This is a genomic window from Serratia sp. CY56464 (assembly GCF_052168435.1).
In the GTDB taxonomy this organism is placed as follows: domain Bacteria; phylum Pseudomonadota; class Gammaproteobacteria; order Enterobacterales; family Enterobacteriaceae; genus Serratia; species Serratia marcescens.
Window position 1 is genome coordinate 1 of record NZ_JBJNMV010000003.1, and the last position, 57,671, is coordinate 57,671.

Sequence of the window (57,671 nt, forward strand, 5' to 3'; positions counted from 1 at the left end):
AATAGCGCGGTGGTCCCACCTGACCCCATGCCGAACTCAGAAGTGAAACGCCGTAGCGCCGATGGTAGTGTGGGGTCTCCCCATGCGAGAGTAGGACACTGCCAGGCATCAAATTAAGCGTGCTGATATGGCTCAGTTGGTAGAGCGCACCCTTGGTAAGGGTGAGGTCCCCAGTTCGACTCTGGGTATCAGCACCACTTTATTTAAAGTGGGTTTAGAAGTTCGGCAGAAAAAAGAATTTGCTTGGCGGCAATAGCGCGGTGGTCCCACCTGACCCCATGCCGAACTCAGAAGTGAAACGCCGTAGCGCCGATGGTAGTGTGGGGTCTCCCCATGCGAGAGTAGGACACTGCCAAGCATCAAATAAGCCAAGAGGCCATCCGAAAGGATGGCCTTTTTGCTTTCAGTACCTCTCATCCTACCTGCCAAGATCCTGGCGCAGCTCGCGCAATGAAACATTTTCACCTTTCCGCTGAATGCTCGACAGCGACGGAAAAAAACGCTATCTTCGGGCATCTAGAAGTCTAAACGTATAAATGGATATGTGAGGGTTAAGCAATGCCGATTCGTGTTCCTGATGAGTTACCTGCGGTCAATTTCTTGCGCGGTGAGAATGTCTTCGTGATGACATCCTCGCGGGCAAAAACACAGGAAATCAGGCCACTGAAAGTGCTGATCCTCAACCTGATGCCAAAGAAGATCGAAACGGAAAACCAGTTTCTGCGTCTGTTGTCCAACTCGCCGCTGCAGATTGATATCCAGCTGCTGCGCATCGACAGCCGCGAATCGAAGAATACGCCGGCCGAGCATCTGAACAACTTCTACTGCGACTTCGAGGATATCCAGAATGAGAACTTCGATGGCCTGATTGTCACCGGCGCGCCGCTGGGGCTGGTTGATTTCTGCGATGTTGCCTATTGGCCGCAGATCGAACGGGTCATTGACTGGGCCAAAAACCATGTCACCTCTACGCTGTTCGTGTGCTGGGCGGTACAAGCGGCGTTGAATATCCTGTACGGCATTCCCAAGATGACGCGCGAAGTGAAGCTCTCCGGCGTTTATCCGCACCAAACGCTGCAGCAGCATGCGTTGCTGACGCGCGGCTTCGACGAAAGCTTCCTGGCGCCGCATTCACGCTATGCCGATTTCCCGACCGAGGTGATTCGCCAATATACCGACCTGGATATTCTGGCCGAATCCGAGCAGGCCGGCGCCTACCTGTTCGCCAGCAGGGATAAGCGCCTGGCATTTGTCACCGGCCATCCTGAGTATGATGCCCTGACCCTGGCCGGGGAGTATTGTCGCGACAACGAAGCTGGCCTCGATCCTGCCGTACCGCTCAACTACTTCCCCGATGACAACCCCGCACTGACACCGAAAGCCACCTGGCGCAGCCATGGCCACCTGCTGTTCTCCAATTGGCTCAACTATTACGTCTACCAGATCACGCCTTACGATCTGCGCCATATGAATCCGACTCTCGACTGATCTTTCCTGCCTGCCGGCGGCTGAATCGAGGCCGCCGCGCTGTTGATCCTCTGTACGATCCTCTTTTTACCCGCCACTTTTTCCAAAAAACCATTGGCCAACAGCGCGTTAGCCTGTCTTTGCGATTCTATTGGAACCGATTTCCTTACCCATTAGTTATGTTATTTGTTCTAACCAATTGATAATAAAGTGTTAATAAAATATTTAATAATAAAATGGAAATGGTTTTTGATTTTTATTTTTTGTTGAGTATTCTTAGAGCTATCGGGATGAGATCTGACCAGTTTAGGATCGTTTCATCCGCCCTGATCCACAGTGATTTCTGATGAAAATGCGCCGATCGCTCGGGCGCAATGATGGGAAGGAGCAAGGTCATGACGCAACAGATAGCAGGCACGGAGTTAAGGTTTACCCAGGGTTTCGCCGCTGCGGAGCGCCAGGTATTAACGGATGAAGCGGTTGAATTCCTGGCGGAACTGGTGGGGAAATTCACGCCGCGGCGCAATGAGCTGCTGGCGGCGCGTGCCCGCTGGCAGCAAAATATCGATCGCGGCGAGCTGCCTGGATTTATTTCGGAAACCAATTCCATTCGTGAAGGCGACTGGCAGATCCGCGGCATTCCGCAAGACCTGCGCGATCGCCGGGTCGAGATCACCGGGCCGGTAGAACGCAAGATGGTGATCAATGCGCTTAACGCCAACGTAAAAGTGTTTATGGCGGACTTCGAAGACTCCCTGGCGCCAAGCTGGGATAAAGTCATCGACGGTCAAATCAACCTGCACGATGCGGTTAACGGCACCATCTCCTACACCAATGAAGCCGGCAAGATCTACCAGCTGAAACCGAATCCGGCGGTGTTGATCGCTCGCGTGCGCGGCCTGCATTTGCCGGAAAAACACGTGCTGTGGCGTGATGAAGCCATTCCCGGCGGCCTGTTCGATTTCGCGCTGTATTTTTATCACAACTATCGCCAGCTGTTGGCCAAGGGCAGCGGCCCGTATTTCTACCTGCCGAAAACCCAGTCCTGGGAAGAAGCGGCCTGGTGGAGCGATGTCTTCAGCTTTACCGAGGATCGATTCGATCTGCCGCGCGGCACCATCAAGGCGACCGTGTTGATCGAAACCCTGCCGGCGGTGTTCCAGATGGACGAGATCCTCTATCACCTGCGTGATCACATCGTCGGCCTGAACTGCGGCCGTTGGGATTACATCTTCAGCTACATCAAAACGCTGAAGAATCACGGCGATCGCGTGCTGCCGGATCGTCAGTCGGTGACCATGGAGAAACCTTTCCTCAGCGCCTATTCACGCCTGTTGATCAAAACCTGTCATAAGCGCGGCGCCTTCGCTATGGGCGGCATGGCGGCGTTTATCCCGAGCAAAGACGCTGAGAAAAACGCCTGGGTGCTGAACAAGGTGCGGGCGGACAAAGAGTTGGAGGCCAACAATGGCCACGACGGCACCTGGGTGGCGCATCCGGGGCTGGCGGACACGGTGATGGAGGTGTTCGGCAACGCATTGGGCGATCGCCAGAACCAGCTGGACGTGATGCGTGAGCAGGATGCGCCAATCAGCGCCGCGCAGCTGCTGGAACCGTGCGACGGCGAACGCACCGAAGCGGGGATGCGCGCCAATATCCGCGTGGCGGTGCAGTACATCGAAGCCTGGATCTCCGGCAACGGCTGCGTGCCTATCTATGGGTTGATGGAAGATGCCGCAACGGCGGAGATCTCCCGTACCTCTATCTGGCAGTGGATCCACCATGAGAAGAGCCTGAACGACGGGCGCCCGGTCACCAAGGCGCTGTTCCGCCAGATGTTGCAAGAAGAGATGTTGGTGGTGCGTGAAGAAGTAGGGGAAGCGCGCTTTAACGCCGGCCGGTTCGAAGAGGCGGCGCGCCTGATGGAGCGCATCACCACGCAAGATGAATTAATCGATTTCCTGACGTTGCCCGGCTATGCGCTGCTGGCCTGAACTTTCCCAATCAACCCTACATGACTGAAAGGATAAAAATTATGTCTACCTCTCGCTCTCAACAGATCCAGCAGCTGGAACAGGAATGGAAATCGGCCCGTTGGGAAGGTATCACCCGCCCTTACAGCGCCGAAGACGTGATCAATCTGCGCGGTTCGGTCAACCCGGAATGCACCCTGGCGCAAAACGGCGCCGCCAAACTGTGGGCGTTGCTGAACGGCAAGGCGCGCAAAGGCTACGTGAACTGCCTGGGCGCGCTCACCGGCGGCCAGGCGCTGCAGCAGGCCAAAGCCGGCGTCGAGGCTATCTACCTGTCCGGCTGGCAGGTGGCGGCCGACGCCAACAGCGCGGCGGCCATGTACCCTGACCAGTCGCTGTATCCGGTGGACTCGGTACCGAAGGTGGTCGAGCGCATCAACAACACCTTCCGCCGCGCCGATCAGATCCAATGGGCGAACCAGATTGAGCCGGGCAGCAAAGGCTACACCGATTACTTCCTGCCGATCGTCGCCGATGCGGAAGCCGGCTTCGGCGGCGTGCTGAACGCCTTTGAGCTGATGAAAGCGATGATCACCGCCGGCGCCGCCGGGGTGCACTTCGAAGATCAGCTGGCGGCGGTGAAGAAATGCGGTCATATGGGCGGCAAAGTGCTGGTGCCGACGCAGGAAGCGATCCAGAAGCTGGTCGCCGCTCGCCTGGCGGCCGACGTGCTCGGCGTGCCGACGCTGGTGATCGCCCGTACCGACGCCGATGCGGCCGACCTGCTGACGTCCGATTGCGATCCGTATGACAGCGCCTTCGTCACCGGCGAGCGCACGGCGGAAGGCTTCTTCCGCACCCATGCCGGCGTCGAACAGGCGATCAGCCGCGGCCTGGCTTATGCTCCTTACGCCGATATGGTGTGGTGCGAAACCTCAACGCCGGATCTGGATGCCGCTCAGCGCTTCGCCGACGCCATTCACGCCAAATACCCGGGCAAGCTGCTGGCCTACAACTGCTCGCCGTCGTTCAACTGGAAGAAAAACCTCGACGACCAGACCATCGCCCGCTTCCAGCAGGCGCTGTCGGACATGGGCTACAAGTATCAGTTCATCACGCTGGCGGGGATCCACAGCATGTGGTTCAACATGTTCGACCTGGCGCACGCTTATGCGCAGGGCGAAGGGATGAAACACTACGTCGAGAAGGTGCAGCAGGCGGAGTTCGCCGCGGTGGATCGCGGTTACACCTTCGCGTCGCACCAGCAAGAGGTGGGCACCGGCTACTTCGACAAAGTCACCACCATCATTCAGGGCGGCGCCTCTTCGGTCACTGCGCTGACCGGTTCGACGGAAGAACAGCAGTTCTGATGCGGCAAGCTTGAAGACGTTTCACCGGAGCCTGCATGCGCAGGCTTCTTTTTCTGGCGGGGGGTAAGGATGGCGGCAAAACTGGAGTTGTTGATCGCACAGACGATCCTGCAAGGCTTCGATGCGCAGTACGGCCGCTTTCTGGAAGTGACCGCCGGCGCGCAGCAGCGCTTTGAGCAGGCGGACTGGCCGGCGGTGCAGCAGGCGATGAAAAAGCGCATTCATCTGTACGACCATCACGTCGGTCTGGTGGTGGAGCAGCTTAAATGCATCACCGGGCAGAAATATTTCGACGCCGACTTCCCCAGCCGGGTCAAAGCGGTCTATATCGACCTGTTGCCGGACTACCCGCGTTTCGAGATCGCCGAAAGCTTCTTTAACTCGGTCTATTGCCGGCTGTTCAAGCACCGCGATCTGACGCCGGACAAGCTGTTCGTGTTCAGTTCGCAGCCGGAACGGCGCTTTCGCGACATTCCGCGTCCGCTGGCGCGCGATTTCACCCCCAATGGCGATCTGTCGGCGATGCTGCGCAGTGTGCTGAGCGATCTGCCGCTGCGGTTGCCGTGGGAGGATTTGACGCGCGATATTCGCTATATCACCCAGGCGCTGCAACGCGCCTTCAGCCCACAGCAACTGGCAGGGGCGACCTTCCAGATCGCCAACGAGCTGTTCTATCGCAACAAGGCCGCCTGGCTGGTCGGCAAGCTGCGCCTGGCCGACGGCGTTTATCCGTTCTTGCTGCCGATCCACCACAGTGAATCGGGCGCGCTGTTTATCGACGCCTGCCTGACCGGCAAGGCCGAGGCCAGCATCGTCTTCGGCTTCGCCCGCTCTTATTTCATGGTCTACGCACCGCTGCCGGCGGCGATGGTGGAGTGGCTGCGCGAGATCCTGCCGGGCAAGACCACCGCCGAGCTGTACATGGCGATCGGTTGCCAGAAGCACGGCAAAACCGAATGCTACCGCGAATACCTGACTTTTATGGCGCACTCGCAGGAGCAGTTCATCATTGCGCCGGGGGTGAAGGGCATGGTGATGCTGGTGTTTACCCTGCCGTCCTTCGATCGGGTGTTTAAAGTGATCAAAGACGAATTCGCCCCGCAAAAAGAGGTGACGCAGGCGCAGGTGATGGCTTGCTATCAGCTGGTGAAAGAGCACGATCGCGTCGGGCGCATGGCGGATACCCAGGAGTACGAGAATTTCGTCGTCGACAAGGCGCGCCTCAGCCCGGAACTGCTGGCGGAGCTGCGGCGCGAAGTGCCGGGCAAGCTGGAAGATCTTGGCGATCGCATCGTGATTAAGCACCTGTATATGGAACGGCGCATGACCCCGCTGAATCTGTATCTGGAGCAGGCCAACGACCAGCAGATGCGCGATGCGATTGAAGAGTACGGCAATGCCATCAAACAGCTGGCCGCCGCCAATATCTTCCCCGGCGACATGCTGTTCAAGAACTTTGGCGTGACGCGCCACGGGCGGGTAGTGTTCTACGACTACGACGAGATTTGCTACATGACCGAGGTCAACTTCCGCGATATCCCGCCGCCGCGTTATCCGGAAGATGAACTGGCCAGCGAGCCGTGGTACAGCATCGCGCCCAACGACGTGTTCCCGGAAGAGTTCCGCCACTTTCTGTGCGGCGATCGGCGCATTCGGCAGATGTTTGAAGAGCTGCACAGCGATCTGTTTACCGCGGAGTATTGGCGCGGGTTGCAACAGCGCATCCGCGAGGGGCATGTGGAAGACGTATTCGCTTATCGCAAGAAGCAGCGGTTCAGCCAGCGCAGCGGGGCGGCGCTGCCGGCCGCCACCGCTGCGATGTAAATCAGGCCTGAGCGCCCGCGACGGCGGCGCGCGCCAGTTCGGTAATGCGCGCGTAGTCGCCGCTTTCGAGCGCGTCCGCCGGCACCAGCCAGGAGCCGCCGATGCACAGCACGCTTTTCAGCGCCAGATAGCTGCGGTAGTTGTCCGGTGAGATGCCGCCGGTCGGGCAGAAGCGCACCTGCGGGAACGGGCCGCCGATCGCCTGCAGCGCTTTTACGCCGCCGTTGGCTTCCGCCGGGAAGAATTTAAACTCACGCAGGCCGTAATCCATGCCCTGCATCAGTTCGGAAACGGTGCTGATGCCCGGGATCAAGGGAATGGAACCGGCGGTGGCGGCCTTAAGCAGCTCGTCGGTCAGGCCTGGGCTGATGGCGAACTGCGCGCCGGCTTCGGTCACTTCCCGCAACTGCTGCGGATTGATCACCGTACCGGCGCCGATGATCGCTTCCGGCACCTCTTGGGCGATGGCGCGAATGGCGTCCATGGCGCAGGCGGTGCGCAGCGTCACCTCCAGCACCCGCACGCCGCCGGCGACCAGCGCTTTCGCCAGCGGCACCGCATATTCCAGCTTGTTGATCACGATGACCGGCACCACCGGCCCCGCCGTCAGGATCTGCTCGGCGCTTGTTGTCCACTTGTTCATGCTGACGTTCTCCTCTGTGGCCGCCGCCAGGCGGCGATGCGGCCAGGCTATCGATTAAAATTTGATGCAGCAGGCGCCCTGTTCGGCGCCGGACAGCTGGCTGCGCAGCGCGCCGAACAGCTCGCGGCCGCAGCCGATGTGTTCCGCGCTCAGATCGGGTTGGCATGGCGTGCGCCGGGCCAGTTCGTCGGCGTCGACCAGCACCTGCAGCTCGCCGCTGCGGCCGTTGACGCGGATCGGATCGCCGTCGCGCACTTTCGCCAGCAGGCCGCCGGTATAGGCTTCCGGGGTGACGTGGATGGCGGAAGGCACCTTGCCGGAGGCGCCGGACAGGCGGCCGTCGGTCACCAGCGCCACTTTGAAGCCGCGATCCATCAGCACGCCCAGCGGCGGCATCAGCTTGTGCAGCTCGGGCATGCCGTTGGCCTGCGGCCCCTGGAAACGCACCACCACCACACAATCGCGATCCAGCTTGCCGGCTTCGAACGCCGGCACGATGTCGTGCTGGCTGTCGAACACTACCGCCGGCGCTTCGATGATCTGGTTGTCGGCGGGCACCGCCGAGGTTTTCATCACCGCGCGGCCCAGGTTACCGGCCATCACTTTGGTGCCGCCGTGATGTTCAAACGGCTGAGTGACGCTGGCGATCACGCTGGCGTCGAGCGAGCCGGCCACGCCTTCGCGCCACACCAGTTGGCCGTTATCCAGCCACGGTTCCTGGGTGTAGCGGCGCAGGCCGAAACCGGCCACGGTATGCACGTCTTCGTGCAGCAGCCCGTGTTGCAGCAGCTCTCGCACCACCAGCGGCACGCCGCCGGCGGCCTGGAACTGGTTGATGTCGGCCGGGCCGTTCGGATAGATGCGGCACAGCAGCGGCACCGCCTCCGACAGCTCCGAGAAATCGTCCCAGGTGATGATGATGCCCGCCGCGCGCGCCATCGCCACCAGATGCATGGTCAGGTTGGTGGAGCCGCCTGTGGCCAGCAGCGAGACGATGCCGTTCACCACCACTTTCTCGTCCACCAGGCGGCCGATCGGCAGGTAGTTGCCGGCGGTATCGGTCAGTCGGGTCACCTGGCGCGCGGCGGCGTCGTTCAGCGCGTCGCGCAGCGGCGTGTCAGGATGGACGAAGGAGGCGCCCGGCAGATGCAGGCCCATCACTTCCATCACCATCTGGTTGGTGTTGGCGGTGCCATAGAAGGTGCAGGTGCCGATGCCGTGATAAGAGGCTGCCTCGGCCTCCAGCAGCGCCAGGCGGTCAGCCTTGCCTTCGGCGTACAGCTGGCGTACGCGCACCTTTTCCTTGTTCGGCAGGCCGCTGCTCATCGGGCCGGCCGGCACGAACAGCGCGGGCAGGTGGCCGAAGGAGAGGGCGGCCATCACCAGCCCCGGTACGATCTTGTCGCAGATGCCGAGGAACAGCGCGCCGTCGAACATATTGTGCGACAGGCCGACGGCGGCCGACATGGCGATCACGTCGCGGCTCATCAACGACAGCTCCATGCCGTCCTGCCCCTGCGTCACGCCGTCGCACATCGCCGGCACGCCGCCGGCCACCTGGCCCACGGCGCCGACCGCCTTCAGCGCCTGCTTCAGCCGCTGCGGGTAGTGTTCATACGGCTGGTGGGCCGACAGCATGTCGTTGTAGGCGGTGATGATGGCGATATCGCTGCGCACCATGTTTTTCAGCGACGCCTTGTCATCGGGCTGACAGGCGGCGAAGCCGTGGGCCAGGTTGCCGCAGGCCAGCTGCGCGCGGTGGACGGTTTGGGCGCGGGCCGCCTCGATACGCGCCAGATAGGCGGCGCGGCTGGCCTGGGAACGGTCGATGATGCGCTGTGTGACACGGGACAAGGTTGGATTAATCATGCCTTCCTCACATTGCTGTTGTTATAGTCGCCGCCTGTGGCGGTGCCCCCGGGGGTGATTTGCAGCCCTGGTGTGCAAGGCCGGGGGCGATTTGGGATTTAAAACATCGTGAATGCAATCATGCCGATGGCGCCGCCGACGCTGCCCAGAATGGTTTCCATCACCGTCCAGGTTTTCAGCGTTTGCAGTTCGTTGGCGCCGGTAAATTTGCCGAACAGCCAGAAGCCGGCGTCGTTGACGTGGCTCAGCACGATGGAGCCGCCGGCGATGCAGATGGCCAGCGCGGCCAGTTGCCCGCCGCTGAGCCCGAGCTGGCTGGTGACCGGCAGCACCAGGCCGACGGTGGTCAGGCAGGCGACGGTGGCCGAGCCCTGAATCACCCGCACCATGGCGGACAGCGCGAACGCGGCTACGGCGATCGGCAGGCCGGCGCCGATCATGGCGTCACCCAGCGCCGGCCCGACGCCGGAATCCACCAGGATCTGCTTGAACACCCCGCCGGCGCCGGTCATCAGCAGGATGATCCCGGCCGGCTGCACCGCGGCGGAGCAGATGGCCAGGGTCTGTTCGTTGCTCATGCCGCGCGGTTTCGCCAGACCGTAAATCACGATCAGGCAGGCCAGCAGGATGGCGGTGAACGGGTGGCCGATAAACTCCAGCCACTGCTGCAGCTGCGAGCCGGGGGTGACCAGCCGCGCGCCGATAGTCTTCATGCCGACCAGCACCAGCGGGCACAGCACCAGCGCCAGGCTAAAGCCGAACGACGGCAGATTGCCCTTGGTCAGCGTCGGTTCGTTCTCTTCCGGCGGCATTGGCCAGTTGACGAAGCGGCTGATAAAGCTGCCGTACAGCGGGCCGGCGATCAGCATGCCGATCACCGCCGCCACCAGGCCGATGGCGATCATCCAGCCGAAGTCGGCCTTCATCTGCGACGCCAGCAGCATCGGCACCGGCCCCGGCAGCAGGAAGGACGCGGCGGCTGCCACGCCGGCGAACAGCGGGATGGCCAGCTTGACGATATTGCCGTCGGTGCGGCGCGCCACGGCGAACACGATGCCGATCAGCAGCACCACCGCCACGTCGAAGAACAGCGGCAGCGCGCAGATCAGGCCGGCGATGCCGAGCGCGTAGTGCGCCTTGCTTTGTCCGAATCGTTTCAGCAATTGCGCCGCAATTTGATCGAGCGCGCCGACCTCATGCAGGATCTTGCCGAACATCGCCCCGAGCGCCACCACGATCGCCAGGAAGCCCAGTGTGTCGCCCATGCCTTTCTGCATGGTGTCGGCGATGTGTTCCAGCGGCATGCCGGAGAAAATGCCGGCGGCGATGGACACCAGCATCAGCGCGACGAAGGCGTGCATGCGCGCCTTCATCACCAGGAATAACAGCAGTAAAACCGAGCCGACTGCGGTACCGACCAGCGTTACGGTACTCACGCGCACACGTCCTGCGGCAGGAAACTCTGGATATGGCGCACGGTATCGGCGATCACCGCGTCCAGCGGCTGATTGATGTCGATCGCCATCACGTCGTTCTCGTCGGCGCCCGGTTGCTCCAGCGCGGCGAACTGGGTGACCAGCATCTGCGGCTTGAAGAAGTGGCCGTTGCGCGCCGCCAGGCGGGATTCGATCACCGGGAACTCGCCGTGCAGATAGATGAATGACAGGTTGCCGTTGCCGGCGCGCAGGCGGTCGCGATACTGCTTTTTCAACGCCGAGCAGACGATGATCGACACGTTGTTGGTGCGTTGCATGGCGAAGGCGGCGTCGTTGAGCGCGGCCAGCCACGGCGCGCGATCGTCGTCGTTCAACGCCTCGCCGGCGGCCATCTTCAGGATATTGCTGCGCGGGTGCAGGAAGTCGCCGTCGAGGAAGCCGGCGGAGAGTTGGCGGGCCGCGGCGGCGGCGACGGCGGACTTGCCGCTGCCGGAAACGCCCATAACGACGTAAATGCGATTTTGATTGTTGGTCATGGCTTGGCTCCAAAACACCGGGTGACGTTACCTTCGTTCAGTTTGATTGTTACCGGTAACATGTTATCGGTAACATTGTCGAAGGAAGTTTGAGCGGTTGCAATGGGCTTTCGCCGTGAGGATCGTTAACTGTGATCGGCTTCAAGCTTTTTGCCTGTGTGCTAAACAGGATGCCGACAGCCTGTTACATGCTGACAACAGAGCATGGCAGGGAAGCAGGGGCGCGCTGGGGCGCCCCTCAGATGGGCGGGATCAGCGCACGCCGCCGTAGGCCAGGCTGATCTCTTTGGCCGCATGGATCACCAGCGCGCCCAGCTCGATCACGCGATCGTCGGTGATGCGCGACACCGGGCCGGAGATGGAAATGGCGGCGAAGGCTTCGCGGTGCTCGTCGAAGATGCAGGCCGCCACACAGCGCAGGCCGAGCGCGTGCTCTTCGTCGTCAAAGGAGAAGCCCTGTTTGCGGATCTGCGCCAGCCCCTCTTTCAGGTTGTGCGGCGTCAGGGTGTGCGGCGTGTAGGTGTGCATGCCTTTCTTGTGCAACAGTTTGGTCACCTGATCGTCCGGCAGGGTGGCGAGGAACGCTTTGCCGGCGCCGGAGGCGTGCATCGGCAGTTTGCCGCCGATCGGCGCCGACATGCGCATCAGCGCCGTACACTGCACCTGATCGATGATGATCGCCTGGTACTCGCTGGTATCCAGCACCGCCAGGTTGACGGTTTCGCCGGACTCTTCCATCAGGCGGCGCAGCGTCGGATGCACCATCGCCAGCAGGTTGCGGCTTTGCAGGAAGCTGCTGCCGACCACAAAAGCGTGCGAGCCGATGGTCCACAGGCCGAGATCGCCGACCTGGCGCACGAATCCCTGCTGCTGCATGGTGGTGAGCAGGCGGTGAGTGGTGGAGTTCGGCAGGCCGGCCTGCTGTGCCAGATCGGTCAGCGCCACGTTGCCCTGGGCTTCCGAAATGTATTCCAACAGTTTCAGGCCACGGGTCAACGATTGTACCTGACCGGTCGCCGCACTGGCGGCGGGGGCTGCTGCGCGGGGCTTCTTGCCGCGCTTGGCGGGAGCAGGGGTGGCCATGGGTGAGATTCCTTTTTCCGTATGATGGAATTCATTTTCGTTTTTTGTCGATGAATTGCAAGCCGCCGTCAGCTCATCGGAGGTGTTGGCGCACAACCTGAAAAACTCTCAATTGTCGCCTGGCCCTTTGTCCTTACAAGCTGTGCTAGGATGACTCGTTGGTGTTTGCGGCAGTTGAGCAATGGGCTGGATGGCAATGGAAGGGGTTACAGTGACGAATCGAGTAGAACAACTGCGCCGCCAGTTAGCGCAGCGCATTTTGGTGTTGGACGGCGGCATGGGCACCATGATCCAGAGCTACCGTCTGGACGAGCGCGATTTTCGCGGTGAGCGTTTCGCCGACTGGCGCAGCGATCTGAAAGGCAATAACGATCTGCTGGTGCTGACCAAGCCGGAAGTGATCACCGCCATTCATTACGCCTATCTTGAGGCGGGCGCCGATATCCTTGAGACCAATACCTTCAACTCCACCTCCATCGCCATGGCCGACTACCACATGGAGTCGCTGTCCGCCGAGATTAACTATCAGGCCGCCTGCCTGGCGCGCGCCTGCGCCGACGAATGGACGGCGCGCACGCCGGAAAAACCGCGCTACGTCGCCGGGGTGTTGGGGCCGACCAACCGCACCGCGTCCATCTCGCCGAACGTCAACGATCCGGCGTTCCGCAACATCTCGTTCGATGAACTGGTGGCGGCGTACCGTGAATCGACCCGCGCGCTGGTGGAGGGCGGCGTCGATCTGATCATGATCGAAACCATCTTCGACACCCTCAACGCCAAGGCCGCCGCTTTTGCGGTGGAAACCGAATTCGAAGCGCTGGGGGTGGAACTGCCGATCATGATTTCCGGCACCATCACCGACGCCTCCGGCCGCACCCTGTCCGGCCAGACCACCGAAGCGTTTTACAATTCGCTGCGCCACGTCAAACCGCTGACCTTCGGCCTGAACTGCGCCCTGGGCCCGGACGAGCTGCGCCAGTACGTCGCCGAGCTGGCGCGCATCTCGGAGACCTATGTCACCGCGCATCCGAACGCCGGTTTGCCGAACGCCTTCGGCGAGTACGATCTGGATGCGGCCGAGATGGCGCGCCAGGTCGGGGAGTGGGCGCAGGCCGGCTTCCTCAATATCATCGGCGGCTGCTGCGGCACCACGCCGGAACATATCGCCGCGATGGCCAAGGCGGTCGAGGGCGTGCCGCCGCGCCGGCTGCCGGATATCCCGGTCGCCTGCCGCCTGGCCGGTCTGGAACCGCTGACCATCGACGCCAACACCCTGTTCGTCAACGTCGGCGAGCGCACCAACGTCACCGGTTCGGCGCGTTTCAAACGCTTGATCAAAGAAGAGAAATACAACGAGGCGCTCGACGTGGCGCGCCAGCAGGTCGAGAGCGGCGCGCAGATCATCGACATCAACATGGACGAGGGGATGCTCGACGCCGAAGCGGCGATGGTGCGCTTCCTCAACCTGATCGCCGGCGAGCCGGATATCGCCCGGGTGCCGATCATGATCGACTCCTCCAAGTGGTCCGTTATCGAGAAAGGCCTGAAGTGCATTCAGGGCAAGGGCATCGTCAACTCGATCTCGATGAAGGAGGGCGAAGAGGCCTTTATCCATCACGCCAAACTGGTGCGCCGCTACGGCGCCGCGGTGGTGGTGATGGCGTTCGACGAAGTGGGCCAGGCGGACACCCGCGAGCGCAAGTTCGAGATCTGTCGCCGCGCCTATAAAATTTTGACCGAACGCGTCGGCTTCCCGCCGGAAGACATCATTTTCGACCCGAACATCTTCGCCGTCGCCACCGGCATCGAAGAGCACAACAACTACGCCGTCGACTTTATCGAAGCCTGCGCCGACATCAAAACCCACCTGCCGCACGCGATGATCTCCGGCGGGGTGTCCAACGTGTCGTTCTCATTCCGCGGCAACGATCCGGTGCGTGAAGCAATCCACGCGGTGTTCCTGTATCACGCCATTCGCAACGGCATGGACATGGGCATCGTCAACGCCGGGCAGCTGGCGATTTACGACGATCTGCCTGGCGAGCTGCGCGAGGCGGTAGAGGACGTGATCCTCAACCGTCGCGAGGACGGCACCGAACGCCTGCTGGAGCTGGCGGAAAAGTACCGCGGCAGCAAAGACGGCGAAGCGGCGGTGCAGCAGGCGGAGTGGCGCGGCTGGCCGGTGGAGAAGCGGCTGGAATATTCGCTGGTGAAGGGCATCACCGAGTTTATCGAGCTGGACACCGAAGACGCGCGGCAGCAGGCCGAACGCCCGATCGAAGTGATCGAAGGGCCGCTGATGGCAGGGATGAACGTGGTCGGCGATCTGTTCGGCGAGGGCAAGATGTTCCTGCCGCAGGTGGTGAAATCCGCCCGCGTGATGAAGCAGGCGGTGGCCTACCTGGAACCGTACATCGAGGCCAGCAAGCAGCAGGGCACCTCCGCGGGGAAAATCCTGTTGGCGACGGTGAAGGGCGACGTGCACGACATCGGCAAGAACATCGTCGGCGTGGTGCTGCAGTGCAACAACTATGAAATCGTCGATCTTGGCGTGATGGTGCCGACGGAGAAAATCCTGCGCACCGCGCGCGAGGAGAACGTCGACATCATCGGCCTGTCGGGGCTGATCACGCCGTCGCTGGACGAGATGGTCAACGTGGCCAAAGAGATGGAGCGCCAGGGCTTTACGCTGCCGCTGCTGATCGGCGGCGCCACCACCTCCAAGGCGCACACCGCGGTGAAAATCGAGCAGAACTACAGCGGCCCGACCACCTACGTGCAAAACGCCTCGCGCACCGTGGGCGTAGTGTCGGCGCTGCTGTCCGCCACCCAGCGCGACGAGTTTGTGGCGCGCACCCGCAAAGAGTATGAAACGGTGCGCATTCAACACGCGCGCAAAAAGCCGCGCACGCCGCCGGTCGATTTGCAGAAGGCGCGCGCCAACGCCATGGCGCTGGACTGGGCCGACTATCAGCCGCCGGCGCCGCGGCAGCTTGGCGTGTTTCCGGTGTCGGCCGGTATCGAGACGCTGCGCCACTATATCGACTGGACGCCGTTCTTCATGACCTGGTCGCTGGCGGGCAAATACCCGCGCATCCTCGAGGATGAGGTGGTGGGGGAAGAGGCCAAGCGCCTGTTCCACGACGCCAATCAGATGTTGGATCGGCTGGCGGCCGAGCGTAGCCTCAACCCGCGCGGCGTTTACGGTTTGTTCCCGGCCAACCGCGTCGGCGACGACGTGGAAGTGTACTGCGACGAACAGCGCGGCGAGGTGCTGGCGGTGAGTCGCCATCTGCGCCAGCAGACGGAAAAAACCGACTTCCCGAACTATTGTCTGGCGGACTTCGTGGCGCCGAAAAGCAGCGGCAAGGCTGACTACTTCGGTGCCTTCGCGGTGACCGGCGGGCTGGAGGAGGACGCGCTGGCCGCGGCGTACGATGCACAGCACGACGATTACAACAAAATCATGGTCAAGGCGCTGGCGGATCGTTTGGCGGAGGCTTTCGCCGAATACCTGCACGAACAGGTGCGCAAGTTGCACTGGGGTTATGCCGCCGACGAGAACCTGAGCAACGAGGAACTGATCCGCGAGAACTATCAGGGCATCCGGCCGGCGCCGGGCTACCCGGCCTGCCCGGAGCACACCGAAAAAGCGACCATCTGGCAGCTGCTGGACGTCAACCGCCACACCGGCATGGAACTGACGGAGTCCTTCGCCATGTGGCCGGGGGCGGCGGTGTCCGGCTGGTACTTCAGCCATCCTGAGAGCAAGTACTTCGCGGTGGCGCAGATCCAGCGCGATCAGGTGGAAGACTATGCGGCGCGTAAAGGGATGAGCGTGAGCGAGGTCGAACGCTGGCTGGCGCCAAACCTCGGCTACGACGCCGACTGACTTTCCTCTTTAAGGGCGCAGCGATGCGCCCTTGTCATTTACAGCGCTTCCACATCGATGTGCAGCGCGTCGTACCGCCAATACTCCAGGTCGCAATCGATCACCCGGTCATGTTGATCGCGATTCACCCGCGTAATGAACAGCGCCGGGCTGCCGTAGGTCACCTTCAGCATGGCGGCGGCCTGCTGCGGCAGCAGGGTGGGCAGCATGTCGAAACGCACCCGGCCGTAGTGAATGCCGTAGCGCGCGGCGTACAGCGCGGTCAGCGACTGGGTCAGATCTTCGTCCAGAATACCGGGGAAATAGGCCGGATTGAGGTAGTGCTCGCAGTACAGCACCGCACGTCCGTCGATGTAGCGCAGCCGACGAATGCGATAGGCCTCGGCGCCGGAGGGCAGCGCCAGGCGGCCGGCCAGCGGCGCGTCGAGCGTGACGACCGCGCTGTCGATCGCTTCGGTATGCGCGGCGCGCCCCTGCTGCTGCGCCATGGCGTGAAAATGGCTGCGCTGCAGCGGATTGTAGATCAACCGTGGCGGCGAGATGAACCAGCCGCGTCGCACCTGGCGGTAGATGACGCCCTGCGCCTCCAACTGGCCGAGCGCCTCCTGCAGGGTAATGCGGGTGGTGGCGAATTGCTCGCTCAGGGCGCGTTCGGAGGGCAGCTTGCCGCCCACGGCGAACTCGCCGGCGGTGATGCGGGCGTGCAGCGTTTGGCAGATGGTGGCGACGGTCGTCGGTGCTTCACTCATACAGCGGGTGTCCCGTTTCAGTGCGTTTGGCCTTTAAGGTAGACCAGCGTCGCGTTTTCGCCGTTGCAATGGGTGATAAAACTGTCGCTTTTTTAAGCTGACATATAATTATCACATTCGTCCGTTAGATTGGTTTGGTCCTTGCTGGACTAGTCCAGCCCTCCCCACACTACCACCTGGAGCATCAGTTATGAAACGTTTGTGCGCTTCTGTGTTAACCAGTGCCATCGTGTTATCCAGCCAGATGAGCTGGGCCGCGGATACCGATCTGGCGGCGCTGGAGCAGGCCGCGAAGAAAGAAGGCGAAGTCAACAGCGTCGGCATGCCGGACAGCTGGGCCAACTGGAAAGGCACCTGGCAAGATCTGTTGAGCAAGTACGGCCTGAAGCATGTCGATACCGACATGAGCTCCGCGCAGGAGATCGCCAAATTCGATGCGGAAAAGAACAACGCCACGGCGGACATTGGTGACGTCGGCGCGGCCTTCGGCCCGGTGGCGGTACAGAAGGGCGTGACGCAGCCGTACAAACCTTCTACCTGGGATCAGGTGCCGGATTGGGCGAAAGACAAAGACGGCCACTGGGCGCTGGCTTATACCGGCACCATCGCCTTTATCATCAACAAACAGCAGGTGAAAGACATCCCGCACAGCTGGGCCGATCTGCTGAAGGGTAACTATCAGGTCACCATCGGCGACGTCGGCACCGCGTCGCAGGCGGCCAGCGGCGTGCTGGCGGCCACCTACGCCATGGGCGGCAACGAGAAAAACCTCAAGCCGGGCCTGGAATTCTTCGGCAAGCTGGCCAAGGCCGGCCGACTGAGCCTGAGTAACCCGGTGATCGCATCGCTGGAGAAAGGGGAAGTGCAGGTTGGCGTGGTGTGGGACTTCAACGGCCTGAACTACCGCGACCAGATCGACAAAACCCGTTTTGAAGTGCTGATCCCGTCGGACGGCTCGATCACCTCCGGCTACACCACCATCATCAACAAATACGCCAAGCACCCGAACGCCGCCAAACTGGCGCGCGAATACATCTTCTCCGACGCCGGCCAGATCAACCTGGCGCGCGGCTATGCGCGTCCGATCCGCGCCGAGCATCTGACGCTGCCGGACGACGTCAAGGCCAAGCTGCTGCCGGCCGAGCAGTACAAGAATGCGCACCCGATCGCCGATCCGGCGGCCTGGGAACAGAGCGCCAAAGCGCTGCCGCGCCTGTGGCAGGAAAACGTCATTATGTTTATGCAGCAGTGAGTTAACGCACCATGAAAACGATCCTCGTGCTGCTGGACGGCCTCAACTACCGGGTGGCGCACGACGCCATGGGGTATCTGCAGGCCGAATGCGCGGCGGGACGCGGGCGGTTGTACCTGCTGGAGAGCGAGTTGCCCTCGCTCTCCCGGCCGCTGTATGAATGCATCCTCACCGGCGTCACGCCGGTGGAGAGCGGTGTGGTGCATAACCACGTCTCGCGCCTTTCTCATCAACAAAGCGTGTTTCATTACGCGCGCGCCGCCGGGCTGACCACCGCCGCCGCCGCGTATCATTGGTTCAGCGAATTGTATAACCGCACGCCGTTCGACGCCGCGCGCGACCGCCATACCGACGCCCCCGAGCTGCCTATCCAGCACGGGCATTTTTATTACGACGACGGCTATCCCGACAGCCATCTGTTCGACGACGCCGAAAGCCTGCGCCAGCGTCATCAGCCGGACTTCCTGCTGATCCACCCGATGAACATCGACGATGCCGGCCACCGCTTTGGCCTCTCTTCGCCGCAGTACCGCAACGCGGCGCGCCGCGCCGACGGTTCGCTGTCGCGTTACCTGCCCGAGTGGCTGGCGGCCGGTTATCAGGTGCTGGTTACCGCCGACCACGGCATGAACGACGATCGCAGCCACGGCGGGGTGTTGCCGGAAGAGCGCCAGGTGCCGCTGTTCGTATTCGGCGCGGGCTTCAGCCTGGATGACGCCGATCCGCAGCAAACCGAGCTGTGCGGCACGATCTGCGATCTGCTGCAGGCGCCGCACGACAAGCCGCGCTGCCGGGCGCTGCTGGCGCAGGATGCGCGATGAACAGCAAAACCAAATGGATCGCCGCGCTATGCCTGCTGCCGTTTATCGTGCTGTTCGGCGCGTTTCAGATCGCCCCGCTGGTGTGGATCGCGGTTCACAGCTTTTTCAGCGAGAGCAGCGGCTGGGGATGGGGCAACTATGTCGATATCCTCACGTCGCCGTTCTACCTGCAGGCCTTTCAGTTCTCGCTGGAGATCTCGCTGTGGTCGAGCGTCTACGGCTTGCTGATTGCGTTAGTGGGCAGTTACTCACTGCGTCAGCTCGGCCAGACCCGGTTTCATGACTTTGTGATGTCGTTCACCAACATGACCAGCAACTTCGCCGGGGTGCCGCTGGCGTTCGCCTTCGTCATTCTGCTGGGGCTGAACGGCTGCCTGACGCTGCTGCTGCGAAAATACGGTTTGATGGAGAGCTTCAACCTCTATTCGAAGAGCGGCCTGATCGTGCTGTATACTTACTTCCAGATCCCGCTCGGGGTGCTGCTGCTGTATCCGGCATTCGACGCGCTGCGCGCCGACTGGCGCGAATCGGCGGCGCTGCTCGGCGCCGGCCCCTGGCGCTACTGGCGGCATATCGGCCTGCCGGTGCTGGCGCCGGCGCTGATGGGCACCTTCGTCATCCTGCTGGCCAACGCGCTGGGCGCCTACGCCACGGTGTACGCGCTGACCACCGGCAACTTCAACGTGATCCCGATCCGCATCTCGGCGTTGGTGGCGGGGGACATCTCCCTCGATCCGAACCTGGCCAGCGCGCTGGCGATGCTGCTGGTGGCGATGATGGCGTTTATCACGGTGATCCACCAATGGATGCTGCGCAGGAGCTACCTCAATGCGCGCTCATAATCGGATGGAGAATGCTCATGTCGCGTGTTGAACGCCTGTACCACCGCACGGTGACCGGCCTGCTGCTGTTGATTCTGCTGCTGCCGCTGGCTGCGACGCTGGTTTACGCGCTGGCCACCCAGTGGGGCGCCACCATTTTACCGGACGGTTTTACCCTGAAGTGGCTGATGGCGCTGTGGAGCGATTCGCGCTTTTTGCTGGCGCTGTGGCACTCGCTGCTGATCTGCTTCGGCACGCTGCTGCTGTCGGTGGTGGTGATCCTGCCGGCGATGTTTGTAATCGCTTACTACTTCCCTAGGCTTGACGCGATGATGAATGTGCTGATTCTGCTGCCGTTCGCCGTGCCGCCGGTGGTGTCGGCGGTGGGGCTGATGCAGCTGTTCGCCGCCGATCCGCTGCCGCTGCTCGGCACTCCCTGGATTTTGGTGGGCTGTTATTTCACCATTGCGCTGCCGTTTATCTACCGCGCCATCAGCAACAACATGCAGGCGATCAACCTGCGCGATCTGATGGACGCCGCGCACCTGCTCGGCGCCAGCACCTGGCAGGCGGCGCTGTGGGTGGTGCTGCCGAACCTGCGCAAGGGCGGAACGATCGCCGTGCTGCTGTCGTTTTCGTTCCTGATCGGCGAGTTCGTGTTCGCCAACCTGCTGGTGGGCAGCCAGTATGAAACGCTGCAGGTCTATCTGTTCAATATGCGCAACGGCAGCGGGCACTTTACCAGCGCGCTGGTCATCTCCTATTTCGCCGTGGTGCTGCTCGTCACCTGGCTGGCGAACCTGCTGAATAAAAACAAGGGCTAACCCGATGGCTTATCTCAACGTCACCCGCCTGAACAAACACTATGGCCAGACCCAAGTGTTTCAGGATATCGATTTCACCGCCGAAGAGGGGGAGTTCGTCACCCTGCTGGGGCCGAGCGGCTGCGGCAAATCGACGCTGCTGCGCTGTCTGGCCGGCCTGACCCCGGTCGACAGCGGGCAAATTTTGCTGCAGGGCCAGGATCTGGTGCCGCTGGCGCCGCAAAAGCGCGGCATCGGCATGGTGTTTCAAAGTTATGCGCTGTTTCCCAATATGACGGTGGAAGGCAACGTGGCCTTCGGCCTGAAAATGCAGAAGCTGGCGGCCGGACAGATCGGACAGCGGGTGCAGGAGGCGCTGGCGCTGGTGGAGCTGAGCGATTTGGCGAAGCGCTATCCGCATCAGCTGTCGGGCGGCCAGTGTCAGCGCGTAGCGTTGGCGCGATCGCTGGTCACTCGCCCGCGTCTGCTGCTGCTCGACGAACCGCTGTCGGCGCTGGATGCGCGTATTCGCAAACACCTGCGCGAGCAGATCCGGCGCATTCAGCGCGAGCTGAACCTGACGGCGATCTTCGTCACCCACGATCAGGAAGAGGCGCTGACCCTGTCGGATCGCATCGTGCTGATGAACAAGGGGCAGATCGTGCAGAGCGGCGATGCGGAAACCCTGTATACCCAGCCGGCGGATGCCTTCGCCGCCGGGTTTATCGGCAACTACAACCTGCTGAGCGCCGAACAGGCCGGCCGCTTGACCGGGCGCAGCTATGTCGGCAAGGTGGCGATCCGCCCCGAATCGATCGGCCTGTTGCCGGCGGGACAGGGGATCGGCGGGGTGATCCTGGGTCACAGTTTGCTCGGGAATGTGGTACGGTATCGGATTCAGGTTTGCGAGGTAGAATTGCTGGTTGACGTGCTCAACCGTTCGGTGGCCGACCTGCGGCCCGACGGCGCGGAAATTGGGCTACACTTGGAACCTGTTGTATTGCGGGAAGTTGCATGACTTCGCAGCGCGGCGCCGGGGCCTTCTCGCCGCCGCATTAACCCTTCTCTTCTGCGGTCTGCCGCCCGCCCGCTGTCCTGCCAGACCCACGCCCGGCAGGCGGGACCGCGCGCTGTATCCGTCATCCTTTGGCTCGCCTCTCTGCGTCGCGTGACAAGCATCGGGTATCAGCCTCCTTTGGCCGGGCGTTAATGGAGCGTATCTTCCGTGCTGACCCTTCTTCACCTGCTTTCGTCCGTGGCGCTGTTGGTATGGGGCACCCACATCGTGCGCACCGGGATCATGCGGGTTTACGGCGCCAATCTGCGGCGCGTGTTGAGCGACAGCGTTGAGAAAAAACCGCTGGCGTTCGTTTCCGGCATCGGCGTGACCGCGCTGGTGCAAAGCAGCAACGCCACCGCGCTGCTGGTGACCTCTTTCGTCGCACAGGGGCTGGTGGGGCTGGCGCCTGCGCTGGTGATCATGCTCGGCGCCGACGTCGGCACCGCGCTGATGGCGCGCGTGCTGACCTTCGATCTTTCCTGGCTGTCGCCGCTGCTGATCCTGGTCGGCGTCTTCCTGTTCCTCAGCCGCAAGCAGATGCGGATCGGCCAGATCGGACGCGTTCTGATCGGCCTCGGGCTGATCGTACTGGCGCTGGAGCTGATCGTGGCCGCCGCCACGCCGATCACCCAGGCGGCCGGGGTGAAAGTGCTGTTCTCATCGCTGACCGGCGATGTGATGCTGGACGCGCTGACCGGCGCGCTGTTCGCCATTGTCAGCTATTCCAGCCTGGCGGCGGTGCTGCTGACCGCTACCCTGACCGCCACCGGCGTGATTTCGCTGAAGGTGGCGCTCTGTCTGGTGATCGGCGCCAACCTCGGCAGCGGCCTGTTGGCGATGATCAACGCCAGCGGCCAGAACGCCGCGGGGCGGCGCGTGGCGCTCGGCAGCCTGCTGTTCAAGCTGGTGGGCTGCATACTGGTGCTGCCGTTCGTCTCCTATCTGGCGGATTTGATGGCTCAGCTGCCGGGCGGCAGCGAAGAGCTGGTGATCTATTTCCACGTGTTCTACAACCTGATCCGCTGCCTGGTGATGATCCCGCTGGCCGGGCCGATGGCGACGCTGTGCGAACGGCTGATCGTCGACGAAGCGGCCGACGATCCGCGCATGCGGCCGCGCCATCTTGACGCCAGCGCGCTGGACACGCCGACGCTGGCGTTGGCCAACGCGGCGCGTGAAACGCTGCGCATGGGCGACGTGGTGGAACACATGATGATCCTGCAACGTGAAGTGCTGCACGGTAAGCAGGGAGTCGATAAAGAGGTGCGGCGCCTCGACGATGACGTCGACGTGCTGTACACCGCCATCAAGCTGTATCTGGCGCAGATCCAGAAGGAAGATCTGGGCGAGGAAGACTCGCGCCGTTGGGCGGAGATCATCGAAATGGCGCTCAACCTGGAACAGGCGGGCGACATCATCGAGCGCATGGCCGGCGACGTGGGCGCCAAGTCGCACGCCGCGCGCCGCGCCTTCTCGGCGGAAGGGTTGGCGGAGCTGGACGGGCTGCACGAACGGCTGATCGGCAACCTGCGCCTGGGGCTGTCGGTGTTCCTGTCCGGCGACGTCACCAGCGCCAAGCGCCTGCGCCGTTCCAAGCACCGTTTCCGCATTCTGGATCGCCGCTACGCGCATGCGCACGTCGATCGTTTGCACCAGCAAAACGTGCAGAGCATCGAGACCAGTTCACTGCATTTGGGATTGTTGGGGGACATGAAGCGCCTGAACTCGCTGTTTTGCGCCGTGGCTTACAACGTGTTGGATCAGGATGCCAAGGATGACGATCGCGACTGGGAAGATACCCCGAGCACGCTGTAAAAAAAACGCCCCCGGAAAACCGGGGGCGTTGTGCAGGAAAGGCGCGTTATTTGCCGCTGAACACGCCGGCTTTGGCGTCCGCCTGCTGAGTTGAAGCATGGCCGCTGGCGAACGGCACGTTGCCGTCGACGCTTTGCTTCGCCGCGCCGCCTAACAGCCCGCCGACCGTGGCCGCCGCATCGACGCGGCCGCCGCCCTGATAGCGTTGGCCGTTGACGTCCTGCTGGCTGACCTGGCTGCCGCCCAGTTCCACCTTGCCTTGCTGGCTGCGGATCTCGCCGCCGGTCAGTTGGGTTTGGCCGCCGACCTGCAGCGCCACGCCGTTCTTGCCGGCAATCGCCGATTGCTCGCCGACCGCGTTGTTGTTCACCACGTCGGCATTGACCTTGAGGTGCCCCTGGCGACCGGCCGGACCGGTGATGCTGTCTTTCACCGCGCCGCCGACGGTGCGTGCGCCGCGATCCCACAGCGGGCCTTGCGGTTTTTCGCCGGCCGGCGTTGCCGGCAGCGTGACTTTGCCGTCGGCCTTGCTGAAGCTGACCGCGCCGGTGGTGTCTTGCTGCGGATCAAGGCGACGCGCCACGCTGTTGTACTTGTCGGTGGTGGCGTCGGCCACTTTGTTCACTCCGGCCTCCAGTTTCTCTTTCACCTTACCGGCGTAACGCGGTGTGCCGACCTTCGACAGCTTGGAGGTGATGCTGCTGCCCGGATCGTTGCTGTGGCTCAGACCGGCATCCACATCCACCTTCACACCGTTCTCAACGTCTTTGCGGCTTTCAACGCGCAGATCGCCGCCCACCTCGCCCTGGACGCTGTCGGCGTCGACGCGCGCGCCGGCGAGACGGGTATCCTTGCCGCTGTTGAGCGCCACGTCGCCCGCGGTGATGCCGGTGTTGGCGTGGGTGGTTTTATCCTGCTGCTCCACGCCGACTTTCAGACCGGCGCCCAGCGTGTGGGTATCTTTGCCGGTGTTCGGATCGACCTTGCCGCCGGCGTCCTTGTTGAAGGTTTGGCCGCCTTTGGCGTTGGCTTTGATGCCCAGGCTCCAGTTGTCCTTATGCTGCTCGTTTTTGGCTGACTCCAGCAGGATGCCGCCGTTTTTCGCCTCGAGCGCGGCGCTGCCGCCGCTGACTTTGGCGCCCTGCAGATGCAGCGCGTCATCGCCTTTGCCGTTGGCGGACAGGGTGACCTTGCCGTCTGAGGCGATAGTGGCGCCCTGGCGCTCGGTCGCGGACTCATTGACTTTGGCGATGTCGAAGGCGCCGCCGGCGGAGAGGTTGCCGCCGGTTTTTTCCTTGCTGTCGCTGCTGCCGGCGCCCAGATCGATATTGCCGGACAGCTTGCTCTCCTTACGCGTTTGGGTCGATTCCGCCGCCTGCAGTGCGACCTGGTTGCCCGCGCTCAGGCTGACGTCGCCCTGGCTCTTGACGTCGGTGCCCTGTAGCGTCAGATCGCGGCCCGCCTTCAGCTCCACACCCTGTTGGCCGCTGACGTTGCCGACCTGCGCGGTGCTGCTGCTGCTTTCGCCGTTATGGGTGCCGCCGCCGAACCCGGCGCCGAAGTTTTTACTGTCGGCGGTGAAACCGCCCTTGGCGGAGGCTTTGACGTTAAAGCCGCTGTGGCTTTCGCTCTGTTTGTCGCTGGCCTGATCAAGACGGATATCGCCGCCGGCGTTGACGGCGGTTTTTCCGCGGCCGCCGTTCAGCGCGGTGCCCTGATAGACCGCGTCTTTTTTCACGTTGACGTTGATGCCGTTGGCCGCGTCGATCGAGCCGGTCACCGCCTGGCTCGCGCTGCTGTTGCTGCGCTGAGTGCCGCCTTCACCCTTGGCGTCCACGGTCAGATCGCTGCCGGTGGTGGTGTAGACGCGCACGCCGGCGCTGCCGCGGGTGTCGCGGCTCTGCTCGTCCTGACGGTTTGCCGCGGCTTCGCTGCGGTGGCTGTCCGCCGTCAGGTTGACCGCGCCTTTGCTCGCCTGGTACTGCGTGCCCTGATCGCGCACTTCGCCTTTGGCGTTGATGTCGATACTGCCGGCTTGCACCGAGCTGACCACCGCCTGCGAGCTGCTGCTGCGTTTTTCGCTGCTGCCGCCCTGTGCGCCGATATCCAGGCCGACGTTAGGCGCGCCGATGCCGCCGATGTCGTTGATGACGCCGGTGGCGTCCAGCTTGGCCGCCTTGCCGACCGCGCGCTCGACCGGACGGGTCACGGCGCTGTAATCGACGTTGGCGCCGATGTTCACGCCGACGTCGGTTTTGGTGGTGGTGGTGCTGGCGGTGTCGGCGGCGGCAAGGTGATCGACGCCGGCGGCGTTTTCTTGATAGGCGCCGCCGACGCTGTGCTGCGCGCCTTGCTGGGTCAGCTTGTCGCGGGCGTTGATCGTCAGATTGCCTTTGACGTCGCTGCCGGACGTGATCGCCTTGCTGCTTTGCGCCTGAGTTTTGCTGTTCTCGTAGCCGGCTTCTACGCCGCTGCCGAGTTTGTCGATGCCGCCGGTGTAATAGAAACCGCCGCCGATCTTGGTTTGCTCGGTGTTTGAGGCCGTTTTGTCGTCGGCCGCCAGGAACGAAACCTTATTGCCGCTGACGCTGGCGTCGCCTTTGTCGGCGACCAATTTGGAGCCGCTGAAGGTCACGTCCTTCTCCGCCTTGAGCTTCACGCTGCCGCCGCTGAGGCTTGAGGCGCTATTCTCGGTGCGGGTGGTTTTCTCGCTGTCGCGGGTGTGCTCGATGCGCAAACCGGCGCGGTACTGCTTGTCACCGGCTTCTTTGGCGTAGCCGTTAACGGTGAGCGCGGTCTTCTGCTCGTCGATGTTCTGCTGCCGCTCGGCGGCCTTGACGTTGATGTTGCCGGTCTTCGACTCGACGCTCAGCTCACCGCCGCTGGCGACCTGGCTGCCGATCACGTCGGCATCCTTGTGGCTGACCAGCGTCAGGTTGGTGTCGGACTTCAGCTCGCTGGCGGTGCTGCTCTGGTAGCTGTTGTCGGCCTTGTGCGAACTGCTGGTGATGTTGAAGGCGGTGCCGGTGCGCGCGTCGATTTTGTCCACGGTGGTGCTCAGCGCGTTGTCGATGCGCAGGCCGCCGTGGGTGGCGGTGACTTCGCCGCCTTTCTGACCGCGCGCCTTGCTGCCGGTAATGGTGACGCCTTGCTGACCGTTCAGGCGCAGGGTGCCGCCGCTGGTCAATTCGGAAGCGTGGCTGATCTCGCGGCGATTGCTGTTGTTCTTGTTGTCGCCGCCGCCGATGCCGCCCCAGGAGGTTTTGTCATCGCGCACCGCTTTGGCGTTGGCGGTTTTCTGCACCCCGACCTGGATCTGGTTGTCTGCATCGATCGTCAGATCGCGCTGGGCGTGAATCTTGGCGCCCTGAGTCGAGACATTGCGACCGGCTTTCAACGTCAGTTCGCCCTCGCTGCGCAGTTCGCTGGCCTTCAGGCTTTCGCTTTCGTCGCTGCTGCTCCATCTGCCGGTGCGCAGGCTGGAGGTGTGGTTGCGTTGGTAGCCGCGCTCGCTGGATTTGTCCTTCTCCACCAGCCCGGCAAGGTGTACGTCGCGCGCCGCTTTGACGCTCAGCGCGCGGTCGGCGCTGACGTTGGCGCCCAGCAGTTTCACGTCTTCCTGGGTGCTGATGAGTTTGGCGCTGCCGCTGGCGGCGACGGTGCTGCCCGCCTGCTGCAGTTGCTCGCGTTCGCGGGTAACGTCGTATTGCCAGGAGTAGAACCAGCGATCGTCGGTATGGCCTTGCGTCTGCTTCAACTGCTGGCCGTCGAGCGTCAGTTTGCCGCCCTGCAGCGTAATGTCTTCGCCGCGGATATCGGTGGCGGTGAGGTGCGCGTGATTATCCGCCACCAGGCTGATGTTCTTGCCTTTCAGTTCGGTGCGGGTCAGCTTCTGGCTGCTGCTGCGATCGTTGACGTAGATGCCGCCACGGTAATTTTGATAGTTATCGCCGCCGTTTTTGTTGCTGCTGGCGTCGTCGACGCGGCTTTCGCTGCGAATGTCGTAGGCCTTCACCTTGAGTTCATCGCCGGCGGTCAACGAGCCGGCCAGCTTCACGCCGCTGCCCTGCGCGGTGTTGATGATGTTGATGCGCCCGGCCTGCATGCTGCCGAGGTAGTAGCTGTCCAGCGCGGTCGGCATCTGTTGGCTAGCCTGCACCGTGCCGTCGCGCGCCACACGGTTAAGGCCGCTGATGGCGTTGATCGTCGCCGAGGTCACTTTACCATTCGACTGTTTGAAATCTTGCACGATCACTTCGCCGCGGCTGTCGATCTTCGGCGCGATCAGGTCCAGTACGCCGCCGGCGTTCAGGGTGCCATTGAGGCTCAGAGTGTTGCGGTTGCCGAAGGTGCTGTAACCCTGCAGCACGCCGTTTTCCACCAGCGGGTTGCCGACCACCAGTGAGGAATGGCTGGTATTGATGAACCCGCAGCCCTGACAGCTGATGCCGTTCGGGTTGGCCAGCACGTAGTCGGCCGCCATGCCGAAGATTTCTTGCTGGCCATGCAGCAGAGACGGGTTGCGGCCGATCACTTCGTTGAGGATCACGCTGGCTTCGCGTCCGCCCAGATTGGGGTTGGCGCCCAGTTGGCCGGCCAGCTGCGACAGTCCCGCCTCGCGGGAGTTGTTCAGCACCGCGCCGGGCTGGTTGACGTTGAAGTCCTGATATTGGTTGTGCGACAGCCCGTTGCCGTTCGGCGCGACGATATCGACCACCTGCGCGCCGGTGGCGGCGGTGGAGACGCCGGGGCCGTTGGCGCCGTTGGCCGCAACGATCTCTGCGGCGTAGGCGCCGGCGGAAGCGGCGAGAATAATCGCCAGCGCAGCGGCCAGTTTGCCTGCCGCCGAAAGTCTGAAGTTATTATTTTTCATCCATGTCTCTCCGTATATTGCCGTGGGGTCCTGCAAAACTGTTGATTAAAAGGTGTAAGAAAAGCGGGCCAACACCTGAACGGGATCTTCCGGCGTAGCGTGGTTGGACAAAATCCAGCCGCGGCTGACCTCCAGATCGACCAGCGCTCGCTGATAACGCAATGTGGCGCCGGTGCTTATACCGGCGCTGCTGCGCCAGCCAGAGTTGTCCTGACGCGGCAGAATGCGGCCGACGTCGGCGCCGAGGCGCGGCGTCAGCGTGGTGGCGCCCAGATTGAAACTGCGCGACAGCGTATTCTGCAGATACCAGCCGTTGTCCCCGGACTGGGTGCTGCGGCTGAAGCCGCGTACGGCGCTGCGATCGGTGAGGCTCAGCCACTCCACGCCGGGCAGCGGATCGCGGCTGTACTGGCCGTAGAACAGGTTGTTGAGCTGATAGGTGGCGTCGCCCAGCCTGAGGCGCTGGCTGAGGTTGGCGAACAGCTTGCCCTTGGTGAACTGGCTGTCGAGGTGCACCGAACTCGGGTGGCGGCCGGCCCCCAGCCACGGCATCCCCTGCTCGACGCTGAGGTTGGCGCTGAACACGCCATTGGGCAGAATTTGCAGGTGGCTGGCGCTCAGTTCGGCCAGGGTCAGCGTTGGGCTGCTGACCTCAAGGCGCACGCTTTCGAAGTAGTTATCGATGCGCTTGTAGGTCAGCTGGCCGCTCAGGCTGTCTATCTGATCGTGATCGCGATAAAACACGTAGTCGCTGCGCAGCCCGTACTGTTGGGTCTGGCCGTGCAGTTTGACCACGTTGTGCGGCAACTGCTGGTGGTTTTCATAGGACGAGAAGCTGGCGAACCCGCTGAAGGTGAACGCGCCGTACGGCAGCGAATAGAGCAGGGTATAGGCGCGATTATAGCGGTGAGCCGGATTTTCCAGCGTGCTGTTGGCGTTCAGGCTGACAAAGTCCGACAGGCCGAACGGGCTGTCCAACGTGGCGGTGGCGCGCGCCAGCCACCGGCCGGTGCTTTTTTGGCCGTAATTATCCGTGCCGGCGGTAATCAGCCAGGGCTTGGCATGCTGATTGCGCAAGCGAATAACCGAACCGCCAACCTGGCGGCCGGGCAATATATCCAGCTTGGTGGTATTCGATTGCAAACGGTTGGCCTGATCCAATCCCTGATCAAGCTCGGTTAATTTCAACGGCTTGCCTTCCAGCCCCGGAAATAATAAACGGCTGTTGACCCAGCGATCGCCGCCTTCTATTTTCTCGATAAATCCTTCGGTCACGCTTAACCCCAATTCTCCTTGTGAATTAGGGCGAACAATTTGCACGCGCGCGGTGATATAGCCTTTTTGCACATAAAGGCGCGTTAATTCACGGGTCAGGCGATTGATATCGTTGCTGCTGATGCACTGTTCCGGCAGCGCGCTCAGGGCCGATAAATCGGCCGGCGAGAGCAGGGTGACACCCTGCAGATAAACGCCGGCGATCGGCAGGCACTGCGCGGACTGCGGCAGGGCGGGCGCGGCCGGTTCCGGTTCCGCCAGCAGGCGCTGTTGCTTCAGCTGCTGGTAGCGGCGTTGCTCAATCAACTGGTTGACTTCACGCGTGCTGTCTTGCAGCGCGCGGCGCGACTCCCCCATCGACATATCCTGCATCATGTGGGAGTCCGGCAGGGTTTCAGCGGAAAGGGCCGTGCTGACCAACAGCGTCAAGGCGGTGATTTTTTTTATCATTGTAATCCATTATGAGAGGCCGCCGGGGCAGCCAGCCCAATCCATGAGGTTAACCACGGGCGGCCGACGGCCGGCCCGAAATAATGAGCGACATGCACATTGCGAGATATCTTGATTTGCCGCAGCAAATAAGACGGTGGGTATATATCTAAATAATAATTAGGCTGCTTCTTTTATGGCGGGCAACCCTGGTGACTTAATTAATTAAAAAAAGTGGAGCATCTCTTCCTCTTGCCAACATTATCGGCATGGATAGGAAGAATCTGAATTTTTATTTTTCACGGATGATAGGGTATGGGGGAAATTATGACAATCCGACCAGTGGGAAATACGAAATTTCGCAGGGAAGAAAAGGGACGCAATTGTTTGCGTCCCTGCAGGCGGTTTATTTTTTCTTGATAGGGCGGCCGGACCAATAACCCGCCAGCAGCGAACCGGAGAGGTTGTGCCAGACCGAGAACAGCGCGCCCGGCAGCGCGGCCAGCGGCGAGAAGTAGATTTTGCCCAGCGTGGCCGCCAACCCGGAGTTCTGCATGCCCACTTCGATCGCCAGCGTGCGGCAGGTGGACTCGTCGAAGCCGAACAACTTGCCGCCCCAATAGCCGCTCAGCAGACCGATGCCGTTGTGCAGGATCACCGCGACGATCACCACCAGACCGACCGAGGCGATATGGCTTTGGCTGCCCGCCACCACCGCGCTGATGATCGCCAGAATGCACGCCATCGACAGCGCCGGCAGCAGTGGCTCGATGCGTTTCACTGCCTTGGTCAGGGTATGGTGGACGATCAGACCCAGGCCGATCGGGATCACCACGATCTGCAGAATGCTCAACAACATGCCCATGATATCGACGCTGATCTTGGCGTCGACGTACAGACGGGTCAGCAGCGGCGTGGCGAACACCCCCACCAGCGTTGAGACCGCCGAGATGGTCACCGACAGCGCTACGTCACCCTTGGCCAGATAGATCATCACGTTGGACGCGGTGCCGCTGGCCACGCTGCCCACCAGCACCATGCCGGCGGACAGATCCGGCGGCATGCGGAACAGCATCGCCAGGAGCCAGGCCGCCAGCGGCATGATCAGATAATGCAGGAAGATGCCTGCCGCCACCGGGCCGGGGCGCGCCAGCACGCGTTTGAAGTCGTCGAGCCGCAGCGTGACGCCCATGGCGAACATGATCAGCATCAGCAGCGGGCTGACGTAGGGGCCGATACCGGTAAAGGTGGTCGGCGTGTAATAAGCGGCGACGGACAGCAGTATCGCCCAGAGGGGGAATAAGCGCGTGAGCAGTGCCAGCATGCAGGTTTTCCTTAGCCAGATTGAGAACGGCGGGTGTGGTTGTGTTTTTATTGCGGGCTCAACATGCTGAACCCCTGCAGGTTTTGAACGGATTTTTAGACGCAGGGGCGCAGCATGCTGCGCCCGCAATCAGGGATAATGACTTATTCGAACAGGTTGTGATGCAGGGTACGCACCACCTGCTCGGCTTCTTCGCCCGGCACCAGGAAGCACAGGTTATAGCTGCTGGCGCCGTAGCAGATCAGGCGGATATTGAACGGATCGAGCACGCCAAACACCTCTTTGCCCACGCCGCAGGCGCGCGACAGCTGGTTGCCGATGATCGCCACCAGCGCCAGGTTTTCTTCCACTTCCACCCGGCACAGCGACGACAGTTCGGTCAGCAGTGAGGTGGTCAGCAAGCTGCCGCCGACGGAGGTGGCGCCGGTGGTGTCCATGGTCAGCGCGATGCTGACTTCCGAAGTGGTGATCAGATCGACGGAGACATTATGGCGCGCCAGGATGTTGAACACCTCGGCCAGGAAACCGCGCGCGTGCAGCATGTTCAGGCTGTGCAGCGTCAGCAGCGTTTGCTTGCGGCGCAGCGCCAGCGCGCGGAACAGCGGCGGGTTCTCGGTGGTGTTGCACACCAGCGTGCCGCCGGCCGCCGGATCCTTGCTGGAGCCGACGAACACCGGAATATCGCTGCGCACCGCCGGCAACAGGGTGGCCGGATGCAGCACTTTAGCGCCGAAGGTGGCCATTTCCGCCGCCTCTTCGAAACCGATTTTGTCGATGCGCTTGGCCGCCGGCACCACGCGCGGATCGGTGGTGTAGATGCCCGGCACGTCGGTCCAGATATCCACCCGGCCGACGCCGAGCGCCTCGCCGAGCAGCGCGGCGGTATAGTCGCTGCCGCCGCGGCCGAGCGTGGTAGTGCGGCCTTTCGGCTCGCTGCCGATAAAGCCCTGGGTGACCACCAGCGCTTCCTGCAGGCGCGGCTGCAACTGCGACCGGGCCAGTTCGCTGAGCGCGGCGCTGTCCGGCACGGCGCGGCCGAAGTGATCGTCGGTGCGCATTACTTTGCGCACGTCGAACCATTCGGCCTGCACGTTGCGGGCGCGCAGGATTTCAACGAACAGCAGGGTGGACATCAGCTCCCCATGGCTGACCAGTTCGTCGGTCAACGCCGTCGAGGTGGCCAGCGACGCGGCCTCCGACAGCATGGCGATGTTTTCCAGCAGGCGGTCTATCTCGTCGCGGATCACCGCAGGCGCCGCGAGGCGATCGAGGATGGCGTACTGGATGCGACGAATTTCATCAAGCTGGTAGTTGCGTTTGTCGGCCTCGCAACCTTCGGCCAGGGCGACCAACAGGTTGGTGACGCCCGCCGAGGCGGACAACACCACCAGGCGGACCTGCGGATTGGCCAGCACGACGTCGGCGCTGCGGTTCATGGCTTCAAAGTCGGCGACGCTGGTGCCGCCGAACTTGGCTACCACGGTGGAATTCTGGGGTGCTGCTTGGTTCATCTAGAAACCTCGTGTCAGGGATGCCCGTTTGGGGCACTGTAATTCCATAGCCTTGGCACAAGGGGAGAGCGGTAAACAGGGGGCAGGCGTAGAGGTCAGGCTACGATACACCCAGAAGCGCCCCACCTTGTCGATCGCCCTGTGGCGATCCCCTGGTGACAACCCAGGGGATTCAGCCCCTGTAGTCGATACGATAATGGCCGGCCATTATCGTACCTCGGCGTCGCTCCCCCTCGGGTGCCGTCAACGGAGAAACGGCTCCTCTGACACTCTACCTGGGCGACGCGCCTCTTCTGGCTTGCGCACCGGGTGCGCAAGTAGGCTGTTAGGAATAGCCGGTTATCGCCATTCTGTCAACGTACAGACGGTGAGGGATTTTCATCTTGCACCAGCGCGATAAGCGTACAGGGCATCGCGGGCGTGGAACCGGCGCCAATCGGTTGCAGAGAACCGTCTTCCTTTTGGCTGAATAGCGGAATAACGCCCTGATGTTTCTCCAAATACTCCAGCCAACCGAAATTTTCGTTCAATTTGGTCGCTTTGATGGTGGCCCCTCTGGCGAGCAGGCTGCTCAGGCGGCCGTAGGTGGCTTCCTGATTAAATAAAATTTCATGCCGGCGGAAACGCGAACTTTCCGCGCTGGCGCCGCGCCCTTTCAGCGGCGCCCCCGAACGGATGGCGAACACGTGATCTTCGCCGAAGAGATGGCCGAAGTGGTAGACCGCCAGCGCGTTTTGGTGGCGATTGGGTGACAGCGCCAGCACCTGGGCGATATTGCTCAGATCGAGGTAGTTCTCGGCGTGTTCGGAGTAGGCGTGGCCATAGTAGGCCGGAATGCCGTCCATGCGCGCCTGACGGTAGTATTCCCAACTGCTGTCGGTGACGATCACCGGCACGTTCAGCTTGATCAGCGCCTGCGCCAGCATGCGCGCCACGCTGTTGGCGCCGACGATCAGCACGCCGCGCGGTTTCTGCTGCTGCACCCGCAGCCAGCGCGCCATCATGCCGCTGGTCAGGCTTTGCAACACCACGGTGCCGATGATGATGGCGAACACCACGGTCACCAGCCGGTCGGCGCCCTGATAGCCGCTGCGCTGCAGCGTCAGCGCGAACAGCGAGCTGACCGCCGCGGCGACGATGCCGCGCGGGGCGATCCAGCACAGCAGCAGCCGATCGCGCCAGTGCAGGGAAGAGCGCCAGGTCGACACCGCGATGCACAGCGGCCGGGCGATGAACTGCACCGCCAGCAGCAGCAGGAGCAGCGGCCAGCCCATGTGCCACAGCGCCTGGATGTCGAGCCGCGCCGCCAGAATGATGAACAGCGCCGAGATCAGGATCGCCGACAGCTCCTCTTTGAACGCCAGAATATCGCTGGTGTCCACGTCGCGCATGTTGGCCAGCCAGATGCCCATCACCGTGACGGTCAGCAGGCCGGATTCGTCGGCGATGGCGTTGGAAACGCCGAAGGCGGTCAGCATGATCGCCAGCACCGCCAGGTTCTGCAGATAGCGCGGCAGCCAGACGCGGCGCAGCGCCAGGCCGAGCAGATAGCCGAACAGCGCGCCGGCGATCAGGCCGACGGCGGCGGTCACGCCCAGCGTCCAAAACAGGTGGGTATAGGACTCCGCATTCTGCTTCAGCACGATAAACTCGAACACCAGCAGGGTGAAGATGGCGCCGACCGGATCGATGACGATCCCTTCCCAACGCAACACCTGGTTAATGTTGGCGTTCGGCCGCACCACGCGCATCAGCGGGGCGATCACCGTCGGCCCGGTCACTACCGTCACCGCGCCGATCAGCGCCGCCAGCTCCGGCGGGAAATCCAGCAGCCACCAGCTGGCGAGGCTGATGACCAGAAAGGTGACCAGCATGCCAACGGTGACCAGGTTGCGCACCACGCCGCCGAGGCCGCGTATCTCCTCGAAGCGCAGCGTCAGCGCCCCCTCGAACAGGATGATCGCCACCGACAGCGACACCAGCGGAAACAGCAGATCGCCGAACAGCAGATCCGGCTGCACCAGATGCACCGTCGGGCCGAGCACGATGCCGAACAGCAGCAGCGGCAAAATGGCCGGCAGGCGCAGCAACCAGGCCAGCCACTGCGCCAGCAGCGACGCCAGACCGATAAGCACCAACATGAGCGGGGCGGATAATTCCATAAGCGAGATCCCTTTCAAATGACGAAATAAGCGACGATGACACAGCCTGATGACAATTCGGCAACCCCGATAACAGGCTGTTAGCCAAAAGTATAGAGTGAAAGCTGAAACGAGGCGGCAATGCGTTGACAGTTAGCGCCTATCGCAAGAAAAGAGATCATAATCACAGTCGAACAGGCTACAATCGGACAAACGCGTCATTTTTATTCTCAAGCCTAAGAGTGTTGCTATGAAAAATATCAATCCTAGTCAAACCGCTGCTTGGCAAGCCCTGCAGCAACATTATGCACAGATGAAAGACGTACGGATCGCCGACCTGTTCGCCCAGGACAGCGATCGTTTCTCCAGGTTCTCCGCGACCTTCAACGACCAAATGTTGGTGGACTATTCCAAGAACCGCATCACGCAGGAAACCCTGGAGAAGCTGCAGGCGCTGGCGAAAGAAACCGATCTGCAAGGCGCCATCAAATCGATGTTCGCCGGTGAGAAAATCAACCGCACCGAAGATCGCGCGGTGCTGCATATTGCCCTGCGCAACCGCAGCAACAGCCCGATCCTGGTCGACGGCAAAGACGTGATGCCGGAAGTGAACGCGGTATTGGCCAAGATCAAACAGTTCTGCGCGCGCGTCATCGGCGGCGAGTGGAAAGGCTACACCGGCAAGCCGATCACCGACGTGGTGAACATCGGCATCGGCGGTTCGGATCTCGGCCCTTACATGGTGACCGAAGCGCTGCGCCCTTATAAAAACCACCTGAACATGCACTTCGTCTCCAACGTCGACGGCACCCACATCGCCGAAACGCTGCAGCCGCTGAATCCGGAAACCACGCTGTTCCTGGTGGCCTCCAAAACCTTCACCACTCAGGAAACCATGACCAACGCCCACAGCGCGCGCGACTGGTTCCTGAGCAGCGCCGCCGATCAACAGCACGTGGCCAAGCACTTCGCCGCGCTGTCCACCAACGGCAAAGCGGTGGCCGAGTTCGGCATCGATACCGACAACATGTTCGAATTCTGGGACTGGGTCGGTGGCCGCTACTCCCTGTGGTCGGCGATCGGTTTGTCGATTGCGCTGTCCATCGGTTATGACAACTTCGAGCAGCTGCTGAGCGGCGCGCACGCCATGGACAAGCACTTCGCCGAAACGCCGGCGGAGAAAAACCTGCCGGTGTTGCTGGCGCTGATCGGTATTTGGTACAACAACTTCTTTGGCGCCGAAACCGAAGCCATTCTGCCGTACGATCAGTACATGCACCGTTTTGCCGCTTACTTCCAGCAGGGCAACATGGAATCCAACGGCAAGTACGTCGATCGCAACGGCAACCCGGTGGATTACCAGACCGGTCCCATCATTTGGGGCGAGCCGGGCACCAACGGCCAGCATGCGTTCTATCAGTTGATCCACCAGGGCACCAAGCTGGTGCCGTGCGATTTCATCGCGCCGGCCATCAGCCATAACCCGCTGGGCGATCATCACGCCAAACTGCTGTCCAACTTCTTCGCTCAGACCGAAGCGCTGGCGTTCGGCAAGTCGCTGGAAGTGGTGGAAGCCGAGTTCGCGGCGCAGGGCAAAACTCCTGAGCAGGTCAAGCACGTGGCGCCGTTCAAGGTGTTTGAAGGCAACCGGCCGACCAACTCGATCCTGCTGCGCGAAATCACCCCGTTCAGCCTGGGCAGCCTGATCGCGCTGTATGAGCACAAGATCTTCACCCAGGGCGCGATCCTGAACATCTTCACCTTCGATCAGTGGGGCGTGGAGCTGGGCAAACAGCTGGCTAACCGCATCCTGCCGGAGCTGGCGGGCAGCGAGAAAATCAGCAGCCACGACAGCTCGACCAATGCGCTGATCAACCGCTTCAAGGAATGGCGCTAAGCGCCTGAGCTGAAGCCAATAAAAAACCCGCCGCGGCGGGTTTTTTTACGTCTGCAAAAAATTACAGGTTGATCGGCACTTCGAAGCTGATGCCTGCACCCACGTCATCGGCGGTGCTGTGATCGCTGTCGGTGTACCACAGGCTGGTATCGAACTTAACCTGAGAATCGAAGCTGTAACCCCAGCCGAGCTGAATGCCTTTCAGCGTATCGGAACGCGGGAACGCCCGGTTGATGGTTTGGTTGTTCGGGTTCACCTTGGCGTACACCAGACGGGTGCTCCAACGTTGGCCATCGTCCAGCACCATTTCCACGCGCCCGGACAGCATCTGGCCGTCGCCGCCCATCGCGTGGCCCAGCGGATAACCTTGCTGGTAGTAACCGCCCCGATAGATGTAGTGGTTGTACATCACGTTGTTGGCGTTGCCGTTAGAGCGGGTATCAGAACCTTCGATATGCCAGTTGATCGTGGTCGGGCCCCATTCCGGATGGCCTTCAAGCCCCAGCATGTAAGCGTTATGCGAAGGCAACATGCCTGCTTCATCTTCACCGGTGATCTGGCCATAAAAGCTGACCGGCATGCCGATGAGCGGCTGCAGCTTGAGTTTGAAGTCAAAACCGCCCAACTGGTTGCCCGGATCGTTTTTCGGATCGCCGGTGTTATCGTTGCCGGTTACGCCATCCCAGAAGGAACTCCAGGAGTGCGGACGGCCATCACCACCCCACATCATGACGCGTGAAGCGCCCAGCTCCAGAAAGTCGGTCGGCATCATGGTCAGGCGGCCACCGATCAGCTTGGTGTCCGGTACGGCTGCGTATTGCGACAGCTGGCCGGCGGACAGCTGGTATTGCCAGCGGCCGATCCACGACAGCCACGGGGTTTCAAACGGCGATTGGTCGGCGCGCTGCAGCATAAAGCCGGCCACCGGGCGCGCGGCGTCGGAGCGGATCAGACTGCCGTCGTAACCCGGGCCCCACCACTGGGAAACCTCGCCGAAGGAGAGCCATTGGTTCCAGATTTTCACTGCGCCGTAGGAGCCGTTCATGTTGAATTTGGAACCGTCGCTGACGCGCTGATCGCCTTCCACCGAGCCCTGCAGACGCACGTCCCAGAACTCGCCGTTGGCGCCGGCGCCGATGGTCAGGCGATCGTCGGCGTACTCGTTTTGGCCGAAGCCCTGCGGGGTGCCGGGTTTATCGGTCGACGCGTAACCGCTGACGCGGATGTTGGCTTTCAGAGCATCGACACGGCGCTGCACGCGGTCGATGACGTTTTTCTCGGTGTTGGTCACCGGCTTGGCCTGCGCGATAACGGAACTGATCTCTTCCTGACTCAGCGGCCAGGTGGACAGGCTGACGTTGATGACGCCGCGGTCAGACAACCAGGCGAGATCGTTACGCAGATCGTTGTCAGGGGCTACCAGGCCGGCGGCGTGGCCGGACAATGCACAGGTAAACAGGCCCGCAGCGACCAGTCCGTTAAGTTTAGCGCGCATAAAGAATTCCCTTGTTAATTCGAGGTTATTGGTTTTATGTAAAGATCTCTGTGACCCATGATAGTTGACATTTCGATTTGCTACAAATCTATAAGGCAGAAACATCTTATTATAACGTGATGAATTAAATGGGGTTTAAAGTGCTTTCACCTGGGACGGAATTTTTAGGACAATGCCTATATTGGCAGGGTTGAATCATATAAGCGGTATTCAGAGAGAGGTTTTATGGCAAAAACGTCGCGTTCGATCATGATAGCGAAGGGGCTGCAGCGAGTGCTGAACGTGGGCTTGTTGCTGCTGGCGGCAATTCTGGTGGTGTTTCTGGTCAAGGAAACCATCCATCTGGCGAAGGTGTTATTTATCAACAGCGAAGAGTCGTCTTCTTACCTGTTGATTGAAGGCATCGTGATTTATTTCTTGTACTTTGAATTTATCGCCTTGATCGTCAAGTATTTTGAGTCGGGTTATCATTTCCCGCTGCGCTATTTTATTTACATTGGCATTACCGCGATTATTCGTTTGATTATCGTGGACCACAAAAACCCCATCGATACCCTGATCTACGCCGCGGCGATATTGGTGCTGGTGGTGACGCTCTATCTGGCCAATACCGATCGGCTGAAACGGGAGTAGCGATAAAAATGGCGGCCAAAGGCCGCCAAAGACACAGGATATAATTACCCGTCGTCTTTCAAGCGACAGCGTTGTTGACTGCACTCGCTAACCCCAGTTACTTACTGAAGTAAGCGCCTGGGCTTAGCGAGCTGGTCGCCTCGCTGTAACTTGAAATCCATAGGGTAAAAGATAAGGAAAAACATCAAATGCACTGCAGTGGCACAAATTACCCCTTCACGCCGCCGGCCGTCAGGCCGCCCACCAGCCAGCGCTGCGCCAGCAGGAACACGGCGGTAATCGGTATCGCCGACAGCACCGCGGCGGCGGCGAAGTCGCCCCACAGGTAGTTCTGCGGGTTGAGATATTGCTGCATCCCCACCGCCAGCGTGTAGCTGTTCACATCGCGCAGCAGCAGCGACGCCACCGGCACTTCGGTGATGGCGGCGATAAATGACAGAATGAATACCACCGCCAGAATCGGCACCGACAGCGGCAACAGCACCAGACGGAATGCCTGCCACGGCGTGGCGCCATCCAGCGCCGCCGCTTCTTCCAGCGAATTGTCGATAGTTTCGAAATAGCCCTTGATGGTCCAGACGTGCAGCGCGATGCCGCCCATGTAGGCGAAAATCACGCCGCCGTGGGTGTTCAGGCCGATAAACGGAATGTACTGGCCCAGGCGATCGAACAGGGCGTACAGCGCCACCAGCGACAGCACCGCCGGGAACATCTGGAAGATCAGCATGCTTTTCAGCAACGTGCTCTTGCCGCGAAAACGCATGCGTGCGAAGGCGTAGGCGCAGGTGGTGGACAGCGTCACGATGCCGATGGCGGTGATCGCCGCGATCTTGATGGAGTTCCACAGCCACAGCAGCACCGGGAACGGCGGCGGCGTCACGCTGCCGTCGGCGTGGGTGACGCTGAAGCCAAGCGCCAGCCGCCAGTGATCCCAAGAGAGGGTTTCCGGTATCAGGCTGCCGGTGGCGAAGTTGCCGGAGCGCAGCGAGATGGCGACCACCATCAGCAGCGGAAACATGATCAGGGCGATAAAGCACAGCATCAAGATATGGGTGATCCACAGGCGCAGGCGCTGGGATTTGGGTTGAACCATGGCCATCGTTATTCTCCCTAATCAAAGTTCATCTTGCTGGCTTTCAAATTCAGGATCGCCAGCGCGCCCACCAGCAGGAAGATCAGCGTGGCGATGGCGGCCGCCAGGCCGAAGTCTTGTCCGCCGCCGCCTTCGAAGGCGATGCGGTAGGTGTAGCTGACCAGCAGATCGGTATAGCCGGCCGGCGTAGTGGTGCCGATCATGTCCGGGCCGCCGTTGGTCAGCAGCTGGATCAGCACGAAGTTGTTAAAATTGAAGGCGAAGCTGGCGATCATCAGCGGCGTCAGCGGCTTGATCAGCAGCGGTAAGGTGATGCGGAAGAAGTTTTGCCACGGGTTGGCGCCGTCCATCGCCGAGGCCTCGTACAGATCGTCCGGGATCGCTTTCAGCAGCCCCATGCACAGGATCATCATGTACGGGTAGCCGAGCCAGGTGTTGACGATCAGGATCATGCTCTTGGCGGTGAGCGGATCGCTGAACCAGGCGGGTTTGATGCCGAACAGATGGCTGAGCATCATGTTGATTTCGCCGAAGCTCTGGTTGAACAACCCTTTGAAGATCAGGATCGAGATGAACGACGGCACCGCATAGGGCAGGATCAGCAGCACGCGGTAGATCGCCTTGCCTTTCAGCGCCTCCCACTGCACCACGCAGGCCAGCACCATGCCGACCGCCACGGTGAGGATCACCGTCATCACCGAGAACACGATGGTCCAGATGAAGATCGATACGAACGGTTTCTTGATGCCCTCGTCCTGCAGCACCCGCAGGAAGTTTTTCCAGCCGGTGGTGACGGTATAGCCCGGGCTCAGGGTTTCCTGCGCCCAGCCGCCGTCGGCGTTGATCGCCTGATAGAAGCCGATGTCGCCGTTCGGCCGGTAGCGCACCTGGGTCTGGTTATTGGTCAGCGTACTGCCGTCTTTGTCCAGCGCATACAGCGGACGGGTGCCGGAGAACTGGCGCAGTGAACTCATGCGCAATTCACCGCCGTCGGGCAGTTGCGCCACCAGCTGGCTCAGCGCCTGCCGGTTCTGGGTGATCACCCGCAGCGTGGCGCGCTCGCCCTGCGGCGCGGCGCTCTGTGTGGTCAATGTCAGGGTTTGTGGCGCCGCGGCGTCGAGGCGGAAAGGCTCGGAGAGCAGCGGCTGTTCACTGTCCGGTGGCGTCAGCTGCAGGCGCCACTGCTGATTTTCCGCCGGGTAGAGGCCGAAGGTGAAGGTTTTGCCACTCTGGAACTGGCGTTGCATCAGCACCGATTGCGCGCGCTCAAAGGTCAGCTGGTTGGTGCTGCTGTAGTTGGTAAAGGCGATGGCGATGGTGCAGATCAGCGGGAACAGGACGAACAGCCCCATGCCGGCGATGCCGGGATACACATAGCGCCAGGCGTAGGCGCGGCGGTTGGCGAAGACGTAAAGCCCGGCGCTGACCAGGATCAGCGTCAGGATGGCGAACAGGTATTCACCCTGTGCATACATCAACACAATCAGGTAGCAGGTCACCAGGCTGAACAGGCCGACCACCAGCCATTTCAGCGCGTCGCTTTGCCACCACTTCGATTTTTTACGCGCGGGCGTCCCGGCGTGAGCGAATTGCATAGGGCGTTCCTTTCTGTGAAGCAACGGCGGAGCGCCACGGCGCCCCGCACGACGTCGTTACTTGGTGATACGGGTCTGTACGTCGTCCAGCGCGGCTTTCACCGTCTGACGGCCGCTGACGGCATTGATCACCGCGCTGCGTTCGGCGTACCAGAAGGCGCTCATCTGCGGGATGTTCGGCATGATTTCCCCGTTTTGCGAGTTCTGCATGGTGGCGGCGATCTTCGGATCTTTGGCCAGCGCTTCCTGATAGGACTTCAGCGCCACCGCGCCCAGCGGTTTGTCTTTGTTGACGTCCGCCAGCCCTTCGTTGGTCAGCAGGTAGTTCTCGAGGAACTCGGTCGCCAGCTCTTTATTCGGGCTGGCGGCGTTGATGCCGGCGGTCAGCACGCCGACGAACGGTTTGGACGGCTTGCCTTTGAAGGTCGGCAGCAGCGTCACGCCGTAGTTGATTTTGCTCTGCTCGATGTTGTTCCAGGCCCACGGCCCGTTGATGGTCATCGCGGTCTGGCCTTTGTTGAACGCGGCTTCGGCGATCGAGTAGTCGGTATCGGCGTTGATGTGTTTGTTTTTCACCAGATCGACGATGAACTGCAGGCCGGCCTGCGAACCGGCGTTGGCGACGCCGACATCCTTGATGTTGTATTTGCCGTTTTCATACTTGAAGGCATAACCGCCGTCGGCGGCGATGATAGGCCAGGTGAAGTAGGGTTCCTGCAGGTTCCACATGATGGCGCTCTTGCCGCCGGCGCGCAGCTGTTTGTCCAGCGCCGGGATCTCTTCCCAGGTCTTCGGCGGCTGTTTGACCAGGTCCTTGTTGTAAATCAGCGACAGCGCTTCGACGGCGATCGGATAGCCGATCAGCTTGCCGTCATAACGCACGGCGTCCCAGGTGAACGGGAACAGCTTGTCCTGGAAGGCTTTGGACGGGTGGATTTCGGCCAGCAGGCCGGACTGCGCATAGCCGCCGAAGCGGTCGTGGGCCCAGAAAATGATGTCAGGACCGTCGCCGGTGGCGGCCACCTGAGGGTATTTTTCTTCCAGCTTGTCCGGGTGCTCGACGGTGACCTTGATGCCGGTGTCTTTTTCGAATTTCTTGCCGACTTCCGCCAGGCCGTTATAGCCCTTGTCGCCGTTGATCCAGATAACCAGTTTGCCTTCCTCAATCTTGGCGAAGGCGGAAGAAGAGAGCACCAGGGTGGCCAGTGCCGAGAGCGCCAGCGTGCGGGCGAGGGTAATGCTGCGAGTCATAATCCAGTCCTTCTTTTTGTGGGCACATAAATCAAGGAGAGACGTTTCGCGGTAATAGTGGGTCACAACGCGACATATTCTCATCCTCCCCCCCTCTACGCCCCTGAGATGAGGAGTGTGATCCAGTTAACGTTGTGCTCTATTCTGTGGCGTCAGGCACAAAATAGGGGGGCGATTTTTGCCAGCCGGATCACAGATTTGCCTCAAGCGCGGAACTTCTCATCGCCGCGGTCGTTCTCTCATCCTCCCGCCTCCTCCCCCATGAAAAATCCTGTTACGGATGATTACCCTTTCCGGCGACTCCCGCACTATCGGCCCATCGATTTTTAACGCCACGCGCTGCAGGGATACCGGATTTATGACGTCAATGCCTATCGCCACTCAGCCCACCCTGTACCGGATCCATCCGGCCAGTTTCCGTGACGGAAACGGGGACGGCGTGGGCGACGCGCACGGCATGCTGGCGGCGCTGCCATACCTGAAAGCGCTGTCGATCGACGGCCTGTTGCTGCCGCAGACGTTGGCGCCGGAGGCCGAGGCGACGGTGACGGGCGAAGGGCTGACGCTGTGGTACGGCGATGACGCCAACCGCGTTCGCAATGCCGTCGCACCGCAGCGGTTCGCCCACGGCGCGCTGGCGCTCGACGTGATGCCGTTCAGCGCGGAAAAGCTGGTGGCGGTGCTGCACGCTCGCCGCGCCACGTTGGCGGACAGCCTGTGGAGCACCGGGGACGCCGATCAGCCAAGAGTGGTCAGCCGCTGGGGACAGGGCGACCTGCGTTCCGCCGCCGCCTTTTTGACGCTGTTGGCGATGTTGCCGGCGCCGATCTGCCTGTATCAGGGCGAAGAGCTGGGGCTGCCGCATGCCGCCGGCCTGCAGGATCCGCGCGGCGCGCAAACGCCAATGCCGTGGCATGAAGCCCCCGAACAGGTCACCGCCGGGGAGATCAGCTGGTATCAGCAGGTGGCGATCGAACACCGCGCATTGGCCATCAGCCGCCAACAGCACGACAGCCACTCCACCTTACGTTACTGCCAGGCGCTGTTGGCCCTGCGCCGTTCGCCGCTCATCCAGCGCGGCGAGCTGAACGCGGTCAGCCAGCGGGACGGCGTGGTGCGCTTACTTATTACCCATCAGGATCAATGCCTTGAAGCGCTGATAAACCTGCAGCCTTATACTCAGGCGGCCGCGCCGTCTGAGGCGACCTTGCCGTTGGTATGGCAGCACGGCGCGCAGCAAGAGGGTCATCAATGGGTTTTGGCGGGCTTTGCCTCCGCCATTTTCACACGACATGTTAACTGCGAAAGCAGGGGAGTAACGCATGGCTAGCGTGACACTGCGCAGCGTTTATAAGGCCTTCGGTGAGGCCGTGATTTCCAAAGACGTCAATCTGACTATCGAAGACGGCGAGTTTGTGGTGTTTGTCGGGCCGTCGGGCTGCGGCAAATCGACGCTGCTGCGCATGATCGCCGGGCTGGAGGACATCACCTCCGGCGACCTGCTGATCGGCGAGAAACGTATGAATGAGGTGCCGCCTTCCGAGCGCGGCATCGGCATGGTGTTCCAGTCCTACGCGCTGTATCCGCACCTGTCGGTGGCGGACAACATGTCGTTCGGCCTGAAGCTGGCCGGCGCCAAGAAAGCGGAAATCAATCAACGGGTGAACCAGGTCTCCGAGGTGCTGCAGCTGGCGCACCTGCTCGATCGGCGGCCGAAGGCGCTGTCCGGCGGGCAGCGTCAGCGTGTGGCGATCGGCCGCACGCTGGTGGCCGAGCCGGACGTATTCCTGCTCGACGAACCGCTGTCCAACCTCGATGCCGCGCTGCGGGTGCAGATGCGCATCGAGATCTCCCGTCTGCACAAGCGCCTGCAGCGCACCATGATTTACGTCACTCACGATCAGGTCGAAGCGATGACGCTGGCCGACAAGATCGTGGTGCTCGACGCCGGTCGCGTGGCGCAGGTCGGCAAGCCGCTGGAACTGTACCACTACCCGGCCAACCGCTTCGTCGCCGGGTTCATCGGCTCGCCGAAGATGAACTTCCTGCCGGTCAAGGTCACCGCGGCGGAGCCGCGACAGGTGCAGGTCGAACTGCCCAACCGCCAACTGGTCTGGCTGCCGGTGGAAGGCGCGGGCGTTCAGCCCGGCGCCAACCTGTCACTGGGCATTCGCCCCGAACATCTGCTGCCCGGCGAAGCCTCTGAAGTGCGGCTTACCGGCGACGTACAGGTGGTGGAGCAGCTCGGCAACGAGACGCAAATCCACATCCAAATCCCGGCCATCCGTCAAAACCTGGTGTACCGCCAGAACGACGTGGTGCTGGTAGAAGAAGGTGCCACATTCGCCATCGGCCTGCCGCCTCACCGCTGCCATCTGTTCCGTGAAGACGGTACGGCATGTAAACGGCTGCACCAGGAGCCGGGCGTTTAAAGCATCAAAGTCGGTATAACAGGAGAATAATGATGACTACTCTGCGCAAACTTCCTCTGGCACTGGCTGTCGCCGCCGGTGTTCTCTCTACTCAGGCGCTGGCCGTGGATTTCCACGGTTACGCCCGTTCCGGCATCGGCTGGACCGGCAGCGGCGGTGAGCAACAGTGCTTCAAGGCCACCGGCGCCGCGAGCAAATACCGTCTCGGCAACGAATGCGAAACCTACGCCGAACTGAAACTGGGGCAGGAAGTGTGGAAAGAAGGCGACAAGAGCTTCTATTTCGACACTAACCTGGCCTATTCGGTCTCGCAGCGTTCCGACTGGGAAGACGTGACGCCGGGCTTCCGCGAAGTGAACGTGCAGGGTAAAAACCTGATCGAGTGGCTGCCGGGCTCCACGCTGTGGGCCGGTAAGCGTTTCTATCAGCGTCATGACGTTCACATGATCGACTTCTACTACTGGGATATCTCCGGCCCGGGCGCCGGTCTGGAAAACATCGATCTGGGCTTCGGCAAGCTGTCCGCCGCCGTGACCCGCAACTCCGAATCCGGCGGTTCTTACGGCTATCTGGATAACGAATGGAAACAGCGTCCGACCGTCAACGACACTTTCGACCTGCGTCTGGCCGGCCTGGAGTTGAACCCGGGCGGCACCCTGGAGCTGGGCGTGGACTACGGCCGCGCCAATGCGCAGGATAACTACCGCCTGGCCGACGGCGCCAGCAAAGACGGCTGGATGTTCACCGCGGAACACACGCAGAGCATCCTGAACGGTTACAACAAGTTCGTGCTGCAGTACGCCACCGACTCGATGACCTCGCAGAACAACGGCCGCAACGAAGGCGCCACCATCGATAACAACGGCAAGATGATCCGCGTGCTGGATCACGGCGCCATCGATTTCAACGATCAATGGGCGCTGATGTATGTCGCCATGTTCCAGGACATCGACCGCGACAACAACAACGGCACCACCTGGTACACCGTGGGCGTGCGCCCGATGTACAAATGGACGCCGATCATGAGCACCTTGCTGGAAGCCGGCTATGACAACGTCAAGTCCCAACGCACCGGCGATCGCAACGGCCAGTATAAAGTGACCCTGGCGCAGCAATGGCAGGCGGGCAACAGCATCTGGTCGCGTCCGGCCATCCGCCTGTTCGCCACCTACGCCAAGTGGGATGAGAAGTGGGGCTACGCCACCGGCGATGACACCGGGTATAACGCCGGCACCGCTTACAACGACACCAGCATGCATACCTTCAGCCGCGGCAAGGATGACGAAGTCACCTTCGGCGCCCAGATGGAAATTTGGTGGTAACGACAGGACGGGGAGGGCCGCCGGCTCTCCCCCAACCGCATTCGCCGCGGCCCGATCTCTTGCCTGATCCGCCGCGGTGCTGAAAGAGGATATAACGATGAAAAAGAATCTGCTGTCACTCTGCCTGTCGCTGGCGCTGACCGTCGGCGTGCCTTTGGCGGCCAATGCCGATACGCCAGCCAACGTTTCCGTCGCGCCGGCCATCAGCGCCGCCACGCTGCAAAGCCTGCCGTGGCAGCCGCTGCAGCCGCCGGTGTCGCAAGAAGTGAAGCTCGACGCCGTCAGCCCGCAGCTCAATCAGGGCGAGATCCAGGGGGCGATCGCCGCCTATACCCTGCCGGCCGATCGCGGTTCGCTGGAAGTGACGCTGAGCAGCCTCGCCAAAAACAATTCGCTGTACGCGCCGAGCGTGCTGGTGCTGGATGAGCATTTGCGCCCGGCGGCATATTACCCGAGCAGCTATTTCCCGTATCAGCCGCCGGGGGCGATGTCCTCCGATCGTCTCGAAGGCACGCTGAAGCTGACGCCGGCGCTCGGTCAAAAACAGATTTACCTGCTGGTGTACACCACCCGTCAGGATTTGGCGAAAACCACGCAGCTGACTAACCCGGCCAAGGCCTACGCGCAGGGCGTGGGTAACGCGGTGCCGGATATCCCGGATCCGATCGCCGGCCACGCGACGACCGGCACGCTGAAGCTTAAGGTCACCGCGGAACAGGGCACCGGCAACGTGATGATCGGCATGCTGCAGCCTGCGCCGACCGTGGCACCGGTGGTGGTGGGATCAACCGCACCGGCCGCCGTGGCGGCGCCGGCACCGACCCCGGAGAAACCGGCGGAGCCGATGCTCAACGATACCGAAAGCTACTTCAATAACGGCATTAAGCAGGCGGTGAAGGCGGGCGATATCGACAAGGCGCTGAAGCTGATGAATGAGGCCGAGAAGTTGGGCTCGACCACTGCGCGTAAAACGTTTATCAGCAGCGTTAAAGGCAAGGGGTAACACCCGGCGCTGCCGATGCTGGCTCGATGATTGGTGCGCCTTGGCGCACCTTTTTTCATCCGCGCGCCAGCGTTGCGCCGATCAGCGTCAGCAGACGGGGGTTGTCCACCTGCTGCATGATGCGCACCGGCTTGCCCTGCGGCGGCGGCAGGCCGACCGTCAGGCGCAGGCTGTCCGGCCGCCAACGGCGTGAGCTGCCGCGCGTCAGCGCCCCTTCCAGCGCCACATCCACATGGAACATTTCGGTCGTGACCAACTGCGGTTCCAACAGCCAGGCGATCACCAGCGCATCATGGATCCAGCAGCCCGGCAGGCGCCGCGTATGGCGCGAATAGTCGATCCACGGCTGCGTGGTGGCGCGCAAATAGCGGCACAGCGGCGTATCCGGCTGGGTCAGTGCGGCCAGATCCGCCTGGGTCAGCATGGTCTGGGTGGTGACGTCCAGCGGGGCCAGCGTGATATTGGCGCCGCTGTTCAACACCAGCCGCGCCGCTTCCGGATCCAAACCAAAATTGGTGTCCTTGATGTATCCTTCGACGTTGAACACGCCGCCCATGATCACGATCTCTTTCACCGCCTGCGCCATCTGCGGGTAAAGCTGCATGGCGTGCGCAACGTTGGTCAGCGGGCCGATCGCCGCCAACGTGATCTCGCCGGGATGCCGGCAGATCAGTTCGCCGATGGCGATGGCGGCGTCCGGTGCGGGCGCGTTGGCCAGCGAGGGCGCGGGCAAGTCGCGCCACAGCGCTGCCAGCTTGGGATCGGCGATTGGGCGGTCCAGATGAGCGCGCCATGGCTCCGGCGGCTCGCTCAGGGCGCGCGCCGCGCCGAGGGCGACCGGCACCTGGTAGCCGCTTTGCGCCAGCAGATCGGTGGCGACGGCGAAGCCCACTTCGCGCGGGGTATTGCCGGCCACGATGCTGATCAGCTCCAGCTGCAGCTGCGGTTTGGCCGCCAGCGCCAGGGCCAGCGCCAGACCGTCGTCGACGTTGGCGCCGGGAACGCCGTTACCGGGATCGCAATCAATGATTAAACGCATAGTAAGGTGTCCTGAAAATCCGCTAACAGCCGCATGAATGGCGGATGCGCAGTTGAAAAGCGAATTCATGCAGCTCGGCGGGCGCGGCGCCGGCGGCCAGCATGGCGATGGCCCGCTTGGCCATGGCGTCGATCGGCTGCTCGACCGCGCTGAGCGGCGGCACGCTGAATTCGGATTGCTGCGTGCCGTTAAAACAGATCAGCGCCAGATCGTCCGGCGCGCGCAGCCCATGTTCCGCCAGCGCCGACAGGCAGCCGAGCGCCTGCTGCTCGTTGGAGGTGAAAACGGCGCGTGGGCGCGGGCCTTGCACCATGCGCTGGGTGGCCTGGTAGCCGCCCTGGCGGGTGTAGGGGACCTCGAAAATCCACTCGTCGCGCGGCGCGATGCCCGCCTCCAGCAGCGCATCGCGCCAGCCGTTCAGGCGATCCTGCGCGTTGAGCATGGTTAGCGGGCCGATAAAAATGCCGATGTCGCGATAGCCATGCTGCAGCAGATGGCGGGTCGCCTGGCAGGCGGCGTCGCGCTCGTCGACGCGGATGGCGCAGACCCCGGCCTGGCTGTCGATGGTATCTATCATCACGCAGGGCGTGCCGGAGGCGCGGATCAGCTCGAACCACGGATGGCGATCGACGCTGGTGTACAGCAGGCCGTCGACCTGGCGGCGCAGCAGGTTGTTGATCAGCTCATACTCGCGCTGCCGGTCGTCGCCGGCGTCGCCCAGCAGCAGCACGCGGCCGCGGCTGAAGGCCTCTTGCTGCAGCGCCCGCGCCAGCGTGGCGAAGAACGGATTGGAAATATCCGGCACCACCAGCCCATAGGTTTGCGTGCTGCCGGAGGCCAATGCCCGCGCGATGTCGTTCGGCCGGTAGCCGGTCTGCTCGATCGCCGCCAGCACGCGCAGCCGGGTGGCTTCCGCCACCGGGCGCGGGCCGTTGTTGATCACGTAGCTGACCACGGCGACGGAGGTGCCCGCTATGCGAGCCACGTCGGCGCGGGTAACGCGGCGCGCGGAGTGATTATCCAAATTGAGGTCCTGTTCGCCTTCCCGCTACGCGGCATCCTGCGGCAGGTTGAGATCGCGGCCGCGGGTTTCGGGAGCAAAGAAGGTGGTGATTAAGCCGATGGCCGCCATTACAACAAAATAGCAGGCGACAGGCCACCAGTGACCGAAACCGGACAGCAGCGCGGTGGCGATCAGCGGCGCGGTGCCGCCGGAGAGGATCGACCCAAGCTCCTTGGCGAATGCCATTTTGGAGTAGCGGTTCTTCACGCCGAACAGTTCGACGCCATAGGCCGCCTGTACGCCGAAGATCCCCAGCGATGCGATGCACATGCCGACCACGATCACCGAGATGACGATCGCCGGCTCACGGCTGTCGAGCAGCCAGAACGCCGGGAAAGCGTACAGCACCAGCAGCAGGCAGAACCACCGGTAGGTGATGCGGCGGCCGAAGCGATCGGAGAGCCAGCCGGCCAGCGGGATCACCAGAAAACCGCACAGTGAGGCGATCAGCACCGCCAGCGCCGGCACTGATTTATCGACCATCAGCACCTTGGCGACATAGCCGACGATAAAGCCCTGGCACAGGTAGGAGGGGCCGTTTTCGCCGATGCGCAGGCCGAGCATCACCCAGAACGCCTTGGTGCGTTGCAGGTAGCTGCGTGAGTCCGGCGCGGCCTGGGCGGCGTCCAGCATGCGCTGGTGGTTTTGCTGCAGCTCGCGTTCGAACACTGGCGTTTCCCGCACGTGGCGGCGCAGGTACAGCGCCGCGCCGGCGATCAGAATGCTGGCGAGGAACGGAATGCGCCAGCCCCAGCTCATCAGATCTTCCTTGTCGAGCTGTAGCACCAGCAGCCACACCAGCGACGCCAGCAGGGTGCCGCTGTTGGAGCCGATGGCGATGATCGACGCGACCAGCCCGCGCCGCTTGGCCGGCGCGTATTCCGCCAGCATCACCGCCCCGCCGGACAGCTCCGCACCGGCGCCGAACCCCTGCGCGAAGCGCAGGATCACCAGGCAGGCGGGCGCCCAGACGCCGATTTGCGCATAGGACGGGATCAGACCGATCAATGTGGTGGAGAGGCCCATCAGCGCCACGGTGGTGATCAGCACCACGCGGCGGCCTTTGCGGTCGCCGATCCAGCCGAACACCAGCGCGCCGATCGGCCGCGCGACGAAGCCGACGGAGTAAGTGGCGAAACTGGCCAGCAGCGCCACCAGCGGCGTGGCTTCGGGGAAGAACACGTCGCCGAACACCATGCCGGCCGCCAGGCCGTACAGCGCGAAGTCGACGTATTCCATGGCGGTGCCGAGCCAACAGGAGAAGGTGGCGCGCCAAAATTGGCTGCGCCCCTCTTTGGTTGCCAGGCGTTCATCGGCCGCCAGCGCGGCGTCGGCGGTCTGTGAAGGGGCAAGCGTTGTTTCGCTCATGGCAGTGCTATCCTCTTTTGTTCTGCGCCTGGAGGGGCGCGGTTAAAGATGGTTTCCCTGGTGCCGGCAACAAAGGTGTGCCGACAAATCATGTCGGACGCATGGCGATTCAACGCTGCCGTATCAGGGTATCTACGCGCGTAGATAACACAACGCGAGGAAGCTGAAACTTTGCGGGCGATCACAGAATCGTCAGTGCGCCGGGAAATGAAGATAGAGAATGCGGATGGCAAAAAGATGACAGAACCCCGGTTTTTCCGGCCGACAGACCTGCCGTTTTCGCCACGAATCAGCCTGCCGCTTTCGCATTTCTGCGCTACAATGGGGGCCTGTTAACAGTTTGTATCGTCTGGCGCGCCGTACCGGCTGCGGTTCAGGCGAGGAGTAAAGCAATGTCTGGCATCAGGGATTCCATCCTGCCGCCGCTGGAGTGGTTATCCGAACAGGATCCTCCGGCGCCCGCCGCCGTCAGCGACTGGCTGATGGAGTTAGGCTCCATGACCCGCCGATTTGAACGCCATTGCGCCCAGGTGCGCGTTGAACCGCAGCGCGAATGCTTCGTCACGCGCGAGGCGCTGGGCGACGAGGCGAACCACCTGCCCGACAGCCCGCGCTATTGGCTGCGCGAAGTGGTGCTGCTGGGCGACGGCCAGCCCTGGCTGCTGGGGCGCACGGTGATCCCGGAACATACGCTGACCGGCCCCGATCAGGCGCTGGTGGATCTGGGCACGCTGCCGCTGGGGCGCTATCTGTTCAGCAGCGGCGATCTGACTCGCGACTATATCCATATCGGCCGACAGGACGCGCTGTGGGCGCGTCGTTCACGGCTGCGGCTGGCGGGCAAACCGCTGCTGCTGACTGAACTGTTTTTACCGGCTTCACCGCTGTATTCAGCGGTTCCTGCATAAGAGAGGAGAACAAGACGTTGGAGGGAAGCGTGACTCAAAGTAAATGGCGGGCTTACAGCCATTTGATGCGCATTGATAAACCGATCGGCACGCTGTTACTGTTGTGGCCGACGCTGTGGGCGCTGTGGCTGGCCGGGAAAGGCGTGCCGCCGCTGTCGATTCTGGTGGTGTTCGTGCTCGGCGTGTTCCTGATGCGCGCCGCCGGCTGCGTGGTGAATGACTACGCCGATCGCGCGGTGGACGGCTACGTAAAGCGCACCGCCGGGCGGCCGATGCCGAGCGGCCGGGTGAGCGCGAAAGAGGCCAAAGTGCTGTTCGTGGTGCTGGTGCTGATTTCGTTCTGCCTGGTGTTGACGCTGAATGCGATGACCATCTGGCTGTCACTGGCGGCGCTGGCGCTGGCCTGGGTGTATCCGTTTATGAAGCGGGTGACCAACCTGCCGCAGTTCGTACTGGGCGCCGCGTTCGGCTGGGGCATTCCGATGGGCTATGCGGCGGTCAGCGAATCGTTGCCGCTCAGCTGCTGGCTGTTGCTGCTGGCGAACATCTGCTGGACGGTAGCCTATGACACGCTGTATGCGATGGTCGATCGCGACGATGATCTGAAAATCGGCATCAAGTCCACCGCCATCCTGTTCGGGCGTTATGACAAGCTGATCGTCGGGCTGTTGCAGTTCGCGACGTTGTTGCTGCTGGCGTGGGTTGGTTATCTGGCGCAGCTCGGCGGCGCGTTTTACTGGTCGCTGTTGCTGGCGGGCGCGCTGTTCATTCACCAGCAGAAGCAGATCGCCGGGCGCGAGCGCGAAGCCTGCTTCAAGGCCTTCCTGCAGAACAACTATGTCGGGCTGGTGGTGTTTATCGGCATCGCGCTGAGCTATCTGCCGGCGTAACGGTTTCCTGCAGCAAGAAAAAAGGCACCCCAAGGGGTGCCTTTTGTGTTTTCGCGCCGGGCGAAATCACTCGTCTTTCTCTTCTTCCGCATCGGTTTGCGGCAGAGCGTTAGTCTCTTCCGGCATGTTGACGCTTTCGATGGTCAGCTTGATTTCCGGCGTGATCAGATCGCTCAGCATGCTGTACACCTCGAGGGTGTGTTCGCGGATCGCATCGCCGCTGTCGTTGATGTAGCCTTCTTCACGCAGCGTCGCCACCAGGGTGGAGAACACCGCCTTGTCGAAGAACTCCGGCGCGTTGATGCCGTGCAGCACCGACAGACGCTGCGCCATGATGCGGCTCTCTTTTTCCAGCGCGCCGCGGTTGATGCTCGGGTTGGCGCTGAGGATCGACATGGTGATGGCGTAGCGTTGCAGGGTTTCGCGCACCCCGGCGGCCAGCAGCTGCAGCGGGCGAATGCGCGCCGGGTTGAGCACCAGATCGTCGCCTTTGTCGCAGATCAACTGTTGACGGATCAGCTCGTCGATCATCGGCCGCAGCACGTCCGGCAGCTGTTCCTTGTCGTTATGCAGGAACAGCTCGGCTTTCAGCATCGGGTAGATCATGCCGATCTGGCGCAGCAGTTCGGCGCGCGATACCCGGCGGTGATGCATCACGATGCTGGCGATCAGCGACGGCAACACCAGCAGGTGGTGGATGTTGTTGCGGTAATAGGTCATCAGCACCGCCTGTTCGCGCGGCAGAATGATGATGTCGCCGATGTTGTCCTTTTCCACCTCGAACTTGTTCATGTTCAGCGCGTGATCCAGCAGCTCGTCCGGCGTTTGTGTCGGTACGGTGACGTCATGCGCGTAAGGCGCGTTGCGCATCAGCTGCAGGTAGCACTCGAGCTGTTCGACCAGCTGTTCGCGGGTCAGCGAACGCTGACGCGAGGCCAGCAGCGCGGTGGAACACAGGTTCATGGCGTTGGCCGCGGCGGCATTGTTGATGCGCACCATGATCTGGCCGGCCAGATCGTTGACCGTCGGCGTCAGCCAGCTTGGACGCTGAGCTTCGATCGGATCGATCGACTCGCGCCACTGCGGCACGTTCTGGTTGAGGTAAGCTGTCAACGGCAGCGGTTCGCCGAAGTTGACGTAACCCTGACCCAGGTTGCGCAGCTTGCGCAGGCCGCGCAGCATCTGCGGCAGGCTCTCTTTTTCCTTGGTGGCGCCGCGCAGCTCTTTGGCGTAGGTACCCACTTCCATCACGTGCTCGTAACCGATGTAAATCGGCACCAGCGTGATCGGACGGGTGCCGCCGCGCAGCATCGCCTGAATGGTCATCGACAGGGTGCCGGTCTTCGGCTCCAGCAGGCGCCCGGTGCGGGAACGGCCGCCTTCCACGAAGTATTCCACCGAGTAACCGCGGGTGAACAGCTCGCCGAGGTATTCGCGGAACACCGTCGAGTACAGCTTGTTGCCCTTGAAGGTGCGGCGGATGAAGAACGCGCCCAGGCGGCGGAAGATCGGGCCGGCCGGCCAGAAGTTGAGGTTGATGCCCGCAGCGATGTGCGGCGGCACCAGGCCCTGGTGATACAGCACGTAGGACAGCAGCAGATAGTCCATGTGGCTGCGGTGGCAGGGCACGTAGACGATCTCGTGGCCGTCCTGCGCCAGCTGGCGCACGCGCTCGGCGTTGGTGACGTTGATGCCCTGATACAACCGGTTCCAGGTCCAGCTCAGCACGCGGTCGGACAGACGCACGGTTTCGTAGGAGAAGTCGGCGGCGATCTCTTCCATCAGCGCGATGGCGTTCTGCTGGGCCTTCTCGTGCGAGATCTTCTTGCTGCGCGCTTCGTCCTCGACCGCTTTTTCGATCGCTTTGGACGCCAACAGCTTGTTGAACAGATCCTGACGGGCCGGCAGGCTTGGGCCCACCGCGGCCAGGCGCTGACGCGAGAAGTGCATGCGCGCCACGCGCGCCAGTTTCTGCGCGATGGTTTTATCCGTGCCGTGTTCGGTCGCCATACGGCGCAGCGACACGGTGTTGGAGAAACGCACGAAGCTGTCGCGGCCGAGCCACAGCACGGCGAAGAACTTCTGCACGCCGTTCAACAGACGCAGGTGCGGCGTGCCGTGGCCTTCGCGGCCCGGCGAGCGGCCGAACATGACCGAAACCGGCAGCATCTGAATGTCGAGATCCGGGTTGCTGCGATGCAGATCCAGATAGTCGTGGAACAGCTTTACCGACTCTTCTTTCGGGGTGTAGTAGCGGAACACGCGCGGGCCGTCGTGAATGAACACGTAGCTCGGCAGCACGGTGCCGTCGATCTCCAGCGAGTTGAGCGGATCGGGCAGATCCTGCGCCAGGCACTGGGTGCGCAGCGTCAGCAAATCCGCCTTGGAATTGTAAGGTAAAACATACAAAATCGGCCGTGAGGGATCCAACCCTAGCTCGGTAACCGGATCTGAAGGGATGACCTTACTTCTTACCAACAATTTAAGTGGTAAATTCAATATTTTATAATAAATTTTACGCCAACCTGACATAACAACGTGAAGCCTCTTGTTAGCAATGCGCCGCAAGCATACCAGAAACCGGGTAGCAGATCTGTGGTGTTCGAAAACCGAGAGCCGTCAGCGCCGACTGTTCTAGACTCTTTTTATTATGACCGACCTCTGAGAAAGGCACGAAAACATGGCAAACCAAGCAACCGGACTGACCCGCATCATCAAGGCCGCCGGCTATTCCTATAAAGGGCTATCCGCCGCCTGGCAGCACGAAGCGGCTTTCCGCCAGGAACTGGTGGTCACCCTTCTGGCTATCATACTGGCTGTCTGGCTGGATGTGGGTGCGATAGCGCGCATTTTATTGATCGGATCGGTAGCGCTGGTGATGATCGTCGAGATCCTGAACAGCGCGATCGAGGCGGTGGTGGATCGCATCGGCAGCGAACATCACGAGCTGTCCGGGCGGGCCAAGGACATGGGATCGGCGGCGGTGTCGCTGGCGATCGCGCTGGCGCTGTTCGTTTGGGGCACGGTCCTATGGCAGCATTTCGGCTGACGAAAAGCGCCTACTGACTGATTTTTATTTATTCTTCGGTTCCCAATCCGCGCTTACCTGTATATACTCACAGCAAGACTGTATAAACAAACAGGGGGCGGAATGAAAGCACTAACTACCAGACAGCAAGAGGTCTACGATCTGATTCGCGAGCACATTTCGCAAACGGGCATGCCGCCAACGCGTGCCGAGATCGCGATGCGTCTGGGGTTCCGTTCGCCTAACGCCGCCGAAGAACACCTGAAGGCGCTGGCACGCAAAGGCGTGATCGAAATCGTCTCCGGTGCCTCGCGCGGTATCCGTCTGCTGATGGAAGAAGAAGAAGGGCTGCCGCTGATTGGCCGCGTTGCCGCCGGCGAGCCGCTGCTGGCGCAGCAGCACATCGAAGGGCACTACCAGGTGGATCCTTCCCTGTTTAAACCGAGCGCCGATTTCCTGCTGCGGGTGAACGGCATGTCGATGCGCGACATCGGCATTCTGGACGGCGATCTGCTGGCGGTGCACAAAACGCAAGACGTGCGCAACGGCCAGGTCGTGGTCGCGCGCATCGAAGACGAAGTGACGGTCAAGCGCTTGAAAAAGCACGGCAACGTGGTTGAACTGCTGCCGGAGAACAACGAATTCCAACCGATAGTGGTCGATCTGCGTCAGCAGAATTTCACTATCGAAGGGCTGGCGGTCGGCGTGATCCGCAACGGCGACTGGATTTAATCGCCGGCCCATCACCGCCGCTCCCTGTATCAATCGCCCCTGTTTTGGGGCGTTTTTGTTTCTGACTTCGCCCTTTGTCACTCAGTCACAGGAACATCCCATCATGCGCCTGATTTCCGCCTTCACCAGCGACACCGATAAAGCCCTGTGGCGTCTCGCCCTGCCGATGATCTTCTCCAATATTACCGTGCCGCTGCTCGGGCTGGTGGACACCGCGGTGATAGGCCACCTCGACAGCCCGATCTACCTGGGGGGCGTGGCGATCGGCGCGGTGGCGACCAGCTTCCTCTTCATGCTGCTGTTATTCCTGCGCATGAGCACCACCGGCCTCGCGGCGCAAGCGCTGGGGGCACAGAACCCGCAAGCGCTGGCGCGCGCCTTTATGCAACCGCTGCTGCTGGCGCTGTTGGCCGGGGGGGCGATCGTCCTGTTGCGCTACCCGCTGATCGAACTGGCGCTGCGGATCGTCGGCGGCGATGGCGAGGTGCTGGAACAGGCGCGGCGTTTTCTTGAGATCCGCTGGTTGAGCGCGCCGGCGGCGCTGGCCAACCTGGTGCTGCTGGGCTGGCTGCTCGGCGTGCAGTACGTGCGGGCGCCGGTGATCCTGCTGATCGTCGGCAACCTGCTGAACATCGTGCTGGATATCTGGCTGGTGATGGGCCTGGGCTGGAACGTGCGGGGGGCGGCGGCGGCAACCGCCATCGCCGAATACGCTACGCTGCTGCTCGGCCTGTGGTTGGCGTGGCGGGTGATGCGCCTGCGCGGTATTACCCTGCAGATGCTGCGCCAGGCCTGGCGTGGCGATCTGCGTCGCCTGCTGGCGCTCAACCGCGACATCATGCTGCGTTCACTGTTGCTGCAACTGTGCTTTGCGTCGTTGACCATTTTCGGCGCTCGCCTGGGAAGCGAGGTGGTGGCGGTCAATGCGGTATTGATGAATCTGCTGACGTTCACC

41 protein-coding genes, 1 tRNA gene, 2 rRNA genes and 1 riboswitch (1 of these 45 running past the window's edge) are annotated in these 57,671 nt (G+C 61.9%); of the genes, 25 read left to right on the forward strand and 19 right to left on the reverse strand.

Annotated elements, in window-relative coordinates; genetic code table 11:
* From rrf (ACJ8KE_RS16220) to aceK, 7 genes are all read left to right on the forward strand, one after another.
* Window positions 1–107 (forward strand): 5S ribosomal RNA (gene rrf, locus ACJ8KE_RS16220); the annotation flags it as partial.
* A gap of 14 nt (window positions 108–121) precedes the next feature.
* Window positions 122–197 (forward strand) — tRNA-Thr (locus ACJ8KE_RS16225).
* Window positions 198–242: 45 nt separating this feature from the next.
* Window positions 243–358, forward strand: a 5S ribosomal RNA gene (rrf, locus tag ACJ8KE_RS16230).
* Window positions 359–558: 200 nt separating this feature from the next.
* A complete protein-coding gene (gene metA, locus ACJ8KE_RS16235) occupies window positions 559–1,488 on the forward strand; it encodes a homoserine O-acetyltransferase MetA (protein WP_004936623.1) in 930 nt (309 codons plus the stop codon).
* Window positions 1,489–1,862: 374 nt separating this feature from the next.
* Window positions 1,863–3,461: a malate synthase A gene (gene aceB, locus ACJ8KE_RS16240; RefSeq protein WP_016930307.1), complete on the forward strand. Its 1,599-nt coding sequence runs from the start codon at window positions 1,863–1,865 to the stop codon at window positions 3,459–3,461.
* A 41-nt stretch (window positions 3,462–3,502) separates the two neighbouring features.
* Window positions 3,503–4,810, forward strand: coding sequence for an isocitrate lyase (gene aceA / locus ACJ8KE_RS16245; RefSeq protein WP_004936630.1), 1,308 nt, complete (start codon window positions 3,503–3,505; stop codon window positions 4,808–4,810).
* Between the two features lie 69 nt (window positions 4,811–4,879).
* The gene (aceK, locus tag ACJ8KE_RS16250) at window positions 4,880–6,634 is read left to right on the forward strand and encodes a bifunctional isocitrate dehydrogenase kinase/phosphatase (RefSeq protein ID WP_261106433.1); all 1,755 of its coding nucleotides are present in this window, start codon (window positions 4,880–4,882) and stop codon (window positions 6,632–6,634) included.
* A gap of 1 nt (window position 6,635) precedes the next feature.
* On the opposite strand, the gene ACJ8KE_RS16255 is transcribed toward aceK, so the two are convergent.
* The 5 genes from ACJ8KE_RS16255 to iclR all read right to left on the reverse strand — a co-directional run bounded on the left by ACJ8KE_RS16255 (window position 6,636) and on the right by iclR (window position 12,201).
* Window positions 6,636–7,277 (reverse strand): bifunctional 4-hydroxy-2-oxoglutarate aldolase/2-dehydro-3-deoxy-phosphogluconate aldolase, encoded by a 642-nt coding sequence (locus ACJ8KE_RS16255; RefSeq protein ID WP_016930304.1) that lies wholly within the window; start codon window positions 7,275–7,277, stop codon window positions 6,636–6,638.
* Window positions 7,278–7,331: 54 nt separating this feature from the next.
* Window positions 7,332–9,146, reverse strand: a complete 1,815-nt coding sequence (edd, locus tag ACJ8KE_RS16260) for a phosphogluconate dehydratase (RefSeq protein ID WP_033639249.1) — start codon at window positions 9,144–9,146, stop codon at window positions 7,332–7,334.
* Between the two features lie 98 nt (window positions 9,147–9,244).
* Window positions 9,245–10,582, reverse strand: a complete 1,338-nt coding sequence (gene gntU, locus ACJ8KE_RS16265) for a gluconate transporter (RefSeq protein ID WP_015379253.1) — start codon at window positions 10,580–10,582, stop codon at window positions 9,245–9,247.
* Window positions 10,579–11,118, reverse strand: coding sequence for a gluconokinase (gntK, locus tag ACJ8KE_RS16270; protein ID WP_004936645.1), 540 nt, complete (start codon window positions 11,116–11,118; stop codon window positions 10,579–10,581). Before gntK ends, gntU begins: the two co-directional genes overlap by 4 nt.
* Window positions 11,119–11,370: 252 nt before the next feature.
* Entirely contained in the window at window positions 11,371–12,201 is an 831-nt protein-coding gene (iclR, locus tag ACJ8KE_RS16275) for a glyoxylate bypass operon transcriptional repressor IclR (protein ID WP_004936648.1), read from the reverse strand.
* A 196-nt stretch (window positions 12,202–12,397) separates the two neighbouring features.
* Here iclR and metH point away from each other — a divergent pair, with 196 nt between their 5' ends.
* Window positions 12,398–16,093, forward strand: coding sequence for a methionine synthase (gene metH / locus ACJ8KE_RS16280; RefSeq protein WP_028127552.1), 3,696 nt, complete (start codon window positions 12,398–12,400; stop codon window positions 16,091–16,093).
* Window positions 16,094–16,131: 38 nt separating this feature from the next.
* Here metH and ACJ8KE_RS16285 read toward each other — a convergent pair whose 3' ends face one another.
* Window positions 16,132–16,842: a UTRA domain-containing protein gene (locus ACJ8KE_RS16285; RefSeq protein ID WP_004936656.1), complete on the reverse strand. Its 711-nt coding sequence runs from the start codon at window positions 16,840–16,842 to the stop codon at window positions 16,132–16,134.
* Between the two features lie 190 nt (window positions 16,843–17,032).
* Between ACJ8KE_RS16285 and ACJ8KE_RS16290 the strand changes: the two genes are divergently transcribed.
* From ACJ8KE_RS16290 to ACJ8KE_RS16315, 6 genes are all read left to right on the forward strand, one after another.
* On the forward strand, window positions 17,033–18,094 hold the full coding sequence (locus ACJ8KE_RS16290) for an ABC transporter substrate-binding protein (protein ID WP_016930300.1): 1,062 nt from the start codon (window positions 17,033–17,035) through the stop codon (window positions 18,092–18,094).
* A gap of 11 nt (window positions 18,095–18,105) precedes the next feature.
* Window positions 18,106–18,915 (forward strand): alkaline phosphatase family protein, encoded by an 810-nt coding sequence (locus tag ACJ8KE_RS16295; protein ID WP_016930299.1) that lies wholly within the window; start codon window positions 18,106–18,108, stop codon window positions 18,913–18,915.
* On the forward strand, window positions 18,912–19,757 hold the full coding sequence (locus tag ACJ8KE_RS16300) for an ABC transporter permease (RefSeq protein WP_033651199.1): 846 nt from the start codon (window positions 18,912–18,914) through the stop codon (window positions 19,755–19,757). The genes ACJ8KE_RS16295 and ACJ8KE_RS16300 overlap by 4 nt, the downstream gene beginning before the upstream one ends.
* A 17-nt stretch (window positions 19,758–19,774) precedes the next feature.
* The gene (locus ACJ8KE_RS16305) at window positions 19,775–20,560 is read left to right on the forward strand and encodes an ABC transporter permease (RefSeq protein WP_442517314.1); all 786 of its coding nucleotides are present in this window, start codon (window positions 19,775–19,777) and stop codon (window positions 20,558–20,560) included.
* Between the two features lie 4 nt (window positions 20,561–20,564).
* Window positions 20,565–21,557 carry an ABC transporter ATP-binding protein gene (locus tag ACJ8KE_RS16310; RefSeq protein WP_033651200.1) on the forward strand — a complete coding sequence of 331 codons (993 nt, stop codon included), beginning with the start codon at window positions 20,565–20,567 and terminating at the stop codon, window positions 21,555–21,557.
* 207 nt (window positions 21,558–21,764) lie between these two features.
* Window positions 21,765–23,414 carry a Na/Pi cotransporter family protein gene (locus ACJ8KE_RS16315; protein ID WP_016930295.1) on the forward strand — a complete coding sequence of 550 codons (1,650 nt, stop codon included), beginning with the start codon at window positions 21,765–21,767 and terminating at the stop codon, window positions 23,412–23,414.
* Between the two features lie 46 nt (window positions 23,415–23,460).
* On the opposite strand, the gene ACJ8KE_RS16320 is transcribed toward ACJ8KE_RS16315, so the two are convergent.
* From ACJ8KE_RS16320 to ACJ8KE_RS16340, 5 genes are all read right to left on the reverse strand, one after another.
* Entirely contained in the window at window positions 23,461–28,287 is a 4,827-nt protein-coding gene (locus ACJ8KE_RS16320) for a hemagglutinin repeat-containing protein (protein ID WP_306376982.1), read from the reverse strand.
* Between the two features lie 45 nt (window positions 28,288–28,332).
* Window positions 28,333–30,012 (reverse strand): ShlB/FhaC/HecB family hemolysin secretion/activation protein, encoded by a 1,680-nt coding sequence (locus tag ACJ8KE_RS16325; protein WP_016930293.1) that lies wholly within the window; start codon window positions 30,010–30,012, stop codon window positions 28,333–28,335.
* A gap of 385 nt (window positions 30,013–30,397) precedes the next feature.
* Window positions 30,398–31,315 (reverse strand): ketopantoate/pantoate/pantothenate transporter PanS, encoded by a 918-nt coding sequence (panS, locus tag ACJ8KE_RS16330; protein ID WP_033639257.1) that lies wholly within the window; start codon window positions 31,313–31,315, stop codon window positions 30,398–30,400.
* Window positions 31,316–31,458: 143 nt separating this feature from the next.
* Window positions 31,459–32,826, reverse strand: a complete 1,368-nt coding sequence (lysC, locus tag ACJ8KE_RS16335; RefSeq protein WP_028128299.1) for a lysine-sensitive aspartokinase 3 — start codon at window positions 32,824–32,826, stop codon at window positions 31,459–31,461.
* A 107-nt stretch (window positions 32,827–32,933) separates the two neighbouring features.
* Window positions 32,934–33,127, reverse strand: a riboswitch (Lysine riboswitch).
* 52 nt (window positions 33,128–33,179) lie between these two features.
* Window positions 33,180–34,988 (reverse strand): cation:proton antiporter, encoded by a 1,809-nt coding sequence (locus ACJ8KE_RS16340; RefSeq protein WP_028128300.1) that lies wholly within the window; start codon window positions 34,986–34,988, stop codon window positions 33,180–33,182.
* Between the two features lie 229 nt (window positions 34,989–35,217).
* On the opposite strand from ACJ8KE_RS16340, the gene pgi reads away from it, so the two are divergent.
* A complete protein-coding gene (pgi, locus tag ACJ8KE_RS16345) occupies window positions 35,218–36,864 on the forward strand; it encodes a glucose-6-phosphate isomerase (protein WP_033639258.1) in 1,647 nt (548 codons plus the stop codon).
* Between the two features lie 61 nt (window positions 36,865–36,925).
* On the opposite strand, the gene ACJ8KE_RS16350 is transcribed toward pgi, so the two are convergent.
* Window positions 36,926–38,359, reverse strand: a complete 1,434-nt coding sequence (locus tag ACJ8KE_RS16350; RefSeq protein WP_016930288.1) for a capsule assembly Wzi family protein — start codon at window positions 38,357–38,359, stop codon at window positions 36,926–36,928.
* A gap of 225 nt (window positions 38,360–38,584) precedes the next feature.
* Between ACJ8KE_RS16350 and psiE the strand changes: the two genes are divergently transcribed.
* Window positions 38,585–38,992 carry a phosphate-starvation-inducible protein PsiE gene (psiE, locus tag ACJ8KE_RS16355; protein ID WP_015379238.1) on the forward strand — a complete coding sequence of 136 codons (408 nt, stop codon included), beginning with the start codon at window positions 38,585–38,587 and terminating at the stop codon, window positions 38,990–38,992.
* A 208-nt stretch (window positions 38,993–39,200) separates the two neighbouring features.
* Here psiE and malG read toward each other — a convergent pair whose 3' ends face one another.
* The 3 genes from malG to malE are packed head-to-tail and all read right to left on the reverse strand — an operon-like array spanning window position 39,201 to window position 42,931.
* Window positions 39,201–40,091, reverse strand: coding sequence for a maltose ABC transporter permease MalG (malG, locus tag ACJ8KE_RS16360; protein WP_004936696.1), 891 nt, complete (start codon window positions 40,089–40,091; stop codon window positions 39,201–39,203).
* An 11-nt stretch (window positions 40,092–40,102) separates the two neighbouring features.
* Window positions 40,103–41,680, reverse strand: a complete 1,578-nt coding sequence (gene malF / locus ACJ8KE_RS16365; RefSeq protein ID WP_016930287.1) for a maltose ABC transporter permease MalF — start codon at window positions 41,678–41,680, stop codon at window positions 40,103–40,105.
* A gap of 57 nt (window positions 41,681–41,737) precedes the next feature.
* The gene (gene malE, locus ACJ8KE_RS16370; protein ID WP_016930286.1) at window positions 41,738–42,931 is read right to left on the reverse strand and encodes a maltose/maltodextrin ABC transporter substrate-binding protein MalE; all 1,194 of its coding nucleotides are present in this window, start codon (window positions 42,929–42,931) and stop codon (window positions 41,738–41,740) included.
* Window positions 42,932–43,289: 358 nt separating this feature from the next.
* Between malE and ACJ8KE_RS16375 the strand changes: the two genes are divergently transcribed.
* From ACJ8KE_RS16375 to malM, 4 genes are all read left to right on the forward strand, one after another.
* A complete protein-coding gene (locus ACJ8KE_RS16375; RefSeq protein ID WP_442517315.1) occupies window positions 43,290–44,261 on the forward strand; it encodes an alpha-amylase family glycosyl hydrolase in 972 nt (323 codons plus the stop codon).
* Complete coding sequence (gene malK / locus ACJ8KE_RS16380) at window positions 44,254–45,363, forward strand: maltose/maltodextrin ABC transporter ATP-binding protein MalK (RefSeq protein WP_016930284.1); 1,110 nt, start codon at window positions 44,254–44,256, stop codon at window positions 45,361–45,363. The genes ACJ8KE_RS16375 and malK overlap by 8 nt, the downstream gene beginning before the upstream one ends.
* Before the next feature lie 32 nt (window positions 45,364–45,395).
* Complete coding sequence (locus tag ACJ8KE_RS16385) at window positions 45,396–46,685, forward strand: maltoporin (RefSeq protein WP_028127550.1); 1,290 nt, start codon at window positions 45,396–45,398, stop codon at window positions 46,683–46,685.
* Between the two features lie 97 nt (window positions 46,686–46,782).
* Window positions 46,783–47,688, forward strand: coding sequence for a maltose operon protein MalM (gene malM / locus ACJ8KE_RS16390; RefSeq protein WP_079450119.1), 906 nt, complete (start codon window positions 46,783–46,785; stop codon window positions 47,686–47,688).
* 55 nt (window positions 47,689–47,743) lie between these two features.
* Here the strand turns inward: malM and ACJ8KE_RS16395 are convergent, their stop codons facing one another.
* The 3 genes from ACJ8KE_RS16395 to ACJ8KE_RS16405 are packed head-to-tail and all read right to left on the reverse strand — an operon-like array spanning window position 47,744 to window position 51,158.
* On the reverse strand, window positions 47,744–48,727 hold the full coding sequence (locus tag ACJ8KE_RS16395; RefSeq protein ID WP_110147463.1) for a nucleoside hydrolase: 984 nt from the start codon (window positions 48,725–48,727) through the stop codon (window positions 47,744–47,746).
* Between the two features lie 22 nt (window positions 48,728–48,749).
* Complete coding sequence (locus ACJ8KE_RS16400; RefSeq protein ID WP_033639262.1) at window positions 48,750–49,751, reverse strand: LacI family DNA-binding transcriptional regulator; 1,002 nt, start codon at window positions 49,749–49,751, stop codon at window positions 48,750–48,752.
* A gap of 24 nt (window positions 49,752–49,775) precedes the next feature.
* On the reverse strand, window positions 49,776–51,158 hold the full coding sequence (locus ACJ8KE_RS16405; protein ID WP_016930279.1) for an MFS transporter: 1,383 nt from the start codon (window positions 51,156–51,158) through the stop codon (window positions 49,776–49,778).
* Between the two features lie 392 nt (window positions 51,159–51,550).
* Between ACJ8KE_RS16405 and ubiC the strand changes: the two genes are divergently transcribed.
* Window positions 51,551–52,066: a chorismate lyase gene (gene ubiC / locus ACJ8KE_RS16410; protein ID WP_015379228.1), complete on the forward strand. Its 516-nt coding sequence runs from the start codon at window positions 51,551–51,553 to the stop codon at window positions 52,064–52,066.
* A 17-nt stretch (window positions 52,067–52,083) separates the two neighbouring features.
* Window positions 52,084–52,956, forward strand: a complete 873-nt coding sequence (ubiA, locus tag ACJ8KE_RS16415; RefSeq protein WP_028127548.1) for a 4-hydroxybenzoate octaprenyltransferase — start codon at window positions 52,084–52,086, stop codon at window positions 52,954–52,956.
* A 66-nt stretch (window positions 52,957–53,022) separates the two neighbouring features.
* On the opposite strand, the gene plsB is transcribed toward ubiA, so the two are convergent.
* Window positions 53,023–55,488, reverse strand: a complete 2,466-nt coding sequence (gene plsB, locus ACJ8KE_RS16420) for a glycerol-3-phosphate 1-O-acyltransferase PlsB (protein ID WP_028127547.1) — start codon at window positions 55,486–55,488, stop codon at window positions 53,023–53,025.
* Between the two features lie 148 nt (window positions 55,489–55,636).
* Between plsB and ACJ8KE_RS16425 the strand changes: the two genes are divergently transcribed.
* The 3 genes from ACJ8KE_RS16425 to dinF all read left to right on the forward strand — a co-directional run.
* A complete protein-coding gene (locus tag ACJ8KE_RS16425) occupies window positions 55,637–56,005 on the forward strand; it encodes a diacylglycerol kinase (RefSeq protein WP_016930276.1) in 369 nt (122 codons plus the stop codon).
* A 102-nt stretch (window positions 56,006–56,107) separates the two neighbouring features.
* On the forward strand, window positions 56,108–56,716 hold the full coding sequence (gene lexA, locus ACJ8KE_RS16430; RefSeq protein WP_004936736.1) for a transcriptional repressor LexA: 609 nt from the start codon (window positions 56,108–56,110) through the stop codon (window positions 56,714–56,716).
* 103 nt (window positions 56,717–56,819) lie between these two features.
* Window positions 56,820–57,671, forward strand: partial view of an MATE family efflux transporter DinF gene (gene dinF, locus ACJ8KE_RS16435; protein WP_016930275.1) — the 5' portion only. It continues 486 nt past the right edge of the window; the window shows 852 of its 1,338 coding nt (coding positions 1–852); it begins with the start codon at window positions 56,820–56,822; its stop codon lies off the right edge, out of view.

Coding starts and splice junctions, on each gene's coding strand:
- metA (WP_004936623.1), top strand. CDS start 559: ATGCCGATTCGTGTTCCTGATGAGTTACCTGCGGTCAATTTCTTGCGC.
- aceB (WP_016930307.1), top strand. CDS start 1,863: ATGACGCAACAGATAGCAGGCACGGAGTTAAGGTTTACCCAGGGTTTC.
- aceA (WP_004936630.1), top strand. CDS start 3,503: ATGTCTACCTCTCGCTCTCAACAGATCCAGCAGCTGGAACAGGAATGG.
- aceK (WP_261106433.1), top strand. CDS start 4,880: ATGGCGGCAAAACTGGAGTTGTTGATCGCACAGACGATCCTGCAAGGC.
- ACJ8KE_RS16255 (WP_016930304.1), bottom strand. CDS start 7,277: ATGAACAAGTGGACAACAAGCGCCGAGCAGATCCTGACGGCGGGGCCG.
- edd (WP_033639249.1), bottom strand. CDS start 9,146: ATGATTAATCCAACCTTGTCCCGTGTCACACAGCGCATCATCGACCGT.
- gntK (WP_004936645.1), bottom strand. CDS start 11,118: ATGACCAACAATCAAAATCGCATTTACGTCGTTATGGGCGTTTCCGGC.
- iclR (WP_004936648.1), bottom strand. CDS start 12,201: ATGGCCACCCCTGCTCCCGCCAAGCGCGGCAAGAAGCCCCGCGCAGCA.
- metH (WP_028127552.1), top strand. CDS start 12,398: ATGGAAGGGGTTACAGTGACGAATCGAGTAGAACAACTGCGCCGCCAG.
- ACJ8KE_RS16285 (WP_004936656.1), bottom strand. CDS start 16,842: ATGAGTGAAGCACCGACGACCGTCGCCACCATCTGCCAAACGCTGCAC.
- ACJ8KE_RS16290 (WP_016930300.1), top strand. CDS start 17,033: ATGAAACGTTTGTGCGCTTCTGTGTTAACCAGTGCCATCGTGTTATCC.
- ACJ8KE_RS16295 (WP_016930299.1), top strand. CDS start 18,106: ATGAAAACGATCCTCGTGCTGCTGGACGGCCTCAACTACCGGGTGGCG.
- ACJ8KE_RS16300 (WP_033651199.1), top strand. CDS start 18,912: ATGAACAGCAAAACCAAATGGATCGCCGCGCTATGCCTGCTGCCGTTT.
- ACJ8KE_RS16305 (WP_442517314.1), top strand. CDS start 19,775: ATGTCGCGTGTTGAACGCCTGTACCACCGCACGGTGACCGGCCTGCTG.
- ACJ8KE_RS16310 (WP_033651200.1), top strand. CDS start 20,565: ATGGCTTATCTCAACGTCACCCGCCTGAACAAACACTATGGCCAGACC.
- ACJ8KE_RS16320 (WP_306376982.1), bottom strand. CDS start 28,287: ATGAAAAATAATAACTTCAGACTTTCGGCGGCAGGCAAACTGGCCGCT.
- ACJ8KE_RS16325 (WP_016930293.1), bottom strand. CDS start 30,012: ATGATAAAAAAAATCACCGCCTTGACGCTGTTGGTCAGCACGGCCCTT.
- panS (WP_033639257.1), bottom strand. CDS start 31,315: ATGCTGGCACTGCTCACGCGCTTATTCCCCCTCTGGGCGATACTGCTG.
- lysC (WP_028128299.1), bottom strand. CDS start 32,826: ATGAACCAAGCAGCACCCCAGAATTCCACCGTGGTAGCCAAGTTCGGC.
- ACJ8KE_RS16340 (WP_028128300.1), bottom strand. CDS start 34,988: ATGGAATTATCCGCCCCGCTCATGTTGGTGCTTATCGGTCTGGCGTCG.
- pgi (WP_033639258.1), top strand. CDS start 35,218: ATGAAAAATATCAATCCTAGTCAAACCGCTGCTTGGCAAGCCCTGCAG.
- ACJ8KE_RS16350 (WP_016930288.1), bottom strand. CDS start 38,359: ATGCGCGCTAAACTTAACGGACTGGTCGCTGCGGGCCTGTTTACCTGT.
- psiE (WP_015379238.1), top strand. CDS start 38,585: ATGGCAAAAACGTCGCGTTCGATCATGATAGCGAAGGGGCTGCAGCGA.
- malG (WP_004936696.1), bottom strand. CDS start 40,091: ATGGCCATGGTTCAACCCAAATCCCAGCGCCTGCGCCTGTGGATCACC.
- malF (WP_016930287.1), bottom strand. CDS start 41,680: ATGCAATTCGCTCACGCCGGGACGCCCGCGCGTAAAAAATCGAAGTGG.
- malE (WP_016930286.1), bottom strand. CDS start 42,931: ATGACTCGCAGCATTACCCTCGCCCGCACGCTGGCGCTCTCGGCACTG.
- ACJ8KE_RS16375 (WP_442517315.1), top strand. CDS start 43,290: ATGACGTCAATGCCTATCGCCACTCAGCCCACCCTGTACCGGATCCAT.
- malK (WP_016930284.1), top strand. CDS start 44,254: ATGGCTAGCGTGACACTGCGCAGCGTTTATAAGGCCTTCGGTGAGGCC.
- ACJ8KE_RS16385 (WP_028127550.1), top strand. CDS start 45,396: ATGACTACTCTGCGCAAACTTCCTCTGGCACTGGCTGTCGCCGCCGGT.
- malM (WP_079450119.1), top strand. CDS start 46,783: ATGAAAAAGAATCTGCTGTCACTCTGCCTGTCGCTGGCGCTGACCGTC.
- ACJ8KE_RS16395 (WP_110147463.1), bottom strand. CDS start 48,727: ATGCGTTTAATCATTGATTGCGATCCCGGTAACGGCGTTCCCGGCGCC.
- ACJ8KE_RS16405 (WP_016930279.1), bottom strand. CDS start 51,158: ATGAGCGAAACAACGCTTGCCCCTTCACAGACCGCCGACGCCGCGCTG.
- ubiC (WP_015379228.1), top strand. CDS start 51,551: ATGTCTGGCATCAGGGATTCCATCCTGCCGCCGCTGGAGTGGTTATCC.
- plsB (WP_028127547.1), bottom strand. CDS start 55,488: ATGTCAGGTTGGCGTAAAATTTATTATAAAATATTGAATTTACCACTT.
- ACJ8KE_RS16425 (WP_016930276.1), top strand. CDS start 55,637: ATGGCAAACCAAGCAACCGGACTGACCCGCATCATCAAGGCCGCCGGC.
- lexA (WP_004936736.1), top strand. CDS start 56,108: ATGAAAGCACTAACTACCAGACAGCAAGAGGTCTACGATCTGATTCGC.